The sequence below is a fragment of the Pseudoalteromonas sp. BSi20311 genome (assembly GCF_000239875.1).
In the GTDB taxonomy this organism is placed as follows: Bacteria; Pseudomonadota; Gammaproteobacteria; order Enterobacterales; family Alteromonadaceae; genus Pseudoalteromonas.
In genome coordinates, this window is record NZ_BADU01000037.1 from 1 (window position 1) to 46,645 (window position 46,645).

The following is a 46,645-nucleotide window of genomic DNA, read 5'->3' on the forward strand; positions in this document are numbered from 1 at the left end:
CCACTGATTAGTTTATTGGGTATATCATAAAAATCATAAAACGTAAGGAAAGTACTATGGGAAAAGCTTCAAATTTTGATAGTAAAATGTATGTGCTAGATACCAATGTATTACTTCACGAACCCCTCGCGTATTTGTCATTCCAAGAGCACCAAGTGGTTATCCCAATGACCGTATTGGAAGAACTTGATCATATAAAAGATAGAAAACACGATGTGAGCCGCGATGCGCGAGTGGCTATTCGTGGCCTTGATGGGGTGTTGAGTCAGGCAACTCCTGAACAAATGTTACAAGGTGTGGCGCTGCCAAGGAATAAACAAGGCGGATCGACAGGCAGCTTAATTATTGTAAACGACCATTTATTTGCCGATTCTATTTCTGGTTTGCCGGGCAATGAAAACGACCACCGTATTATTAATTGTGCGGTGCATTTACAAAACCAGCACAGCGATAAAAAAGTCATATTAGTAACTAAAGATATTAACATGCGCTTAAAAGCCAAAGGGGCGGGGCTTAAATATGTTGAAGACTATCGTACTGATCAGTTAATTGACGATATTGATTTACTCACCAGTGGTTATAAAAAAATTGAGGGCGATTTTTGGCAGCATGTTGGCGAGTGTAATACTGAGCAACACGGACGTGAAACAGTTCATCATATCCCTAAAGATTTAATTCCTGATGTGTTTTGTAATGAATATTTACTTGATGATGGCGATCAGTTTGCCGCTAGAGTTAAATCGTATGATGGTGAGCATATTACCATTAAAGATATTGGCGCAGAGCGATTGATGCATCAAAGTGCATGGGGAATAAAACCAAAAAATATTTACCAAGCAATGGCTATTGATGCCTTGCTCGACACGTCTATTGAATTAGTAATACTTACTGGTCCTGCTGGGTGTGGTAAAACAGGTATTACTGCAAGCTTTTTTTCAATATTTGTGCAGACCTATCTACAGACCTTATTCTTACTGAATAAATTGAGTATTTATAACAGGCTAAGATCTAATCTCTCTAACATGTCATTAAGTGTGACTTAAAGAATAGAACCATTCATCAATAAATATAAATAATGGATTTAACCTGCAAGAGGCACAAACAAAAATAATAAAGCTAAGGTAAATCTAAAATGCTAATTAATGAAAATCGTTCTCAAAGGAGAACTAAAATGAATAATCCAAGTGAAAACAAAAACCCAAGAGTATTGGATACATCGGCACTAGTTCATGATCCAAAGTCACTTCTTGCGTACAGTGAAGACGTATACATCTGTCTAACAGTTCTAGAAGAATTAGATAACTTAAAAGAAAGAACTAACAAATCGGTTAGTGCTGATGCTCGTGTATGTATTCGTATGCTTGAAGATATAATAAATGGGCACAGTGCAGAAGAGATGGAAGCTGGTATTCCACTACCTTCTACTGAAACAGCTAAACGAGGAAAACTGTTTATTGGAATTGATACCCAGCTCGATATGGCTAAAGAGTTAAAGCACGGTATTGGAAGTGACGCTGACAATAGAATAATTAACTATGCACTGTATCTTCAGAAGGACTTAGATAAAGACGTAGTAATTGTTAGCCGTGACATTAATATGCGCTTGAAAGCTCGAACCGTAGGGGTCATGGCAGAAGACGTTGCCGTAGATAATCAAATATCAGATATTGATCTTTTATACACAGGGGTACAAGCCTTTAAAGGAGATCTTTTTGATCGAATTAAATCAGACAAAGACTTCAAGGTTTCAGGAGAAGTTTATACTTTCCCAATAAGTCTATTTAATGATGAAGTTCAGCCAAACATGTATTGGTACGATGAAGCTGGACACATTGGGCGAATTTCAGAAGTAACAGATACTGAGGTATTCACAAAGTTATTGCCTCGTAAACAAGAAAAAGTATGGGGCATTTTGCCTAAAAATCAGCGTCAGGCAGTAGCTTTAAGCCAATTAACAGATCCATATTATGACTTAAATATCATCCTTGGCCCTGCTGGCTCCGGAAAAACTTTTTTAGCAGTTGCTTCGGCGCTGCATCAAGTATTGGAGTTAAAAAAGTACAAAAAAATCGTTGTGGTGCGCTCCAGAGACTTTATGGACGATGATCCGGGGTTTTTACCCGGTGACCTGACAGAGAAATCAATGCCGTTATTAGCAGGTATAACAGATGCGCTTATATCAATGCATTCAGGTGATAACAATGAAGGTAATATTAGTGCAACTGTTGAGCATGTGATCGAAAAAGCCAATATAGAATTTACTAGTATGGCTTACTTCCGAGGTCGTTCAATAGACGATGCTGTTTTAATCATTGATGAAGCTCAAAACATGACTAGAGCGCAAATTAAGGGCATGTTAAGCCGTGGTGGCAAAAATTGTCGCACAATCGTGTTGGGCAACTTAGCCCAGATTGATGATAAGTTTGTCACACCCGCATCTTCAGGTGCTAGCGCGGCTGTTAACGTGTATAGAAACTATGAAAAAGGCTCAGTATTGATATTTGATGAAGTAGAGCGTAGTAGCTTGGCTGAATTCACTGAAAAGAACATGTAGGCATCAAACTACAATTCACATTTCCTTATAATATTGCGACAATAGCCACTGCTTTTTGCAGTGGCTTTTCAGAGAAGCCCGTTCCCACGAAAACAGGACGAAATGGATTTACTCTGAACTAAAAGATTAAATATTCACAAAAACTGAGTGACATAGGTGCGTGGCCTAGCGTTGCCGTTTTTTGGTGTATTGATGTCTTTTAATAAAGAAGACCTGCTAGTAAATATAAAAAGGCAGGCAAAACGATTATCTAAATTATTAACTATTCCCCTTGGACAAGCCCAAGAAGCCCTAGCTATTTGTCTTTACGGCTGTGACAGTTACAGCGATTTACTAGTAAAAATAAAAGCTGAATCCTTTGACAACCCATTGATAGCACTGTCTGCACTCTCACCAAACTCGGAAATATTTTTAGTAAAAATATTAGCTAGCCACCTAGATAGCATTATTGGAAATTTTGAAAAAAAATTTCCCGGCTCCAATATAAATGAAGAGATGGTCGTATCCCTGTTTGGGCTTAGCTTTTCAGAGTTCAAACTCAAAATATCTACCTAAAGTTGTACAAATACGTAAGTTGTCATTTTGTTTTTTGGCGATATTATAATATGAAGGCTGAACGGACAGCCTACGCCTACACATGTTTTTCGCCTTGAAAAACGTGAACAGTGAAGCGGAGCATCCGTAAAAATTTGGTTATTTGAACAATAAATAAAGCAATGTGTTGGTAGGCCATTGTTTATTGGGAAGTTGTTTGGAGAACTAAATGATCTCACTTTATCAATTAAAGAATAAGCTCAATAAACAAGCAAAAGAGTTTGCTGAGTTATTAGAGTTTCCTGATCTTTACGCCCAAGGCCTGTGGGCTAGAGGTGTTTATAACTGCCCTTATTTTTCTGATACCCATAAATATCTCTCTGAAGTATTTGAAAAGAAAAAGCTGGACTCAATTCTAAAGCACGATTCCCTGAAATATTTAATGATCAACGAATACGATGATCAAGAAATTATTGAATCGCTTCATAAAGAAATTGAGTCAATGGCAAACCGTATTGAAAGCCTGATGCTGGTAGATATCGAAACATTAGAGTTAGTTTCAGTGATATACCAAGTTTTAGGGTTGCCTGAAAATGCCAAGTTTATTGTAAATACAGGTGCAGACTTCCGCTTAGAGTGGCGACCATACTTTGATGCCTTTGATGATCCGTTGATAGTTCAATATGCAGATTTAAAAGTTCATGGTTGTTATTTCAGGCTAATCGCTTGCAAGTTTCCGTTTGAAAAGCTTTCCTTGGATGACATTAGAAAATACATGTACATCAATCATGTAAACCATAATGGTGAGTTTGAAGGCTGTATTTCTGAAGGAAATACATTTTCTAAGCATGTGCACTGGCTGGTGTTGACACTTGAATTATTCAGTAGCGGCAAAGTAAATAAGGCTCAGTTCAATCCAACAACCTTCAAAATCGAAGGTATGCGCTATTTGGTATATGGCTTCCCATTGATTCCTTCCTTTGTATCTGATTGGCACAAACCTGATTTATGTCTACGAGTCAAAAATCTAGATGGCGATCAGAAGTTCATTGTTCGTATCGAACAGCAAGATCTTGTTTTTTATGCGAGGCGCGTTGATACCAACTTTTTTAACACAATCGATTATGAAAAATACATTTCGTTGTATCAATCTAGTGTTCTGTCACATTTTGATGCTGACAACAATTTGCTTAAAGTTGATGGGGTTAAATATCTAAGTTTTTTTCGTCCTTTTTCTGTAGAAGATATGAAAGGAGTTCAAGCATGAGACCTAGAGTAAAACTAACCAACGCAAAACTTATCTCAATTCAATCTGATACAGAGGAAAAAGTTGAACGGGTGCTTTACGGCACATTTGCTGACGAAAATGAAAATGGTAAAGAAGGAGATGCTTTATTCACGATAAAGGTTTTGGAAATCAATGGTCTAGAAAGTAAGTGCTTTGGTGTTGACTTTTATATCTTAGATGCTGAATCTAAAGAGTTTGATGTAAATGCATTTGAGTTTAATTTAATGCATGAGTGTATGTATTCTCCTAATGAGTTATTAGAGCTGCGAGATATGCTCCCGGCTAGTTATTAGTAAGGGAATACGTTGGATAGAATATATTTAAAGGATGCCTACATAGTATCTGTTTACGACTATAAAGAATTTGAAAAAATATTTCTTGGCGAGTTTTTATCAGGGGGGGTTATTGAAGATGAAACATTCAGGTTTCGGCCATTTCAGCAAATCGTGACTTCAAAGATTGTTAGCAAATCTGCTGATGAGGATAAGTTAGAAATATACACACATAGTGGGAGTTGTTATGTGATTGATACTGACCATAAGTTAATTGATATTTCGTTTGTTGAACTGGTTGTTATGAGAGCAGGAGCTTATTCGGCAGATCGAGTTTTAGAAATGAGAGAGCAACTTAAGTCTCAAAATAAAAGCCATTGAATAGCGAAGATAAGAAGTCTGATGAGATTATTATTTGTCACTTACCTCTTTGAAAAAATTGACGTTAGTCAAATATTCATAAATGTTTATACAGCATCAATTGACTTAGTCAAAAATTTGCATTAGTATTAGAGATGTATATTTGTAAGAGAATTTTATGTCTAAAGCATTTTCAAAAGTCTTAGTAATGACGCTTATGCTGGTTGCCTTTGTAGGGCAAGCATTTGCGTATTCTGCTATGCCTTGCGAAATGTCATCAGGTTCTCACGAATCACACATGAACATGAACATGAACATGGATCATGGTGATATGAATAAAAGCAGTAATGGTCAATCAGAAGATTGTTGTGACGTTGAATGTATTTGTCCTGCAAATGCTTGCTCATCTACGACAGTCCTAAATTCCAGTATTGATTCGACAGATATTCAAATATTCAGTGAATCTGTAGCTGCTCTGCAATCTAAACAACCTCATTCAATTTCCACTTCCCTTTATCGTCCACCAATTTTTGCCTAATACAGGATTAGTGCGTCCAAATTTCTCGCACATGTAATTAATTTTTCTGTTAGTCAATATAGCGTCGTAGCGCTATAGATATTTTCCAGCGATGTCTGGGGGCAAAAATGATCAATAAGTATTTAAAAATAGCAGTATTAATGCTGCTTTCACCTGCGTTTGCAAACGCCAACGAACATAACCATGCAGACAATCACGACGTAACACCTTTGGAGTTAATCGTTTATAAAACCCCTACTTGTGGGTGTTGTAAAAAATGGATAACTCATATTGAAGACAAAGGGATCGTTGCGCATTCCAAAGATTTCCGAAACATCGGCAACATCAAAACTAAGTATGGTATCAAACCTAATTACCGTTCATGCCACACGGCAGTGAGTAGAAATGGATTTGCCTTTGAAGGTCATATACCTGCTAAATTTATTCAGCAGTTCTTATCAGAAGAACATCCCAATGCGATTGGGCTTTCAGTTCCAGCAATGCCAGTTGGCTCTCCCGGTATGGAAGTCGATGACCGCTTTATGCCATACAACGTGTTAATTCTATTTAAAGATGGAACGAGCAAAGTCTATGCAAAAGTTAAGACATACGAGGAGCAATTCTAATGAAATTGAACTCTTCAAACCTTACTTCACTTTCAACTGCATTAATACTCGGCTTATCTGTATTCTCAGCTCAAGCTGAGAAAGTAGTGTCGCTTGAACAAGCTATCACCTTAGCTCAGCAAAATGATCCTTGGCTTCATGGTAGCCGATTGAAACAAAGTGCAGTTGAAAATAGAAGTATTGCTTCAGGTACTTTGCCTGATCCGAAAGTATCGCTAGGGATAATGAATTTACCAACAGATACTTGGGATTTAGATCAGGAAGGAATGACTCAGCTAAAGGTTGGCGTCTCTCAAATGTTTCCGAGAGGCGACAGTCTAGAGATCAAGAAAGACCAGTTACAAATTGAGTCCACGAAATTTCCACTGTTACGAGAGGATCGTAAAGCTAAGTTGAAAAGCCAAGTGTCACAACTTTGGTTAGATGCTTACTTAGCCCAACAAACTATTAAATTGATTGAAGATGATTGGTCTCTCTTTGAGCAGATGGCGGAAGTGGCTAAAGCTAGCTATTCAAACGTTGTTGGTAAAACTAGACAGCAAGATGTTATTCGTGCTCAGTTGGAAATCGTGCAGTTAGATGACAGATTAACTTCGCAAAAGCAGAAACTAGAAACGACAATCGCTCGTCTCAATGAGTGGCTTCATATTTACGATGCGGATCGTTTGAATGAATCATTCAACTTTGACGCGCAACCATTAGAGTTTAGCGTCTCAAAAGAATTGCCTTCGATTCAATTGAATAATCCAACAGTCCTAAAAGCATCTAATTACTCAAGAAATCTATTGGCTCAGGAGCTTTCGAATCACCCAGCCATACTTGCAATTGATATAAAACGCAAAGCTTCAGAAAAAGGAATTGAGTTAGCCAAACAGCAATATGAGCCGGAATGGGGTGTTAATGCTAGTTATGCCTATCGCGACAATATGCCCTCTGGTGATAGCCGAGCTGATTTATTTTCTGTTGGGGTAACGTTTGATTTACCCTTGTTTACCGAGAACAGACAAGATAAGCAAGTTGCAGCTTCTATTGCAGATTCAGAGACTATTAAAACCGAGAAACTATTACTGACAAAGCAAATGATCAGTGTTTTAGAAAAAGAACTAAGACAGCTTAAACGCTTATCAGATAGACAATCTATCTATCAAGAACAACTCCTTAAACAAACTCATGACCAAGCAGAAGCGTCATTGACAGCCTACACAAATGATGATGGCGATTTTGCCGAAGTTGTTCGAGCAAGAATCGCAGAATTAAATGCCAGAATATCAGCTTTAAGAATTGATGTTGACGCACTTAAAACAGTTGCTCGTATCAACTATTTATTTGCGCATTCTCAATCTAACTCAAATGCTGAACATAAGTCGATGCAAACTTCACACAAAACTAATCAGCACTTATCCAGTCAGCAATTTGGAGAAAAATAATGTCAACGAATACAAAAACAATTATTGCCATCATCATTGGGGCAGCACTTGGTGCTGGAGCATTGAGTTTATATCAAGGTACTGGCTCAAACAGTAATAGTAATGAAGCAACATCAGGAGAAAAAAAGCCTCAGTATTGGGTTGCACCGATGGATTCTAATTACCGCCGGGACAAGCCCGGTAAGTCGCCTATGGGGATGGATTTAATTCCAGTGTATGAGGAAGGATCATCTGGTGATGACTTTGGCCCCGGAGCAGTAAAAATTGCGCCTCATGTAGTGAATAACCTTGGGGTTCGCACTGCACCTGTTGAACTGAAAAATATGCATACTGAAATCTCAACGGTAGGTTATGTTCAATATGATGAAGATAAGCTAATTCATATCCACCCACGGGTTGATGGCTGGATTGATAAACTTTACATCAAAGCAGCAGGTAACCCTGTAGAGAAAGGGCAGCCTCTTTATACACTATATTCTCCTCAGTTAGTTAATGCTCAGGAAGAGCTGTTAATAGCGTTAAAGCGCAACAATAGTTCTTTAATTTCAGCAGCCAAAGATCGCCTAAAAGCGTTACAGCTTTCAGCAGACTTTGTTCAAAAGCTAGAAAAGACACGAAAGGTTCAGCAAACAATTACCTTTTATTCACCACAAGCAGGTGTTGTCGATGGTTTGAAGGTTAGAGAAGGTTTTTATGTAAAGCCGGGAAACACCTTATTAAGCATTGGCCAGCTAGATCAAGTTTGGGTTGAAGCAGAAGTGTTTGAACGTGACGCAGCCTTAATTAAAAAAGGACTTCCTGTATCAATGACACTGGATTATTTACCCGGTGAGGACTGGGCTGGTGTCGTTGATTATGTTTATCCAACATTGAACAGTAAAACACGCACACTCAGAGTGAGATTGAAATTTGATAACACAGACTATCAATTAAAACCAAATATGTTTGCACAAGTCTCTATTCACGCTAATCAAGCTGATAGCACCATCCTCGTGCCTAAAGAAGCCGTTATTAGAACAGGTAAACAGGACAGAGTAGTACTTGCGTTAGGTGATGGGCAATTTAAATCTATTGAAGTGACTATTGGCCGGGTTGATATCGACAGCATCGAAATATTAGACGGCTTAAATGAAGATGATGTTGTGGTGACATCTGCTCAATTCTTGATTGATTCTGAATCAAGTAAAAGCTCTGACTTTAAACGAATGACTCATGATGAAGTGCCTAACTCTGTTTGGATGCAAGGGGATGTTAATAGTGTTATGGCAGGGCACCGCATGGTTAATATTTCACATGGCCCTGCTGAAGCTTGGGATTGGCCTGAAATGGTTATGGATTTTACTGTGGCTGAAAAAGTCGATATTGACTCATTAAAGTCAGGTCAATCTTTGCACTTTGAAGTGAGCAAAACCGAAGAGGGTGGATATGAAGTTACTGGAATTCATATCATGAGTGAGCCTGCTGATATGAGTGAAGAAGTATCATCAGCAACAGTATCAGGTTTAATTAATGCGATTGATATTGATACACGGATTCTAAATATTAGCCGAGGCCCAATAGAGAAGTGGGATAGACCTGCTGCGACGATGGATTTTATCGTCGCGGACAATATAGAAATAGTTGATTTCAATGTTGGTGATAATGTCACTTTCACTTTTGAGGTTAGGGATGACTTAGTTATCACTGACATTTCTCTTGAATCAGATGAACAACACGGCAAGGAAAATAAGCCGGTCGTTGATCACTCGAATCATTAAGTTGGGAGAAAAATAATGATTGAATCAATTATTAGATGGTCAATTGGCAATCGCTTCTTTGTTATCTTAGCTACCTTAATTTTGATTGGTGGTGGGCTATTTTCAATAAAGAATACGCCTGTTGATGCACTACCAGATTTATCTGACGTTCAAGTAATAATTAAAACGAATTACCCCGGTCAGGCACCGCAAGTTGTTCAAGATCAGGTTACTTATCCACTGACAACTGCAATGTTGTCTGTTCCCGGCGCTGTTACTGTTCGTGGCTATTCATTTTTTGGTGACTCATTTGTTTACGTCATCTTTGACGAAGACACTGACTTATATTGGGCAAGGAGCAGAGTACTTGAATATTTAAGTCAAGTAGCCCCTTCACTACCCGCTAGTGCGCGTCCACAACTAGGGCCAGATGCGACAGGTGTTGGCTGGGTTTACCTATATTCTCTTGTAGATAAAACGGGCAACTTGGATATTAGCCAATTGCGTAGTATTCAAGATTGGTTCTTAAAATATGAATTGCAAACTGTCCCCGGAGTGTCAGAGGTTGCTGCCGTTGGTGGAATGGTTAAACAATATCAAATACAAGTCGATCCCGATAAGTTAAGAGCCTACGGTATACCACTTAGTCACATTCAAATGGCCCTTAAGCGTGGTAACCAAGAAACAGGTGCCTCTGTTGTTGAAATGGCTGAAGCAGAGTACATGGTTACCGCTACTGGCTATATCAAAAGTATTTCAGATATAGAGTTGATCCCTCTCGGTGTGAACGAACAAGGAACGCCGCTTACTATTGGCGATGTGGCAGAAGTTAACTTAGGTCCACAAATGAGACGGGGCATCGCGGAACTTAATGGTGAAGGAGAAGTTGTTGGTGGTGTGGTTGTTATGCGCTTTGGTGAAAACGCACAAAAAACCATTGATGGAGTAAAAGCCAAATTAGAAGAGTTAAAAAAAGGTTTACCCGAAGGAGTTGAAATAGTTACGGTTTATGATCGCTCTGGCTTAATAGGAGAGGCGGTAGAAAACCTATGGAGTAAATTGCTCGAAGAGCTTGCTGTCGTCGCGATTGTATGTGTTGCATTTCTGTTTCATTTGCGATCTTCGATTGTTGCAGTTGTCACTCTACCTATTGGCATCTTAGCTTCATTTATCATCATGCATATGCAAGGTATCAATGCGAATATTATGTCATTAGGTGGTATCGCTATTGCAATTGGTGCGATGACAGATGGCGCAATAGTGATGATTGAAAATATGCATAAACATATGGAAAAGACACCGCTAACAGATGAAAATCGTTGGCAAATTGTTGCTAAGGCTGCGAGTGAAGTAGGCCCTGCACTATTTTTTAGCTTACTGATCATTACAGTCTCATTCTTACCTGTATTTATCTTGGAAGCGCAAGAAGGAAGAATGTTCTCTCCGCTCGCCTATACAAAAACATATGCAATGGCGGCATCAGCAGGCTTAGCGATAACATTGGTGCCTGTATTAATGGGGTACTTTATTCGAGGCAAAATTGTTTCAGAAAAGAAAAATCCGTTAAACCGATTGCTAATTGCTATTTACATGCCTGTTTTAAAGCAAGTAATGAAGTTTCCAAAATCGACAATTGTAGCAGCAATATTAGTGACTATCGTCGGTTTTTGGCCTGTTGATAAGATTGGTAGCGAGTTTATTCCTCCTCTAGATGAAGGAGATTTAATGTACATGCCGACTACATATCCGGGGATCTCTATTGGTAAGGCAAGAGAAATTCTACAGCAGACAGACAAGCTAATTAAAACAGTGCCAGAAGTTGAAACAGTATTTGGTAAAGTAGGAAGAGCTGAAACTGCAACTGATCCCGCGCCTCTAACTATGATTGAGACCTTCATTCAGTTGAAGCCTCAAGAAGAGTGGCGTGAGGGAGTTACAACAGAATCTTTAAAAGCTGAGTTTGATAAGTTGGTTAAGTTTCCGGGCTTGACGAATGCTTGGGTTATGCCAATCAAAACTCGTATTGATATGTTGGCAACAGGTATTAAAACGCCTGTGGGTATTAAAGTCGCCGGACCAGAGCTTGATGTGATTCAGGAAATCGGCCAACAAATAGAGCAAATTTTACCCGAAGTTACAGGCACAGCATCAGTTTACTCAGAGCGAGTTGCAGGTGGACGATATATCAAGGTTGATATTTCACGCGATAAGGCAAGTCGCTTTGGGTTAAACATCGAAGATGTTCAACAAGTGGTTTCTACAGCTATTGGTGGTATGAACGTTACCCAAACGGTAGAAGGTCAAGAGCGTTACCCTGTTAACTTACGCTATCCGCAAGACTATCGAGACTCTCCTGAGCAGCTATCACGATTACCTGTTGTAACACCAAGTGGTCAACGCATTGCACTAGGTGATGTCGCAGATATTCGAGTTGAGAACGGTCCGCCGGGAATTAAGAGTGAAAATGCTCGTTTAAATGGCTGGACGTTTATCGATATAGACGGTGTTGACGTAGGTACTTATGTTGAAAGTGCAAAAATACACTTGGCTAATAATCTAAAACTACCAGCAGGTTATTCAATTACTTGGGCTGGGCAATACGAATATATGGAAAGAGCGAAAGAAAAGCTCACCTATGTATTGCCTTTAACACTCGCCATTATTGTTATTCTACTTTACTTAAACTTCAGAGCGTTTAGTGAGGTGGCTATCATTATCGTTACCTTGCCGATGGCGATGATTGGTGGCTTATGGTTGATGTATCTGGAAGGGTTTAACTTCTCTGTGGCTGTTGGCGTGGGCTTTATTGCTCTAGCTGGGGTAGCGGTTGAGATTGGTGTGATAATGTTGGTCTATCTCAATCAGGCACTTGCTGAGCTTAAGGAAAAAGCGAAAGAGCGAGCAGAACTCATCTCAGAAGATGAATATCAAGATGCCTTATTGCACGGTGCTGGATTACGTGTTCGTCCTGTAATGATGACAGTAGCGACAATCATTATCGGCCTAATGCCTATTTTATATGGTACAGGAACAGGCTCTGAGGTAATGAGTCGTATTGCTGCACCTATGGTAGGTGGGATGACAAGTGCAGTCCTGCTAACTCTAATTGTTTTACCCGCGATTTATTCAATCGTTAAAAAGCCCGAAGTAAACGCCTTTAACAAGGAACTTTCTAACTCGGAGCTAAAAAACAATGCTTAGAAAAGCTAGGAAGTACCATAAATGGCTAATGGCATTTGTAGGGATACAATTCCTTTTCTGGTCGATTACTGGTGTGTATATGGTGACTATGGATATTCACTATATACACGGCGAAACCTTGGCTAAGAGTGAGGAAGCCAAAATAGATTTAGCAAGTATGGATTACTCCATTGTAAAGCTAGCTGCGGATTATCCTAAAGCTAGCCAAGTTACACTTACTCAAAGTATGGGCCGTCCTTTGTATTCTTTTATTAATGGAGAAAATGGAAAAGTAGCAATAGATGCTAAAACTGGAGCTGTTCAGGCCCTTGTAGATGAAACCAAGGCTAAAGAAATCGCACAATACCATTATGTGCTGAATCATCAAATCGACAGCATAAGGTTGATTAAGTCAGCGACAAACTTGCCTGCTGAGTTGTCCCCAAGGCATTTACCTGTTTGGAGAGTGACGTTTGAGCAATTCTCCACACCGACATTTTATATAAGTCAACAAACAGGATCACTTGTTGCCAAGCGTCATGATTACTGGCGATTGTTTGATTGGATGTGGCGGTTCCACATTATGGATTACTATGATGGAGAAAACGTATCTAACTGGTTTTTGTTCTTGGTCGCAACTCTAGGTCTAATGGGAGCAATTACTGGCGCAGTATTGACTTATTACCGAGTGCTTTCCCCAAATAAAAAGAGAGTCATTTGATGCGACTATTTAAGTTAAATACAACGATACACAAGTGGCTTTCTTTATTTGTTGGTTTACAACTGCTTATTTGGTTGGGAACGGGCCTTTACTTCAATTTGATGGATCACAGTAAAGCCAGTGGTAATGAACTTAGAGTTCATTCTCATCATGAAGGTAGCATTACAGGCTTTGACCTATTCCCTATTAAAGACATTACTAGTAATGCTCCGCAGGAAGTAAACCTTATATGGGTTTTACATCAGCCTTACTATCATTTTGTGTTCGATAAGGGGCAGCATAGCTATCAAGAACGCCACTCAAAGCTATTTGATGCTGTAACAGGAAAGCCATTTAATTTGTCTGAAGAACAAGTACTAACTTTGGCAAAAAACTCCTACTCAGGACAGGGTAAGTTAACTACTCCAGTGTTATCTCAACCTCCGTTTTCTGATCACGTAAGGCAGCAAAATCCTATGTGGCAAGTTGCCGTTGAGGATGAGAACAATACAACTATTTATTTAGATAGTATTACAGGTCAAGTACTTCGCCATGCCAATGATGATTTCAGATTGAAAGATCTGATGATGAAGCTTCACTTTATGGACTATGGCAATTCTGGAGGATTTAACCATTGGTTGATCATTGCATTTGCTTTTGCAACGCTATTCCTTTCAATTACTGGTGTTACTTGGCTGATACAACAGTATCGAAGTGGTTTACTGAAGCTAGGTTGGGGCACTAACAGGCAAAAAGTGGCAGTGACGTTTTCCAATGAAAATACTATTACTGACATCTCAGCAGTTGGTCGCTCAACTGTACTAGAAGGGCTAGCTAGTTCACATGTATACCTTCCTTCAGGTTGCGGTGGTGGCGGTACTTGTGGCAAATGCGTGTTCTTAAGTTCAACTAAATTACCTATCACACTATCTGAACAGGAACATTTATCTCAGGAGCAACTTAAGGAAGGTTATCGGCTTGGATGTCAGCATAGGTTCTCTGAAATTAGTTCGATTGAAGTTAATACTGATCGCAATATTGAAAATCATGAGCTAGTTGTGGTTGCGACTAATTTCATTACTCCTTTTATCAAGGAAGTGAAATTTAAGCTGAAATCAGGCAAACAGTTGGCATTTAAAGCTGGTGCATATATGCAATTTGATGTGCCAGCAGGGATGAATAGCTTACGTCCAGATGATATGCCAGAGTGCTATGAAAAATACTGGGATAGCTACTATCATGGAAAATTTTCTCATAACGGTGTAACTCGCCACTACTCATTAGTTAACTTTGACGAGGAGTCTGATGAGTTAATGTTTAATATCCGTTGGCAGACCGCAAAGAATGGTTTTAAAGCAGGAATAGGTTCAAGTTATTTAGGTTCACTCCAAGTAGGTGAAACGATAACTGCAAAAGGCCCTTTTTCTGATTTTTATGCCACTTCAAATAAAAAAGTTAGTCGCGTGTTTATTGGTGCGGGTTCAGGACTTGCACCACTGAGGTCTATTATTTTTGAACAGTTGAAAAAGCATAAAGATAAAAGTGGTTTGACTCTTATCTATGGTGCGCGAACTGAAGATGACTTGCTATACCATAATGAATTGAAGTCACTGAGTGAGAAGCATAAAAACTTCTCTTATATTCCTACTCTTTCTAATCCTTCAGAAGAATGGCAAGGGCACTCAGGCTATGTTCAAAAAGTACTTCTGCCGTATATGAACCAAAAATCAGAACTGCTTTTGGCTGAGTTTTACTTGTGCGGTCCAGAAGCAATGATGAGTGAAGTGGAAAAAATAATTACAGATGCTGGGATTCCAAGTAATAAAATTTTCAAAGATAAATTTAGTCGTTAATCCATTAAATAAATAGAGGTATATATGAAAACATTAATTAAATTTTTAACCGTAATCAGTGTCGTTTTTAGTAGTGCGGTATTTGCGCATGTGCATCTTGAAAAAAGTGTGCCTGCTGATAATGCAATGCTAATGAATCCTCCAGAAGAGTTAACTTTGGTGTTCACCAAAGAGGTACGGGTTGTAAAAGTTTCATTGGCCAATAAACAAGGCGAAGAATTTAAATTTGGATTCGAGCCTTCTAAAGTCGCTACTAGCAAATTTACATGGAAACTACCTAAATTAGCTCCTGCAAACTATGCTGTGGATGTAACCTTCTTAGGTAACGATGGTCATAAAATGAAACATAGCTTCGGCTTTATGGTTCACTAAAATAGGCGGTGTGATTGATATGGAAATGTATATCTGGAATACAGTCATTGTACTGTCAAAAATTGTATTTTACGTCGGCTTTGCCTGTATTGCTGGTTATACATTTTTCAGGCAAATATTTGAGAATAATGAATCTCATACTAATGCTGTAATAGCGAATCTAACGTGGACAAGAACTTATATAGTTATGGCTTTGATCGCTAATATTACTTGGTTCTTTGCCAGTACTGGTGCAATGGCAGAAGAGGGAATTCAGGGGGCGATAGACGCTGATATATTGGCTATTATGTGGGACTCCTCTGTCGGCACTGGAGCTTTGCTTCGAGCGCTTGGGCTAGTTACCGCAATAATCGCTTTAGCTTTAAGGTTCAAACTCGCTGTGAACTCGTACTTAAAACAAAGCGCTTTAATGTTGAGTTTATTAATCCTTGCATACTCATTCACGTTACTGGGTCATATTTCTGAGTTAGGCACAATTGAAAAAGGCTTGCTTATTTTGCATGTGCTCGTTATGGTATGGTGGTTTGGGGCGTTATTGCCACTAAAACAGGCTTGCCATCAGCTAAGTTATGCAGAACTTCATTTGCTGATGGAAAGCTTTGGCAAACAAGCAAGTTTTACAGTGAGCCTATTGTTGGTAGCAGGCCTCTGGCTCGTGATTCAATTGGTCGGAAGTCTTGATGCACTAATAAGCTCAAGTTACGGACAAACACTGTTGTTTAAATTGGCCCTTGTAGTGTCTATTTTGGCACTTGCTGCTAAACATAAACTAATACTCGTTCCACAACTTAAAAATAGTCAAGGCAGAGAGGCTTTATCTAAATCTATCTCGATAGAAATGGTAGTAGCTTTTGCCATTTTATCTGTAACGGCTGGGCTTACTAGTGTTGTTGGCCCTGCAAATTAAAACCTAAAAGAGAGAATGAAAATGAAAACAATAAATATATTACTTGTTTTATTAATGACGTTTAGTTTCGCAGCAAACTCTCATGGTGATAAGAACAAAGACAAAGGTTTGTTTAAAGGTATAGATACCCCTGCCGCAAAAGTTGTTTTGGCATTTCATCAAGCACTTGAAACTGGCAATCAAAAACAGGCTAGAGCGCAGTTAGCGGATGATGTCACCATTTTCGAGGGAGGCCGCGTTGAAAGGAGCGCTGATGAATATGCTCATCATCATATGTTGTCGGATATGAAGTATTTAGCAGCGATGAAGAGCGACACACTTGAACATCAAGTGACGATACTTGGAAATACCGCTATCTCTGCGTCGCGTAGTCAAACTACAGGTACTCATAAAGGTGTTGAACGCGATTATCAAGGCATGGAAACGATGGTGCTGGAAAAACAAAATGGTGAATGGAAGATTAAGCACATTCATTGGTCACATTAATTTATTGGTCAAACAACGGAGAGTAAAATGAGAAACAACAATCCATTACATCAAGTTTCTACGCCACGTAGACGCTTTGTACAAGGATTAGCTGCTGGCGGTGTATTAGCTGCTTTTCCAAGTGTTCTTCATGCAGCTTCATCTTTGATTGCTGGAACTTCAACAGGTACTGCGCCCGAACTAAGTGGAGAAATAATAGATCTGGTGATAGATGAGTCACCAGTAAACTTCACAGGTGTTGTAAGAATGGCTACAACAATCAATGGCTCAATACCAGCTCCTACCTTGCGCCTCAGAGAAGGTGATGACGTTACTATCAGGGTAACGAATAAATTATCAGTGCCGAGTTCAATTCATTGGCATGGGATCATTCTTCCGTATCAAATGGATGGCGTACCGGGTATTAGCTTTAAAGGTATAATGCCGGGTGAAACCTTTGTTTATAAATTTAAGCTGCAACAAAGCGGCACATATTGGTATCACTCACACAGTGGTTTTCAAGAAATGACAGGTATGTACGGCGCATTAATTATTGAGCCAAGAGAAAAGGATATTATTAGTGCTGACAATGAGCATGTCATCCAATTGTCTGATTGGACTGATGATGACCCAATGGATTTGTTTCGCAAGTTAAAAGTACAGAGCGATGTATTTAACTTTAATCAACCTACTGTTCCAGAGTTTTTTGATGACATTTCAAATAGCAGCGTTTCAAATGCGCTACAACGCCGGGAAATGTGGAATAAAATGAGAATGAACCCTACAGATCTTGCAGACTTATCAGCATCTGCAATGACTTTTTTAATGAATGGTTGTGCGCCTTTGACAAACTGGCGTGGAATGTTTAAAGCTGGCGAAAAGGTTAGGCTTAGATTTATTAACGGTTCTAGCAATACGTTTTTTGATGTAAGAATACCTGAGCTGAAGTTAACAGTTGTACAAGCTGATGGACAAAATGTTGAACCTGTGACAGTAGATGAATTTAGATTTGGTCCCGGTGAAACTTATGATGTACTTGTCGAGCCAAAAAATGATGCATATACGATTTTTGCACAAAGCATGGATCGCTCAGGTTATGCTAAAGGTACTTTATCAATGGCACCTAATATTGATGCACCAGTACCTGCTCTAGATCCCGTTGAATGGTTAACGATGACAGATATGATGGGGAATATGGCCCAAGGTGGTGAGCATTCCGCGATGGCAGGTATGGCAGACATGTCGGGCATGAATTCTAATAAAATGGATCATAGTGCAATGGGTCATGGAGCGATGGCAATGGATCATAGTAAACATAATATGGGTAAAAACCCACTGGCTGTTCCAAGTCAGAAAGTTCGCCACGCTAAAACAGAATATGGCGCCTCAATTGATGCGCGCATTGATACGCCACGCACAAACTTAGACGATCCTGGTGTTGGGCTGCGCAATAACGGCCGTCGAGTTTTAACACTTGCAGATTTACGCTCTCTTGATGGCATAGTTGACCACCAAGCACCCGAAGCCGAAATTGAGCTGCATTTAACCGGCAACATGGAACGCTACAGCTGGTCTTTTGATGGCTTAGAGTTTGGTAAAAGTACCCCTGTGCATATGAAGCATAATCAGCGGGTACGAGTTATTTTACAAAACGATACCATGATGACACACCCTATGCATTTACATGGTATGTGGAGCGACTTGGAGAACGATCAAGGCGATGTGTTAGTTCGCCGCCATACCATAATGGTACAGCCCGCCCAAAGAATTAGCTTTTTAACTACGCCACATGATCTTGGTCGTTGGGCTTGGCATTGTCATTTACTGTTTCATATGGATGCAGGTATGTTTAGAGAGGTGGTTGTATCATGAGAAATTTAACCTTATCAACAGTACTTACTAGTGCACTATTAATTAGCGCACCGTTATTGAGCCTGAATGTGTTTGCTCAAACTGAAATGGGCGACATGTCTGGCGATATGGCGGGCGATAAAATGCAGCCGCAAGGCGGCGATGCCCCTAAAAATGCTCGCGATCCACACGCTTATGCTAATGGCACAACCTTAACGCAAGGGCCATATGCTTTAGCAGATGGCGAGCGCTTAACCCTTGCAGATGAGTATAAGTTTTACGCTATTTTAGGTGATCGCCTTGAGTATAACGAACAAGCCGATGCTGCTGTTTTCGATTTACAAGCTTGGTACGGCACCACCTTTAATCGATTAGTGATAAAAACCGAGGGCGATGTTAGTTATGGCAAGCTTGAAGAAAATCAAACTGATATTTTATGGGGTCATGCAATTTCGGCTTATTGGGATACGCAAGTCGGTATTCGCTACGATTATTATAAAGAAGGCAAAAACCGTCAATGGTTAGCGTTTGGTATTCAAGGCTTAGCACCTTATTGGTTTGAGCTTGATATGACAGCGTATGTAGGTGAGAGCGGCAATACAGCATTTACAGCACAAGCTGAATATGAGCTGCTTTTAACACAAAGGCTCATTATACAGCCTCGTGCTGAAATAACATTTTATGGTAAAGACGATGAACAAAATGAGCTAGGCAGTGGGCTATCTAGTACTGCTATTGGCGTTAGGGTTCGTTATGAATTTACTCGCCAATTTGCACCTTATGTAGGTGTAGAGTGGACTAATAAATTTGGTAGCACAGCAGATTACGCCAAGCTAAACGAGCAGAGCAGCAACGATACTGAGTTTGTTGCCGGTTTAAGATTTTGGTTTTAATACGAAGAAATAACTACATTGATTTAATGAGAGCTACCGCAATTATATTGATGGTAGCTTTTCATTTTGTCTGGGATTTAAACTATTTTGGTTATATTAGAACAGACATACCTAACGGCTTTTTCTGGAAAGAGCTAAGAGCAATAATTGTAAGTTTGTTCTTGTTTTCTGTTGGTGCCAGTCTGGTTTATTCCTATCAAGGTGGTATATCAGCGAAGAAATTAGCTTGGCGAACGGTTAAGATATCTAGTGCTGCGTTACTAGTGACTTTATCCTCACTATTTACCTTGCCAGAACATTGGATTTACTTTGGTATTTTACACTTCATAGCAGTTGCAACACTTCTATTAGTTTGGTTGGTGGGGAAACCTAAACTTGCTTTGCTGCTATCTTTATTTATTTTTAGCGCATACATAGCGATAGAAATACCGTGGAATTGGCCTTTTAGCTATATTGAACAATATATTTCAAAACATCCTAGTGACTTGGTTACTCTTTTTCCTTGGTTGGCTTTGCCCTTGCTCGGTATCTGGGCTGCAAATTTCCGAATCTTTCGTCTGGCTCCCGCCAATCAACATGCGATAAACCCTTATTTGACATTGCTTAGTCAACACTCTTTACTGATTTATTTACTTCACCAACCTTTGCTTTTTGCTGGCTTTAGCGCTATCGAATGGATCAATTGAATATGAAAGTCCTCTATTTCGGAAATAATCTCTTTTCAAACTGTTTAACATTTATGGTTAACCAAGGCTTTAGTGTTGAAGCTGTTTATATTAATGATGTAGAGGAAAACGCAAGTATCGTTAAACGAATTTGTGGCATACATAAGATAATGACACATTCTTTAAGACCGACTAAAGAAGAACTTGATGAATATATAAAATCTGGAGTAACTCTTTTTGTCGTTGCTGACTATGGATATAGACTGCCCATAACAGATATAAAATATGCCTTTAATATTCATCCCTCACTTTTACCTAAAGGTAGAGGCCCTACGCCATTAACTTACATTGTGGATCTACCAGAATTTGCAGGTGTAAGCATACACAAAATCACATATATGCTTGATGGCGGAGATATCTTACTCCAAGAACAATTTGAAGTAGGACAAAATGAATCCATTTCCTCCTTAATGGTGAAGTCAAGCTTACTTGCGGAATCTTTACTGCAAACCTTGTTAAATGATCTCGAAACTATCTATGAGAGTGCTACGCCACAACAAAAACGATTAGCTACTTATTGGAAGCAACCTAGTATAGAAAGGAGAATCATGTCGTGGCTCAATGATACTCAACAATTTAGGCAAGCAATACGTCAATATGGGCATTTTGGCATCTTAATAACAATTTATGAAGAGCTTTTTATTGTCAGCCAATTAGAGGTGGCCGATTTCAAACATGACTACAAGCTAGGCAGCATAATTTTTGAAGACCAAGCGCTGATTAGTGTGGCTATGAATGGTGGCTTTGCTGTTGTTTTTAAAAGTTCTATGGTGCTAGTAAACTCAGCAGTACTAGAGTAATTCGTATATTAAAAGTGTGTATAAAATGTTTTGAAGCAGACTTTAAGGGCTAGGTTAGAACGTAGGTTTTAGTTCAAAGGTTGATCAAGATCATAAAATTATTTTTATAAAGTGGCTAATATTGTAGGTGCTAAAGAAGGAATGATAATGTTTGGACTTTTCAGGTGGTTTAAAATAGTAATAATAACTGTGTTGCTTACGCAGCATGGCTTTGCGATTGCTAAACCAATGAATTGTGAAGAGCATCATAATGGCTCATCCGACACGCATATTATACAACCAAGCAAAAATATGCATCATCAATCAATGATTGACAATAGTCACTATCACACTGAAAATTCGCAAGATTCTAAAAACCGTCATGGTGATGAAGACTGTGAAAAATGTAAAGCTGGTGATTGTGTTTGTTGTGAAGGCGGTTTTTGTACAAGCTTTCATTTAAATGCCTATCTTGTGCAAGCGCAAGACGAAGGTATTTGCAATATTCATTCTGAGCTAATTCTACAGCGTACACCCCTACCAAAATCTGGTATCCATCTCTTACTTTATCGTCCACCAATTATTGGCTAATCACAGGATCAGTGCGTCTTTTTTTCGCCACTCCCATCAAAAATAGAATGACTTATTCATTGATTTAAATAATCAATTGTTTTGAACGATTAGTACGATATTTTGAAGGCACTATGAAAATGCTCAAGTTATTGCCATTTACAGTAATTAATACTGTCGATTTTGACCGAGATTTCTCTTTTACCAAAAAATTAGTTTTTAGCTTTTGCATTATTAATCACGAATAATCACTTGACCTGTGTCTTAGACACAGGTCTAAGCTGTAGGTGAGATTACAAACTTAGGTGAAGAACTAAGGAGTGAACATGAAAGTTGCAGAGCTGGCAAAAAGCCTTGGAACGACTGCTGATACGGTGCGCTATTACTCGCGATTGGGACTGTTAAAACCTGCCAAGTCAGTGAACGGCTACAAGTCATACTCGAATAAAGAAGTATCGAGACTTAAATTCATTTTAAGTGCCAGAAACCTTGGTTTTTCCGTTGTAGATATCAAGGAAATTATTAATGAATCTGAAGATGGTAAAAGTGCGTGCCCATTAGTCAGAAGCCTGATCAAAGAGCGGCTCGAAGAAACAGAAAAACAGTTTCAAGCAATGTTGGCACTTCGAGGAAAAATGTCTTCTGCGCTTTCTCGATGGGAAGAAATGGAAGACAAAGCACCGACTGCAAACATGGTTTGTCATCTCATCGAAAACTTTGAGCAAATTAAAAAAACATAGGAGGAAAAAGGGTGGCTACTAACACAAATATAAAAACTGAATCAGGCTGTTGCTGTCAGGCAAAAGCTCAATCCTCTTCGTGTAAAAGTAAGGAGAATACGTTGGAGAAAGTATCACATAACCAACAGCTTATCATTGAAGGCGCTGGGTGTGCTAGCTGTGTAGGCAAAATTGAAGGGGCATTAAATGCAACTCTTGGAGTCGTCAGTGCGGAAATGAATTTTGCTGATAGGACTGTAACAGTTTCTGGGACAGCTAAGACAGAAGAATTGGTCAAAGCTGTTGAGTCTGTGGGGTATAACGCGAAGCCAATTGATGATAGCTCAGCAACAGATGCGCTTGATGAGAAAGAGGCGGCGGATTTTGCATATTACAAAAAGCTAATGCGCGATACGTTTATTGCCCTTTCACTCGGCGTTCCTTTGATGATCTACAGCATTGTAGTTGGAGAAATGACGGTTGAAACAAACCTTGAACGAATTTCTTGGTTGGTTGTAGGCATTTTAACTTTTGGTGTTATGTATTTTTCAGGCAAGCATTTCTATGTAGGAGCATGGAAGAGCTTCAAAAATCATTCAGCCAATATGGACACCCTAATTGCTTTAGGAACAGGCACGGCTTGGTTGTATTCGATGGTTGTCGTGTTTGCACCTGACGCTGTTCCATTGATGGCACGGCATGTTTATTTTGAAGCTACCGCCATGATCATTGGCTTAATTGATTTAGGTTTAGCATTAGAAATCAAAGCCAGAGGTAAAACCTCTGAGGCCATTAAACGTCTTATCGGCTTGCAAGCCAAAACAGCAACCGTGGTTCGTGACAACAAAGAAGTTCAGATAGGTATTGAGCAGGTTTTATTTAACGATATTGTGAAGGTAAAACCGGGTGAAAAAATTCCCGTCGATGGCGTGGTATTGGAAGGACACACCTCTATTGATGAGTCCATGCTGACAGGCGAACCTATGCCTGCTGAAAAAGCTGAAGAAGATGAGGTTGTCGCAGGTACTTTGAACAAATCAGGCATGATTTTATTTAGAGCCACACGCGTTGGTAAAGACACGGCGCTTGCACAGATCATCAATATGGTGAAACGAGCACAAAATTCAAAACCGCCGATTGGCCGTTTGGCCGATGTTATTTCAGCTTTTTTCGTACCTGTCGTGATGATCACCTCTGTGTTAAGTGCGCTAGCATGGCTTAACTTTGGACCTGAGCCAGCCATTGCTTTTGCCATCGTTTCAGCAACTACTGTGCTTATTATTGCCTGCCCGTGTGCTTTAGGTTTGGCAACACCCATGTCTGTCATGGTGGGAGTAGGAAAAGCAGCAGAAGCCGGAGTGCTTATTCGCAACGGTGAGGCACTGCAAACCGCCTCTAAAATCACTGCCATGATTTTAGATAAAACGGGCACTATTACTGAAGGGGCACCTAAGGTAACCGATATTATTTTAGCAAAAGCTACTGACGAAAAAGACGTACTACAGCTTGCAGCAAGTTTAGAAAGCGGCTCAGAGCATCCTTTAGCGCAAGCGATTGTTGAAAGTGCGTTAGATCAGGATATTGAGTTACTAAAAATTGAAGCCTTTAACGCCATTACGGGTTTTGGTGTAGAAGCAAGCTGCAACAACAAAGCCCTGCTTTTCGGAAACGATAAACTAATGAAGTTAAAAGGCATAGACCTCACAGGCTTTGTTGAACAAGCACAGTCTTTAGCCAAAGAAGCCAAAACACCTATGTACTTTGCTGTAGATGGTGAACTTGCAGCAATCATTGCTGTTGCAGATCCTATCAAGTCAGACTCAATCTCTGCTATCAAACGGCTTCAGGCTAATGGTATACGCGTCATCATGTTAACGGGTGATAACAAGGAAACCGCTGCCGCCGTAGCTAAAAAAGTGGGTATTAGTGAGTTTCTTGCTGAAGTGCTGCCAGAAGATAAAGCCAACAAGGTGAAAGAGCTACAAGAAGGCGGCGAAATTGTTGGTATGACAGGAGATGGCATCAACGATGCTCCTGCGCTAGCGTTAGCCGATGTTGGCTTCGCCATAGGCACAGGGACTGATGTAGCTATCGAAAGTGCTGACATTACCCTAATGCGTGGTTCACTTCATGGCCTTGCTGATGCCATAGCGGTAAGCAAAGCTACTTTACGAAATATCAAACAAAACTTGTTTGGCGCGTTTGTCTATAACGTAGCCGGGATTCCTTTTGCTGCGGGGGTTCTATATCCCTTCTTTGGCATTCTGCTTAGCCCTGTAATTGCAGGTGCTGCAATGGCGTTTTCGTCATTGACTGTAGTGTCAAATGCAAATCGACTTCGCTTTTTTAAAGCAAAAGAGCATTAAGGAGAATCACAATGATGGTTATTAACTTATTAGGCTTAATGTTAATCGCGCTGATTGTTTGGTGGTTTTGGCTATATAAACCCAATAAAACAATCGTTCAAGGTAATGAAGTACTCATTGAAGTGAGGGATGGTGTGTATTCCCCATCCTCAATTCAGGTGTCTGCTAGCCAACCTGTCACTCTGAAGTTTATGCGCAAAGATCAATCCCCCTGCGCTGAAACAATGCTTATTCCTTCATTGGATATAAGCGAACAGCTTAAATTAAATGAAATTACTCAAATTACCCTATTGAACTTATCACCGGGAGAGCATGAGTTTCACTGTCAGATGCAAATGTATCGCGGTGTCTTAAAAGTCGTTTAGGAGGGCAATATGAAAAATCAACACCCTAATTTTTGGTCAACACCTACAGGCTGGGCTGCACTGGCACTTATTGCCGCAGTGACCTACTTCTTAGTGCTTGAGCATGGTCAACATATGCTGCAATTTCTTCCCTACTTGATTTTATTGCTATGCCCCTTGATGCACGTATTTATGCATGGCAGTCATGGTAAACATGGTCACGATCATTCACATGCGCCTGATGAAAAAAAGGAAGAGAGCTCTTAAGAACTCACGGATAAAAATGCAGCCTATCACGATGGCTACATACAAGGGTTAGAAAAGGCACGTAAGGAATCACATAAAAAGGAGAGCAGTGATGAATGAAACATATGATTATGGCTTATGGTCAATGGTGATACTGAACTCAGCAATTTTTATCTTTTTTGCCTTTAGTTTTGTCAAACCAAAAACATCAACTGATTGGAGAAGTCTAAGCGTGTTCTCTGCCTTTATTGTTGCCCTATTTACTGAAATGTATGGCTTTCCTTTAACTATCTATTTTCTGTCGGGGTGGCTGACGGAGACCTATCCAGAAGTAAATTTCTTTGCGCATGAGAATGGGCATTTATTACATACTTTCTTTGGATTTCAAGGTGATGCCCATTGGGACCCATTTCATATAGTGAGTATGGTGTTTATTGTTGCAGGTTTCTTTATGTTGTCTTCAGCATGGAATGTATTGCATCACGCGCAAAAACATCATCAATTGGCTACAACTGGATGGTATGCAAGGTGTCGCCACCCACAGTATGTAGCTTTCATTCTAATCATGTTCGGCTTTTTATTGCAGTGGCCGACAATCCCAACACTTGCGATGTTTCCGATCTTAGTCGTTGTTTACGTCAAGCTAGCGAAACGCGAAGAAGCACAAGCGATTGCTGAGTTTGGTTCGGAGTACCACAGGTATATGGAATCGACACCAAGTTGGATCCCAAATTTTAATAAAAGTGTAGAAGGTAAAAATCATGAAAACGTTAACTAAATCAATTTTATTTATTAGTTCACTACTGATAACCACTAGCTCATTTGCCCAAAACAATGAGCATAAACATGAAGGTGCGAACAAAGCTGATATGCATCAAGGCATGGCAATGTCGCATGAAAATATGGAAAAAATGCATAAAAAGATGATGGAAATGAAAAAAGAAGTTTTAGCAATTAAATCTGAACAAGATCCTGAAAAGCAAAAAAGAATGATGCATAAACATAGACGTTCAATGATGAAAATTATGCAGATCATGCATCGAGATATGGAAGACAAACCTATACATAAACAAATTGCAATGGCTGAACATCATCTGGAAATGATGGAAAACATGATGCCGCAGATGAACCGGAAAATGGAAGAAATTAAAGATAGCAATCAACAGCATTCACACAAACATTAGGAGAAAAATTATGAGCGATTTAAATCATAGAGTTGGCGTTAGAGAGCAGAATTTAGTTGTTCGAAATCTAAAGCTTAGCAATGTCACAGAAGAAAGCTGTGACGAGTTAGTAAAAGAAATAGATCAGCTTTTTGGTATAGATGAAGTTAGTTACAACATCAAAGAAGGTGAAATACACCTTGCCTATGATGCCGCAAACGTAAGCCTTGATGGGATTGAGGAGGTAATCCGTAAGTATGGCGCAGATGTTCATAATGATTGGTGGACACATACTAAAGAAAGTTACTATAAATTTGTTGATCAGAACATCAAAGATAACTCTGTTCATAAGCCTTGGAGTTGTCATCAAGCACCTTCGGGGGCTGGCCGGAAAAACAAATGAATTCATAAAAAAGTGTATAGATAATTAGTTAGTCAAATGAGGTAACAGTGATGAAAACACCCTATATAAAAGCTCTTTTATTGCTTACATTCGGTTTATATTTAGTGGGTTGTTCCAATACCACTTTTTATCATAAATACATGGTGAGAGGTCAGGTAGTAGAAAGTTCTGATAATCGAACTCTAATCTGTATTGGTGCTAAGCATGGCGCAGAGGTTGGGCAAAAATACAGTGTTATTAGATTCCATGAAAGAATAGTATTGAGTGAAGGTGAAGATCCCTACACTATCGAAAAGGTAGGAACGGTACAAATTACTAAAATTGTGAATGATCATTTCGCAACTGTAAAGCTAGTGTCTGGTGACATTGCAGCGAAAGATATGGTGGAACTTGAAAACTAATAAAGTGGTGGCGAAAGCCACCACAAGAGCACAACAATAAAACTTAATGAAAAAACTTTAGTGTTATTTTGTACAACCTTTGAGATTGCTTGCTCAGTTCTGGTTATCTTGATGCCAGTACGACAGAAAAAATGTTACATATGAATTAGAAAGGTATGGGCTGGCATCCTAGGTCTAATCTTAACAGTTAAGGGGCCGCCGAATAGAGCTATACCTTTACATCAGCAGCATAATCAATGCTCCCGCGATCATAAATAAGTTTTCAGATAGCGATACAAATCCAAGTGGCACACTGCTATCGCCGCCTACACAGGCACACTTTAACTGGCGTTTGTCGATGTAAACGGCTTTGAAAACTGAAATTGCTCCAACTGTGCCGATAAACAATGAAAATGGTGCCACTGCGAGAGGCTGTAGTTGGGCAACCATACCAATACCTGCATATGCTTCAATGAAGGGATAAATATAACCATATCTTATCCATCTCATCGCTAGTAAATCATAAGTAATAAACGAATTTGTGAAACTGTATAGGTCTTTCAGTTTTTGCACCGCTAAGAGCGTCATTGAAAAAGCTATAAATAGCATCAGTGTTCTGATGGAGATAAATGAGCCGGAAGCAAAATGTTGAGATGCGACAGCAAGAAGTGCAGCTATCGAGAAAATGGCTACAACGGGCGTGTAGGTTGTGCCAGTTTGACCTGCTTCATCTTTACCAAAATACTCTCTTAAGTCATCGTATCCTCCGACACGCTTTCCTTCAATAAAGGTTTGTGGCGTAGTTTTGACATCATGCTTAGCTTTGAAGTCATCAGCTTGTTGTCTTGACGTGAGCTTATGATCTTCTACATCATACCCTTGCCTCTCCAGCAAATCTTTCGACCTTAAACCATAGGGGCAGATATGTTCGTCAGTGACCATTCTGTACAGGGTAGCTGTCTTAGTCATCTTAGTCTCCTTTGTTCAGTGTGCCTTCAAACTTTGGGAGCGGTCGTTGCTCAGCCTGAGCTTGTGAGCTGACCTTTCCATTTTCAGAAATATCTTTAATCAGCCATTCCATTTCTTTTATTTCTTTTCGTTGGGCTTTAATAATACCATTTGCCAATTCACGCACGCGTACATCCTCCAAAGTTGAATGCTCACTAGTAAGAATAGCAATGGAGTGATGAGGAATCATCGCTTTCATGTAAGCAGTGTCAGAAATTGTGCTTTGAGAGCGAACAAGATAAAGACATATGGCAAACAGTATTGTCGCCAATAGAAAAATAGCCATGTTGAGCTTCTTGTTACTGTACATGCCAAGCATAAAGGCCAGCATGATCATTGCCATACCTGCTCCCATATACAACGCCATATAGATACGCGTTTCACTAAACCATATATGTGATACTGCGTAAGTGTTGAGATACATCATGACAAACATAGCAATGGTTGAGGTGATGATCATTGCAGCAAATCTTGAGTATTTCATAAGTAATCCTTACATTGATAGTGTAAATATTTCCCACTGTTAGCCTATTATTCTCTACATGTGGTCATGTTCTCGAAAAAGTGCAAGTAATGAGCCAGTATCAATAAGAGTATTTGTAATACGATTGACTCAATTTCAGCTTATATCTAAAGTTTAAGTTTTGAACTTATGATAGACACAGGCTAAATTGGCTTTAGTTAACAATCTAATGGGAGAACTCAAAGCACTACAAGCTGAGCTTCAACAAATGGCAAGCTCGTGTACAAGTGAAGCGTGTGAAATAATTAAGTCACTTTATAGTTAGAATTGTCATTCATTTTCTATCCGTAGTGTACGAATTTCTATTTTTTATTACGTTCATGTACGAAATTTATTTAATATACTTTCGTTCATTTAATTGTTAAGGTGTGCGAAAGTTACAGGTTTCGTATATATGAAAGTTGGTTTTGCAAGAGTTTCAACTAAAGAACAAGATTTAAATGTTCAACTGTCCAAGTTGGACGCTCAGGGCTGTGAAAAAATATTCCAAGGCAAACAGTCTGGTGCTTCGATTCGAAATGAAGAAAAGCTTTAGGAACTCATCGACTTTATCAGGGAAGGTGATGAAGTTATTGTTACTCGCCTCGACCGTTTGGGACGGTCGTTAAAATCTATTCTTGAGGCAATTGAAAGCATCCATAAGAAAGGTGCTTGTTTGAATATTATCGACGGCTCTCTCAATACCAAAAATGATAATCCGTTTGCCACTGCCATGATCAACCTATGTGGAGTATTTGTGACTGTGCATAATGATTGAGATTGATCTCATTTTAGACTGAAAGGTTTTAAAGGGATGCCGCCAATCTCTCTTTTTATGAAAGTATGATTTTTTAATCATAATATCTGAGACTCAATCAGTTATATTACGATAATTTGATGCTATTTGCTAACGGCAGCTCCTCCGACATTGCGGACATTAGCATCAATGAATACCTTATGACTTCACTTAGCCAAAAGCGGAAGTTAGCTTTTGAGTTATTAACGAAAATTCAGAGTGTAAAGCAGACGTTGAAGAGTCAATAATAAACTTCAATTTAAACACTCTAGTGCATTAACGGCTGCAACTAATTTTGTCGTTCTAGAATTGGCGGAATTTTGCTGTTCCATATGAGAAGTAAACACACCAGTCACCATTCAATAGTTTGGCAAAACCTTGTGTGACTCATACTTGTGATACCGCTGACATGAATTTGTCAGCATTTCTTCCGTTTTTATCTGTCCACATTTAGGACATGCAATAGTCGATTAATGTTCTATATTCTGCCCGTATGCCTCTAACAGAGTTAACTATCTAGTGACTTAATGATCCCGCATGCTTCAATAGTATTGTTCGAACCACAAGCACTAGCCATCTGTTGTAATTCAGCTTTAAGCGCCCTTAATTCTTTCATGCGTTTATTCACTAGTGCAAGTTGCTGATCAATTAATGCATTAACGCTAGAGCAGCTTTCTTCTGGCTTATTTTTTAATTCGATAAGACGTTTAATATCATTGAGTGATATATCTAGGCTGCGACAATGTTTTACGAACTCCAATTGTTTAAGTGCTTTACTATCATACAGCCTGAAATTACCTTCTGAACGGTTTGGATTTAACAGTAATCCTTCTCTTTCATAATATCTAATCGTTTGTATTGAACAGCCCGATTTTTTAGACAATTCGCCTATTTTCATCAATTTCCCCCAGACATTTGACTCTATAGTTACTATAGAGTCTATAGTATAAGTATGCAACGAAAAGGATATATAAAAAATGACTGAGAAATATTTAAACAATACGAATATCGTTAATTTTGAACACAAAGATATCCAATCCTTGATCGATCAACGTAGGTGGAAAAACTTGGATAACTTCAACAAAATTGGTGCCGCTTATCAGTTTGTAAAAGATGAGATTTTCTTTGGTTATAATGAAAGCGATGATATTGCAGCAAGCGATGTGCTAGCAGATGGTTATGGACAATGTAATACTAAGGGTAATCTGTTAATGGCACTATTGCGTGGACTAGGCATTCAATGCCGATTTCATGGGTTTACCATAGACCAGCAACTACAAAAAGGTGCTATCCCAAGCTATGTATTTTGGTTAGCACCTAAATACATCATTCATAGTTGGGTAGAAGTTTACTTTGAAGGGCGTTGGATAAACTTAGAGGGCTTTATATTGGATGAGCAATACTTAAGCTCTCTACAGGAGAAATTTGACCAAGTAAAAGATGATTTTTGTGGTTATGGTGTTGCAACAAAGTGCTTTTCATCACCAGATACAGATTGGCGTGGAGAAAATACCTATATTCAAAAAGAAGGTATTCATGATGACTTTGGGCTTTATGATTCCCCTGATGAGTTCTATCTCGAAAAAGGGACTAACTTGTCGGGGTTCAAACGCTGGATATATCAACGCTTGATACGTCACTTGATTAATATGAATGTATCAAAACTAAGAAATAGAAAAGTACTAGAGGTACAAAATGCACAACCATAATCATAGTCATCAACATGGTAAAGATGACCGTATTGGTTGGGCATTTTTCCTTAATGTGACATTCACTATTATCGAATTTATAGGTGGTTGGCTCACTAACAGTACGGCGATAATGGCAGATGCAGTTCATGATTTGGGTGATAGCCTGTCTATAGGGTTTGCTTGGTTATTGAGTCGTTTTTCAAATAAAGAAGCATCAGATAGGTTTAGTTATGGTTATCGTAGACTTACTCTCTTTGGCGCATTGATAAACAGTATTGTTTTAATCATTGGCTCAATTTGGATTTTATTTGAAGCAATTCCAAGGCTGTCCAATCCTGAAATGCCTGTAGTCGAGGGGATGTTAGGGCTAGCGATACTCGGCGTTGCCGTTAACGGATATGCTGTATTAAAATTAAAAGCGGGTGAAACATTAAATGAGAAAGTGCTGACATGGCACCTTCTTGAAGATGTACTTGGATGGGTTGCCGTTCTTATAGTCTCTATCGTACTGTTGTTCGCTGAACTGCCGATATTAGATCCCCTTTTATCAATAGGGTTCACGCTGTTCATCTTGTTTAATGTTTTCAAAAACCTGAAATCAACACTCGTTTTATTTCTTCAAGCTGCACCCGATAAAGAGACTCAAAAGCGTATTAAACTATCACTAATGGAATTTCCTGAAGTTAATGGTATCCACCACATGCACTTTTGGTCACTAGATGGTGAAAGTCACGTTTTAACAGCGCACCTTGAGCTGAGTGACAACTTTGACGTTAAAGAATTAATTAGGCTTAAACAAGAAGTTGCAGCTAAATTATCTTCCTATCATTTATCGCATACAACGATAGAGTTTGAGTTTTTAAATGAAAATTGTCGGGATGAAGCGCAGTAAGCTTTATCAATAAAATGTTGGGCATACAATATAAAAAGCAGCTTAATTAGGCATAACCTAGTAATTAAGCTGCTTTTTTGTTTTTAAATTTCGTCAGATTGCTGTTTACTACTCTCAGCGCCATGCGCCCATTGATATAAAATAGGCAATACAAACAAAGTTAAAATTGTAGAAGATACAATACCGCCGATAACAACTGTTGCTAGTGGTCGTTGCACTTCTGCACCAATTCCAGTGTTTAACGCCATTGGAATAAAACCTAAACTTGCGACCAGTGCCGTCATTAAAATAGGTCTTAAACGAATGATGGCACCTTCAATGATCGCTACGTAAAGGTCGCCTTTTTCATGCCAAAGATCTCGAATAAAAGCCAACATAACCAAGCCATTTAATACGGCAACACCTGACAATGCTATGAAGCCGACACCTGCCGAAATAGATAAAGGCATGTCTCTTAAATAAAGAGAAATTACGCCCCCAGTTAATGCTAACGGTACACCACTGAAAATGATCAATGCATCTTTTAATGAACCAAATGCAATAACCAAAATACCTAAGATAACAATTAGTGTGATCGGCACAACTAAGCTTAATCTTTTACTCGCTGACTCTAGCTGTTCAAAGGTTCCGCCATAATCAAGCCAGTATCCTGCTGGAATTTCTCCTTCCTGATTAATTTTAGCTTTCACTTCTTTGACAAAACCGCCTAAATCTCTACCACGAACATTGACGGTAACCACAACTCTTCTTTTACCTCTCTCACGGCTAATTTGAGCAGGTAAAGACTCAGATTTAAGCTCTGCAACTTCTTCAAGTGGCACATAGTTACCATTCTCAAGTGGAAGCGGCAGATGCTTCAAGCTATCGATATCCGTTCTTATTTGCTCCGGTAGACGAACAACTAACTCAAATCGTCTGTCTCCTTCATAAATGATCCCCGCAGATTCACCGCCAATTGCAGTAGCAACCCAGTCTTGCAGTTCGGTAACGCTCAAACCATACCTACCAAGCGCTTCTCGTTTAGGAATTACTGATAAAGATGGAACACCTGTGACCTGTTCCATTCGGGCATCAGCAGCACCGTCCACGGTTTTCACTATATTTAGAATATCTTTTGCGGTGAGTAATAACCGATCCAAATCATCACCAAATATTTTGATGCCGACATCAGCTCTAACGCCAGAAATCAATTCATTGAAACGCATTTGAATAGGCTGAGTGAATTCATAGTTGTTGCCCGGAATGTTTTTCAGTACCTCTTCCATTTCTTCAACTAATTCACTCTTTGGCTTTGAAGGTTCGGCCCAATCTTTACGTGGTTTTAAAATAACAAAGATATCAGCAATACTCGGTGGCATTGGGTCAGTTGCTACTTCTGGTGTGCCGATGCGCGAGAATACTTTATCAACTTCAGGAAACGCTTTAATACGTTGCTCAAGTACTTCTTGCATTTCTACTGATTGCTCTAGGCCAGTCGATGGAATTCTTAATGCCTGTAGTGCAATATCACCTTCATTTAATTGAGGAACAAATTCTGTCCCAAGCGTAGTTGCTAACCAAAGGCTATACCCCATTAACAGCGTTGAGAATGAAACAATAATCCAACGAAATTTCATCGCCATTTTTAACAATGGTTCATAAATAGACTTGGTTGAACGAATAACTACACTTTCTTTTTCGCTGATTTTACCTTTCATAAACACAGCTACAGCAGCAGGAACTATTGTAACTGAAAGGATCATTGCGGAAATTAACGCCATAACGACAGTTGCCGCCATAGGGTGGAACATTTTCCCTTCAACGCCAGTTAGCGTGAAAATGGGGATGTAAACAACAGTGATAATTGCCACACCAAACAAGCTTGGACGTATCACTTCTGAAGTGGCTTCAAAAACGGTATTTAGGCGTTCTCTTAAGTCTTGCCTATGACCGTTGTGTTGGGCCTGTGCTAACCTACGGACAGAGTTTTCAACGATGATTACAGCCCCGTCCACTATCAAGCCAAAGTCCAATGCGCCGAGACTCATTAAATTGGCAGATACTCCTGCTTGCACCATACCTGTGATTGTCATTAACATGGAAATAGGGATAACAGCAGCGGTAATGAGAGCTGCACGTAAATTTCCAAGTAGAATAAATAACACAACAATAACTAAAAGCGCACCTTCAACGAGGTTTTTGGTAACGGTTGCAATCGCTTTATCTACTAACGTTGTTCTGTCGTAAACAGGCTCTGCGGTAATGCCCTTTGGCAGAGATTTTTGTATTTCGCTGAGCTTATGTTCCACTTCTAAAGCAACGGTGCGAGAATTCTCACCAATCAGCATCATGGTTGTACCAAGCACCGTCTCAATGCCATTACGAGTAGCAGCCCCTGTTCTAAGTTCTTTGCCTATAGCAACATTGGCAACATCACTTATTTTTACAGGAATACCATCGTTCTTTTTGATGATGACATTGAGGATCTCATCTATTGTCGCTAGTTGCCCAATGGAGCGTACTAAAACTTGCTGTCCGTTTTGTTCGATATAACCTGCGCCACGGTTGTCATTGTTTTTACGTAATGCATCAGATATTTCTTCAAAGGTTACCTGATGAAAAAGTAATTTTTCGGGTTTAGGCGTTATGTGATATTGCTTGTTGTAGCCGCCGATACTGTTGACCTCAATGACGCCTTTAACTTGAGCCAATTGCGGTTTAATGATCCAGTCTTGTATTTCTCTTAAGGCAATAGCGGTATAAGGCTCTCCATTAGGCATTTTAGCGTCAGGAGAAGCTTGTACGGTATACATAAATATTTCGCCAAGCCCTGTCGAAATAGGACCCATTTCTGGCTCTAAGCCAGAGGGAATAACGCCTTTTATCGCAGCTAATCTTGCATTGATTAAGTTGCGAGCAAAATAAATATCGGTTCCCTCTTCAAAGATAACGGTTACTTGAGATAATCCATATCTTGACAGGGAGCGGGTGTGAGACAGCTTTGGCAATCCGGCTAAGGCGGTTTCTACAGGAAAGGTCACCCTTTGTTCCGCTTCCAAAGGTGAATAACCGGGGGCAGAAGTGTTTATTTGTACCTGCACGTTTGTTATATCTGGAACAGCATCAATGGGAAGTTTTTGATAACTCCACATGCCAACGCCGATGATTACCATCAGCAGACTTAATACTAAATAGCGTCTATTTATTGCAAGACGCAAAATTGATTCAATCATATTGCGTCTCCTAATCGTCGTCTTCTACTTCAGATTTCAAAATATCCGCTTTTATCAGATAACTGTTTTTGTTTACATATTCAGCGTCTTTACTGAGGCCATCAATGACCTCGATATAGTTTTTGTCTGAACGTCCGAGCACAAGTGGCGCAAACTCGTACTCTTCATCTTCTTTTACAAAGACACCAAATTGTCCTCCCAGTTCTTGTATCGCAACTTTCTCGACGGCTAAATCCACCTCAAATCGGTTTATCTTTACGCTGCCCATTAATAATTGGCCTGAGGTTAGGTTTAGCTCAGTGTTATTTAAACGTACACGTGCTAAAACATAAGACTGATCTTTAGCTGGAATTATATTGGTGATGGTTGAGTTGAATGCCTGTTCACCATGCTCAATATCAACAGGTTGACCGACTTTGATTTGATTATATTGGCTGGTAAACACCTTAAATTCAGCCCACAAGGTGTCAAAATTGACGATTTCAAACAAGCTAGTGTTTTGCGTGATACCGCCAATATTTCCATTTCGCTGTAAAACAGTCCCAGAAACAGGGGATGTTATTTTATAGGTATTTAAGCTTTCATTAGATTCAATAACGGCTAATAGATCTCCTTTTTTTACCTTATCACCAACAGTGGAGTTAATTGTCTTTATAACGCCGTTATATCTAGCGCCAACTTGAAATAATTGTTCAGCGCCTATCGTCGTAGCGCCGTATACAGGGATAGTTTGGTTCAACGTTTTTGAAGCTAAATAGGCTGTTTCAACACCAAGCCTTTTTGCCATGTTATTGTTTATTTTGCTAATGCCTTCTTCGCCTTCATGTTCATCTTCACTAGCGATAACACTTTGAATGGGTGATAGATACCCAATAAAAATCAATAGTGCGAGTAAATAGTTTTTCATTTTGAATTCCTAAACGATTCAGTTAATAACTGAATCAATAAATTGTTATTAAACTTAAAGTGATGTTTATTTAGAGTGACAGCGCTTCGTTTGTTAGTTTTTCTATCTCTGCGCCATAAATTAGGGCAGCAGATGCCGCATCAATGAGGGTTCGCCGAGCATTTAACAGCTCTTGTCTAGCCGATACATAATCAAGATATCCATATCGACCTTTTTGATAGGCGTCTTGAGTATCTTCCAGTGCATCTTCAAGCATTGGGATAACCGACTGCTTTAATGAATTAGCTGTTAATATGGCTTGTTTTCTATTGGAGTATGCTCGTAGTAAGTGATTTCTAAACCTCAACTTAGTCGCCTCTTTCTCTATGGCAACTTGGTCACGCTCTGCTAGCGCACTAGCGATTGCACCAGAATTTCGCTTTTCAGCAAACAAAGGTAAGCTAAAGCCAGCGACCAGTGCCGTATCATTGGCTTCTTGAGAGCGCCTAACACCAACAGACCATTTGATATTGGCCGTTGACTCTGTTTTAGCCAACTGTAATTCGGCCTCTTTTAGTCGCTGCTCACTTGCATAAACTTGAATAGCAGGGTTTTTCTCTAATTTCGCAAAGAGACTACTAAAATCACTATCATTGCCAAACTGAAACAGATCTCCAGTTACTCTAGAGAATGACACTGATGTTTCTCCCCAGTAAGCTGATAAAGAAAGCTTTAGATATTCCAAGCGCTTTTGTTCAGATTGAAGGGTGAGGTTAGCCTGAGCAATAACTGCTTTTGAACGTTTCACTTCAGCCTCAGGAGTAGCACCTGCGCGGTTACGCTGAGATACAATCTCTAACGTTTCTTGTGCTAAGCTCAATGCATTATCTGCCAATATCACTCTTTGTTGGGCTGCAAGTACTTCCACGTACTTCTCAGTGACTTGAGCCATTAAATTAAGCGCAGAGACTTCTTTCTCAGCATTGAGTAGTGCTCTTGATTTTGAAACAAGTCCAATCCGCGCTGAGCGTTTATCTCCCATTTCGATAACCGAAGATAGAGCGACTGTTAATTCAGCACTGTCGAATGCATTAAATTCACCTGAGCCTGCAAAGTTCTCAGCTTCAACTTCTAGTTCATAAGCGGGATTTAAACTTGCTGTTTGTTCTTGTCCTGTTAATGCGGTTTGTTTGAAATCAAATATTTTGAGTTCAGGATTTTGTTTAAGCGTCCACTGAATTGCCTCTTGAAGATTTAACTGCTTTTCAAAGGCATAAACATTAAATGTAAAAAGTGACAACGCGAGAAACGCGATATATTTAAGCTGAGGTGTTACACACCTCAAAATTGCTATCTTGCGATGCTCACAGGTATTAAGTGCCATGTATACTTTCCTATAAATTTATATGTGATATTTAGGTCATTAACATTTGACCTTTCTTAATTTTCTATAAAATTTAGGCGTATTTAGGTGGGCGGAATGGCACCGACATATAGCCTTTTAGCTCAGGAGAAACTAAGGCGTAGGTAAGGAAATATTCTATTTTTTGTAAAATATTACAAGAATAATCTGCATTTAAAAATAAGTGACAACAGCAACAAAAATTACAATTATCAATTAAAGTTTGGCTATTACTCACCTCAAATAAATTGGAGGTTTCTGGAGATTCTAGCGGGGTAATAGACTCAGTTAGTGATGTATTAAAAGAACTTTCAATTAAGTTTACTTCAAGCTCTTCTAGCGAAAAAAACACAGATTGCACCGCGATTAAAATCATTATCACGTATGATATATATGGTTTAAAATATGACGGACGCATTAGGTTCATTGTTATCTAGTTCGCTTCAATCAGTCTGATAGTTCCCAAAGTCGTTGGGACTATGTTTAAATCTGAAACATGAGTAAACCCTGATTCAACCTCTAAAGAAGGAAGGACTCCATCTACATTATCTTTTGTAGTTTCAAAACCATCTAATAACTGAACGACAAAGAACAATATCCGTTGAAATATTGAAGTCGGCTTTCCCCAGTCAGCAATTAATAAAATGCCACCCGGTTTAAGTACCCGACGAATTTCAGTTAATGTCGCACGCTTAGTTGAACGGCTTAAGTGATGAAAAAACAAACTTGAAACTACGATATCAAAGGAATTATCACTAAAAGGCATTTCTTGTCCAAAGCCCTGTCTAAAAGAAATATTAAGATCCTTGCCTATAACTTTTTTCTGTGAAATATCTAAAGCGGTTTGGTCTGCATCTAAGCCTATTACGGTATATTTAGGTGATTTTTCAGCTATTAATTTTGTTAGCGTTCCGGTTCCACATCCAACATCAAGTAGGTTGTTTCCTTTGACGTTGGCAACTTTATCTACAATCAGTTTTTTAAAAAATGCTTCTCTCGTGGTGATAGCAACGAGGCTGTCATAAAAATTAGTTAACCAATGAAATCGTAATGGCGGAATGTAGGCATTGTTTTTCATAACTTCATTTCCCTTTAGCCGTTTGAAGCAGACTTAAACTAGCTATAAAGATGCTATTAATGGTTTTAAAATTTAAATAAATAGCCATGATGAATTTGTTTAATACTTTAGCTGTAAGATACGGCGAGCACCGTTTAAAACTACAACAGCAATAATCAAACCAATCACTAAATCTGGATAACGGCTGCTTGTTACTGTAACTAAAAAGCCAGCTAAGATTACCCCAACATTTGCAATAACGTCATTTGCGGAAAAAATCCAGCTTGCTTTCATATGAGCGCCGTCTTCTTTATTACCAAATATTAAAAATAGACAAGCAATGTTAGCGATTAGTGCTATTCCACCAAATATCATCATTAAAGAAGAGATCGGTTCACTACCGTAAACAAAGCGTCTTACGACTTCGCTCAAAGCACTTAGCGCTAGAATAACTTGAAGCACACCAGATATATGTGCCGCTCTAAGTTTCATGCTGATACTTTTACCTACCGAATAAATAGCCAAACCATACACAGCAGCATCAGCAAACATATCTAATGAGTCTGCAATTAGGCCAGCAGACTGTGCAATCAACCCAGCAATTACTTCTATAAAAAACATGACTCCATTAATGGCTAACAACCATTTTAGGGTTGATGCTTCTTTCATCTCATTTTTTTGGGCTAGATCTTTTGCTTTTGCAGCTTCGGTGCTGCAACTTTCTTTAGTTGATGCCAACTCTGCACCGAGATTGAGTTGTTGTAATTTTTTTGTTATCTCATCTAAATTTTCATCATGAAAAACCTTGACTAAACGGCTAGGAATATCAAATTGCAACCCAACTGAAGGCTCAATTGAGTCAAGTGCTAACCTAATCAATCTCTCTTCTGAAGGACAGTCCATTTGAGGTACTTTAAATGTACTGACAAACGCGCCACTATAGTTATCTAATTGTGTATCAATTTTTACATCTTCATTGGTAGAAGATGATTGACACTGACCACTACATTTTTCTGACATATTTAACATTCCGTAATAATATTAAAATAAGTATAAAATCTATAGTGGCTATAGAGTCAAATAAAAATTATTCAATATGAAAAGTTTGGGAAGTAACTCAAATAGCTATTCCAAGAAAATAATTGTTGGGGGGTAGTGACAGCAAACACTGCTAACATTATTTGGACTGCCCGTTTTATACCGATGTTTATCAAAGATAAAAAATAGAAGAGCTATCTAGATAGAATAAATTAACCGATGATCCTAATTCCACATTAAAGTCGCGTTGGTGTGTTACTAATTGTACAGAGGATCTAAAACAAGATTTAAATTTAAAAGTAAGAGCAACGACTATATTGTTGGAACACTTGTCATGAGATACGCTAAGCCTAATGTCCGGTTTCGTATCAAAGTGAATTTTAGCTGAAGTAATTTTGTACCATCGTTTACGACTGCTTCAGGCTCAAATCTGACGAAGATTTCCTAGTACTCACCCAATCTGGCTTGATGAGAAATAATCTCAAACATTATGCGTAGCCACATATTCGCTCAACTTGAGCGGGATCTTATAAAAGCCAGAACCACAGAAGGTCGTGAAGAGGCTAAAGCTAAAGGCAAACACATGGGCAGATTGCCTGCTTTATCAGACAAACAAGCGAAAGAATTATATAAAGATAAATTAAATGGTGAATCGATCTCTGCATTAGCGAAGAAATATTCTGTTAGCCGCCCCACGGTTCACCGAACTATTGAAAGAATGGAACAAAAGAAATAATAAATAAAAGGAGACGTTATGTGGTCTGATAAAGAATCAAAAATTGATTTCTTAAATTTTAATGAAACGGCTGAGTCAATAAAAGATCTTATAACAGAAAAGGAGTTAATGCCTATTAGTATAGGCGTTTTTGGTGATTGGGGCGCTGGAAAATCGACGATTCTTGAACTTACTAAGGCTTCTCTGGAAAGTGATGAACAAGAATATATCCAAGTACATTTCGATGCATGGACTTTCCAAGGGTATGATGACGCTAAAGCGGCGTTACTAGAAACAATTGCATCTACTTTAGTTAAAAAAGCAGCAGACGATAAAAATCTCAGTGCAAAAGCAAAAGAGTTTGCTGGACGAATAGATAAGATCAGACTGATGGGATTGCTAATGGATGGTGGTGCAGCATTAGCTGGTATACCAACTATGGGTGGTATACAGAAGATCATGGGACTATTCAGTGGTGGTGACGATGGTGAACTGGATGTTGATGATGTAAAAGGTGCTGTCGATGGCGCTAAGGATGTCGCGAAGAAAAACAAAGGTTTGATCAAAGATAATAAATCATTTTCACCTCCTAAAGAAATTAAAGAATTCCGAAAAGCATATTCTGATCTGTTAAAGGAGTTTGATAAGCCACTTATTGTCTATGTCGATAATTTAGATCGCTGCTCTCCATTTAATGCTATTTCGACCCTTGAGGCGATCAGGTTATTTCTATTTTTACCCAATACTGCATTTGTTATTGCCGCCGATGAGGACATGATCCGCTTGGCAGTGCCTGAGTATCACAAAGGTGCATCTCAACGACATCAAACTGATTATTTAGACAAGCTTATTCAAATTCCTGTGCATGTACCAAGACCCGGCGTTCTGGAGATAAGGGCATATTTAATGATGCTTACTGCTCAAGATCACGGCGTTACCGATGCGCAATTAGAAACGATAAGATGTGCCCTTGAAGAGTCATTAAGGCTGTCGTGGAAACAACCACAAATTACCGTTGACGAGCTACTTCAAGATCACGAGATTGAAAAGCATTCCGAACTCAGAAGTAAATTTGTGGTTGCTGAACAGTTAGCTCCACTATTAGCTGAATCCACAAACATTAACGGCAACCCTCGCATAGTTAAGCGATTACTCAATCAGGTTAAGATGAGAAAGAAAACCGCTCATCGCAGAGGAATGCAGCTTGATGAAAAAACTATCACTAAGCTGGTAATTTTTGAGAGGTGCTTAGGCACTCAGGCTACCAACAAGCTTTATGAATTAATTGATAAGGAAAACGGATATCCAAAAGTATTAGCGGATCTTGAAAATTCAGAAGTCGAATTTGACGAAATTAATTTACCTGAAGAGTGGAAACTCGACCTAGCTTTTATTGATAAATGGTCGAAATTACCTCCCATGTTCACTGAAATGGATTTGACACCAGCGGCATATCTGAGCAGAGAAAGCATTCCAATGGGGGCTGTTAATTCGGTAATGTCTGGAGCCGCTCAAAAACTCGTAGAAGAATTAATGAAGCAAAAGGTAAGGGTCAGTGGCGTTAACTCTACTGCGATTACCACAACTCCGAAGGAAGAATACATGTCAGTCATGGATGGTTTGATTGAAAACTTTAAGTTGATTGGTGATTGGACCGAAAGACCAACAGGCATTTATGGGGCTGTGTTACTTGCCAAGCAGGATGATAAATGTAGCTTAAGTCTTCTTACATTTTTAAAAAGCTTGCCCCGCCAAAGATGGCTTAATCCAATTTTAAAAGAACTAGAGGGAACTAAGTAATATGGGTACGTCCGCATCGTCAACAGGACCAAATAATAAGAGTCCACTTATTCCATCTTGGGCAGAGCAAGGAGATCCTGTCACAATAGAACCTGCATCAGGTACTGATGGGGATGAGCAAGCTGGCTCTGATAATAATCAAGCTGATGATCAGAATGACAATAGCAATGATATTGACAATGACAAGGTTCAACAAGAAATCGGTGGTTCACCTACAGCAACACCGCCTCCAAATAGGTTTGCCAGTGCCAGAAGAGCATTTGGTAAATATGCGCAAACAGGTGGCTCAACCTCAGATCTAAGGCGTTCATTAAAAAGTTACTCTAGAAAAGGCTCTGGCGGAGGTAAAAGCACAAGCAGGAGACTATCAAGCGGCATAACTGCTGGTTCTGGATTGCTTGGTGTCATGCGTGGCGACACCGTAACGGTTAATAATCAAAGCTTATCATTAGGTGATCTAACTGGGCTATCGACTGATCAAGCAATCGACAAAATTGCTAGCCATTTAGCGCCTGATAATGCCGATTCGGATGCTGTAAGAGTTGCGTTGGATTACGCACTAGAAGAAGCACTCCCCGATACAGAAGAATTTGACCCAAACAGTTTTACTGACGAAGTTATCCAAGAAGCCATAGGCTGTTATTTAACAGACCTTATTTTTCAGGATGTGGTTGAAGGCATGGGCAGAGCTTGGTTTCATGTTGAGCCAGCAAGCAAGCATCATCAAATGGAAGTTGAATTAAGGGAACTAATAAAAGTGATTACACAAGAGCAGTTAGACAAAGTAACTAATGGCAACCCCAGTACTATTAGCAAAGAAAATATTACTAAAATTCAAGCCGATGCTATTGCTATGACGGTTGATGAATGGGAGAGCTTTAATGACTAATTTTTACTTTAACCATGACCCTGCTAACTTGCCTGACTTTTCTGATGATTGTCATCCTGTCCAAATGTTTCATACGCATCAAAATGACATCACTAAGCACAGCTTGGTGTCAAAACAACTACTACAAACAGTTCGTGATTTAGGATTGAATGTAGATGCTGATTCAATAGATCTGATAACAATTGCTACCGCCGTTACCGCTGCTGATACATTTGAATTAAGGGATAATGCAGAAAATGCATGGGCTAGAAAAATGCATTTGCATGTTCCTGTAACTGATGAGGATATGTGGAATTTTGTAGAACCTGAACTGAGTTCTTTGCTCAACTTTCTTACAGGCGATCAATGGCTGTTTACTTTTGAAAAAACAACTATGCCGATGCCGACTCCTAAAACAAGTGAGCAAGCGAAAGCAAAAGCAAAATCATTAATTGGACTCAACTCTGTTTGCCTTTTTTCTGGTGGTCTTGATAGCGCAGTTGGTGCAATTGATATTTTGAACGGAGAATCAGATTTAAAGCCTCTCTTGGTTAGTCACGCTTATCGTGGTGATGGCGCTAAGCAAGAAGACATTAAGCAATTATTATCCCCGCCATTCGGCGAATTGTCCTATTCAATGTCTCCCCATATTATTAAGCACTTAGAAGGTAAAACTGACATTAGTATGAGGGGAAGAAGCTTTAACTTCCTAGCTATGGCGGTACTTGGTATATCAGCCTTAAGAAATGCTAATTGCGATAGCAGTATTGAAACTATTGTCGTCCCAGAGAATGGCTATATTTCTATAAATCCGCCGCTTACCAGAAGACGGATTGGTAGCCATAGCACTAGAACTACTCATCCTAATTTTCTAAGCAGGCTTGAATCTTTGCTTAGAGACACTGGGTTTCATGTCAAATTTGTAAACCCCTATCAATTCAAAACTAAAGGTGAAATGTTAGCGGAATGTGTTGATCAAGACGCAATTAGAAAAGCAGTTCCCCTAAGTGTTTCATGCAGTCATTGGCACAGAGAACATAAACAGTGTGGGCATTGTGTACCTTGCCTTATTCGAAGAGCGTCAGTTTTTCATGCTGGTTTTACACAAGATGCGCCATACAAGACAAAGCGGTTGAGAGATCTTATCAAAGAAAAAGATACTCGCGATGATCTCCAAGCGGTTCAAACTGCCATTATTAGATTGAAACAATCCGATAACTATCGTTCTTGGCTTCGAAGTTCAGGGCCAATACCACAAGAAAAAGATATACGAGAAAAATTAGAATCAACTATTAAGCGAGGATTGGCAGAGGTTGAATTATTTCTCCAAGCGGATAAATCGTCATGATGGATCTTCATTGCCACGTTGATTTATATCCAGATCATCAAGAGGTATTGAACGACATAAAAAGCAGTAATTATTACGTGCTATCAGTAACTACGGTGCCTTCAGCTTTTGAAGGTACTGTCCAGTTAACAAGTGGCATAAAACACTGTAAGACGGCCTTGGGGCTTCACCCTCAACTTGCTCATCTAAGAAAAAATGAATTAGCACTATTCGATAAGCTAGTTGATAGAACTAGATATATTGGAGAAATTGGACTGGATGGCTCAAAAGGTTACGCTGATTACTTTGATGATCAATTAGAGGTTTTCACGCATATTCTAAAAAAATGTGAAGGCTTTGATGACAAAATACTAACTATCCATAGTCTTAACGCGACTGGTGAAGTTCTTGAACAACTTAAGTTACATCCCAATGCTGGTACTTCTATTCTTCATTGGTTTTTAGGTACTAAGAAGCAAGTTCTAGAAGCCGTCGAGCTAGGCTGTTTCTTCTCTATTGGGCCAGCCATGCTAACTTCAGCCAGAGCTAAAAAAGTAATATCGTGGATACCTCAAGATAGAGTTCTACTCGAAACTGATGGACCTTTCGCCAAAGTGGCGGGGAATATTCTGTTTCCTTCAAGTGTTGGCACTGTTACTGAATATCTGGCTGAAATTTGGTGTAAAAATAAGGCTTTGATAATAGAAAAATTGTCAGTAAATCTTAGGTGTTTAACATCAGTCAAGTAACTAATTATACGTCACGTAATCTTATAACAATTTTATTCAGGTTTAATCGGTTTGTTTGAAGTATTTGTATTAGCTATAGCACTCAGTATGGACGCGTTTGCAGTATCCATAGGCTTAGGTTCTAAAAAAGTAGTAAATGCTGAAAAGCTCTTTATTAAAGCCGCTGCTTATTTTGGTTTTTTCCAAGGCTTTATGCCTCTTTTAGGCTATTACAGCGGTAAAGGTTTATCATCTTGGATTGAAGATTATGCACCTTGGATAGCTTTTATTTTGCTAGTATTTATCGGTGGCAAAATGATTTATGAGTCCCAATCTGAAGGAATTGAAGAAGATATTGCTAATGTTACTCATCGTGTGCTATTTGTTCTTGCTATTGCCACCAGTATTGATGCAATGGCGGCAGGTTATGCAATCACATTGCTTGAGGTAGATATAGCCGTAGCTTGCTTGATAATAGGCGTCACGACGTTTGCCTTTAGCTGGATTGGTGTGAATATCGGCGAAAGAAGTGGCGTATGGCTGGAATCTAAAGCTGAACTATTTGGTGGTTTAGTGTTAATCGCAATCGCATTTAAGATATTACTTGGTTGACACAGAACCACCGAATACTAGGCTACTTACCTGAGCAACATGCATTGCCTTCTTGAATAGGAGGACACTTAACTGTTCCATAAGAGCAATAAACGCAACAATCACCTTTTAACGGTTTAAGTAGTGCTTTACAGCTTTCGCATTCGTAATACCATTGGCAAGCGTTTGTAGGCATGGTTTCAACTTTGCTAAATCCACATTCAGGGCAAGTGATTTTAGATTCTAGTTCTATACCTTGCATACTGGTTCCTTAATGGGCTTAACAATATCTAAAATAGACATTACGACCATCCAAATGATCCCAAAGTAAAATAAGTAAGTGCTCCAGTCGTATTGCCATAAAGGATAAAGGGTCAGCAATACTGCAATTGGGCCAATGACACTTAAAACGCCTCTCAATGAATCTCGATGTTGATACCAATTATAGAAATTAACTAACAACGCTAGTGAAGCAAATAATGGCAATAAGGTGTTCACCGCTATCCCTTCAAAATGTGAAAGAAAACCTAACCCAAGAGCAGATGCCAATGAGCCGAGTGCAGGAAAACATGCTGTGCAGCTAAGGGCGGCTAGCCAAACGCCACCAGAACCTACTTTATCTAGAATTTTATTGATCATAACTATCTACCTCAATTTTTAAGGTAGTATAAACTCCGTACATAAGTACGGGGTCAATAGCTATTTAAGTGAATTTATTACCGGGCAGGATTGAGGGTCTTGATTGGCCTTGCAAGAATCTGTCATATCTTGAATTACTTTCTCTAATCGCTGTAAATCAGCAATTTTATTACGAATGAGATTAAGTTTTTGCAACCCCATCGACTCAATATCAGCGCAACTGTCACTTAGTGACATAAGCGATTCAATTTCTTTCAGCGTAT

General features: G+C 39.2%; 47 protein-coding genes and 3 pseudogenes. 38 read left to right on the forward strand and 12 right to left on the reverse strand.

Going from position 1 to position 46,645, the window contains the following annotated elements; translation table 11 throughout:
• Positions 1 to 56: 56 nt before the first annotated feature.
• From P20311_RS03250 to P20311_RS03390, 29 genes and pseudogenes are all read left to right on the forward strand, one after another.
• Positions 57 to 914 (forward strand): annotated as a pseudogene (locus tag P20311_RS03250) (PIN domain-containing protein); the annotation flags it as partial.
• A gap of 257 nt (positions 915 to 1,171) precedes the next feature.
• Entirely contained in the window at positions 1,172 to 2,554 is a 1,383-nt protein-coding gene (locus P20311_RS03255) for a PhoH family protein (protein WP_008109623.1), read from the forward strand.
• A gap of 192 nt (positions 2,555 to 2,746) precedes the next feature.
• The gene (locus tag P20311_RS03260) at positions 2,747 to 3,109 is read left to right on the forward strand and encodes a hypothetical protein (RefSeq protein ID WP_008109624.1); all 363 of its coding nucleotides are present in this window, start codon (positions 2,747 to 2,749) and stop codon (positions 3,107 to 3,109) included.
• Between the two features lie 208 nt (positions 3,110 to 3,317).
• Positions 3,318 to 4,355 (forward strand): hypothetical protein, encoded by a 1,038-nt coding sequence (locus tag P20311_RS03265; protein WP_008109625.1) that lies wholly within the window; start codon positions 3,318 to 3,320, stop codon positions 4,353 to 4,355.
• Positions 4,352 to 4,669, forward strand: coding sequence for a hypothetical protein (locus P20311_RS03270; protein WP_008109627.1), 318 nt, complete (start codon positions 4,352 to 4,354; stop codon positions 4,667 to 4,669). Before P20311_RS03265 ends, P20311_RS03270 begins: the two co-directional genes overlap by 4 nt.
• Positions 4,670 to 4,681: 12 nt before the next feature.
• Positions 4,682 to 5,029 carry a hypothetical protein gene (locus P20311_RS03275; protein ID WP_036984763.1) on the forward strand — a complete coding sequence of 116 codons (348 nt, stop codon included), beginning with the start codon at positions 4,682 to 4,684 and terminating at the stop codon, positions 5,027 to 5,029.
• Between the two features lie 157 nt (positions 5,030 to 5,186).
• On the forward strand, positions 5,187 to 5,546 hold the full coding sequence (locus tag P20311_RS03280; RefSeq protein WP_004589251.1) for a hypothetical protein: 360 nt from the start codon (positions 5,187 to 5,189) through the stop codon (positions 5,544 to 5,546).
• Positions 5,547 to 5,653: 107 nt separating this feature from the next.
• Complete coding sequence (locus tag P20311_RS03285) at positions 5,654 to 6,151, forward strand: DUF411 domain-containing protein (RefSeq protein ID WP_008109632.1); 498 nt, start codon at positions 5,654 to 5,656, stop codon at positions 6,149 to 6,151.
• On the forward strand, positions 6,151 to 7,578 hold the full coding sequence (locus tag P20311_RS03290; RefSeq protein ID WP_008109634.1) for a TolC family protein: 1,428 nt from the start codon (positions 6,151 to 6,153) through the stop codon (positions 7,576 to 7,578). Before P20311_RS03285 ends, P20311_RS03290 begins: the two co-directional genes overlap by 1 nt.
• A complete protein-coding gene (locus tag P20311_RS03295) occupies positions 7,578 to 9,335 on the forward strand; it encodes an efflux RND transporter periplasmic adaptor subunit (protein WP_008109636.1) in 1,758 nt (585 codons plus the stop codon). Before P20311_RS03290 ends, P20311_RS03295 begins: the two co-directional genes overlap by 1 nt.
• Before the next feature lie 15 nt (positions 9,336 to 9,350).
• Positions 9,351 to 12,515 carry an efflux RND transporter permease subunit gene (locus P20311_RS03300; protein ID WP_008109637.1) on the forward strand — a complete coding sequence of 1,055 codons (3,165 nt, stop codon included), beginning with the start codon at positions 9,351 to 9,353 and terminating at the stop codon, positions 12,513 to 12,515.
• Positions 12,508 to 13,215, forward strand: a complete 708-nt coding sequence (locus tag P20311_RS03305; RefSeq protein WP_008109638.1) for a hypothetical protein — start codon at positions 12,508 to 12,510, stop codon at positions 13,213 to 13,215. The genes P20311_RS03300 and P20311_RS03305 overlap by 8 nt, the downstream gene beginning before the upstream one ends.
• A complete protein-coding gene (locus tag P20311_RS03310) occupies positions 13,215 to 15,047 on the forward strand; it encodes a 2Fe-2S iron-sulfur cluster-binding protein (protein ID WP_004589257.1) in 1,833 nt (610 codons plus the stop codon). The genes P20311_RS03305 and P20311_RS03310 overlap by 1 nt, the downstream gene beginning before the upstream one ends.
• A gap of 24 nt (positions 15,048 to 15,071) precedes the next feature.
• Positions 15,072 to 15,419: a copper resistance CopC family protein gene (locus P20311_RS03315; protein WP_004589258.1), complete on the forward strand. Its 348-nt coding sequence runs from the start codon at positions 15,072 to 15,074 to the stop codon at positions 15,417 to 15,419.
• Positions 15,420 to 15,438: 19 nt separating this feature from the next.
• On the forward strand, positions 15,439 to 16,326 hold the full coding sequence (locus tag P20311_RS03320) for a copper resistance D family protein (RefSeq protein WP_036984766.1): 888 nt from the start codon (positions 15,439 to 15,441) through the stop codon (positions 16,324 to 16,326).
• A 15-nt stretch (positions 16,327 to 16,341) separates the two neighbouring features.
• Positions 16,342 to 16,812: a nuclear transport factor 2 family protein gene (locus P20311_RS03325; protein ID WP_008109640.1), complete on the forward strand. Its 471-nt coding sequence runs from the start codon at positions 16,342 to 16,344 to the stop codon at positions 16,810 to 16,812.
• A gap of 27 nt (positions 16,813 to 16,839) precedes the next feature.
• Positions 16,840 to 18,663, forward strand: coding sequence for a copper resistance system multicopper oxidase (locus P20311_RS03330; protein WP_008109641.1), 1,824 nt, complete (start codon positions 16,840 to 16,842; stop codon positions 18,661 to 18,663).
• Positions 18,660 to 19,535 (forward strand): copper resistance protein B, encoded by an 876-nt coding sequence (locus P20311_RS03335; protein ID WP_008109642.1) that lies wholly within the window; start codon positions 18,660 to 18,662, stop codon positions 19,533 to 19,535. The genes P20311_RS03330 and P20311_RS03335 overlap by 4 nt, the downstream gene beginning before the upstream one ends.
• Entirely contained in the window at positions 19,526 to 20,221 is a 696-nt protein-coding gene (locus tag P20311_RS03340) for a heparan-alpha-glucosaminide N-acetyltransferase (protein ID WP_259413530.1), read from the forward strand. Before P20311_RS03335 ends, P20311_RS03340 begins: the two co-directional genes overlap by 10 nt.
• Positions 20,209 to 21,060 carry a formyltransferase family protein gene (locus P20311_RS03345; RefSeq protein ID WP_238529425.1) on the forward strand — a complete coding sequence of 284 codons (852 nt, stop codon included), beginning with the start codon at positions 20,209 to 20,211 and terminating at the stop codon, positions 21,058 to 21,060. Before P20311_RS03340 ends, P20311_RS03345 begins: the two co-directional genes overlap by 13 nt.
• A gap of 147 nt (positions 21,061 to 21,207) precedes the next feature.
• Positions 21,208 to 21,630, forward strand: a complete 423-nt coding sequence (locus P20311_RS03350; RefSeq protein ID WP_036984768.1) for a hypothetical protein — start codon at positions 21,208 to 21,210, stop codon at positions 21,628 to 21,630.
• A gap of 305 nt (positions 21,631 to 21,935) precedes the next feature.
• Complete coding sequence (locus P20311_RS03355; RefSeq protein WP_008109656.1) at positions 21,936 to 22,349, forward strand: MerR family transcriptional regulator; 414 nt, start codon at positions 21,936 to 21,938, stop codon at positions 22,347 to 22,349.
• Positions 22,350 to 22,450: 101 nt separating this feature from the next.
• Positions 22,451 to 24,694, forward strand: coding sequence for a heavy metal translocating P-type ATPase (locus P20311_RS03360; RefSeq protein ID WP_008109658.1), 2,244 nt, complete (start codon positions 22,451 to 22,453; stop codon positions 24,692 to 24,694).
• A gap of 11 nt (positions 24,695 to 24,705) precedes the next feature.
• Positions 24,706 to 25,059 carry a cupredoxin domain-containing protein gene (locus tag P20311_RS03365; RefSeq protein WP_004589267.1) on the forward strand — a complete coding sequence of 118 codons (354 nt, stop codon included), beginning with the start codon at positions 24,706 to 24,708 and terminating at the stop codon, positions 25,057 to 25,059.
• Between the two features lie 9 nt (positions 25,060 to 25,068).
• Positions 25,069 to 25,404, forward strand: a pseudogene (locus P20311_RS03370) (DUF2933 domain-containing protein).
• The gene (locus tag P20311_RS03375) at positions 25,397 to 26,062 is read left to right on the forward strand and encodes an isoprenylcysteine carboxylmethyltransferase family protein (protein ID WP_008109662.1); all 666 of its coding nucleotides are present in this window, start codon (positions 25,397 to 25,399) and stop codon (positions 26,060 to 26,062) included. The pseudogene P20311_RS03370 and the gene P20311_RS03375 overlap by 8 nt, the downstream one beginning before the upstream one ends.
• Positions 26,046 to 26,468: a hypothetical protein gene (locus P20311_RS03380; protein ID WP_008109664.1), complete on the forward strand. Its 423-nt coding sequence runs from the start codon at positions 26,046 to 26,048 to the stop codon at positions 26,466 to 26,468. Before P20311_RS03375 ends, P20311_RS03380 begins: the two co-directional genes overlap by 17 nt.
• A gap of 10 nt (positions 26,469 to 26,478) precedes the next feature.
• Positions 26,479 to 26,850 (forward strand): hypothetical protein, encoded by a 372-nt coding sequence (locus P20311_RS03385; protein ID WP_008109666.1) that lies wholly within the window; start codon positions 26,479 to 26,481, stop codon positions 26,848 to 26,850.
• A 50-nt stretch (positions 26,851 to 26,900) separates the two neighbouring features.
• A complete protein-coding gene (locus tag P20311_RS03390; RefSeq protein ID WP_024602002.1) occupies positions 26,901 to 27,251 on the forward strand; it encodes a hypothetical protein in 351 nt (116 codons plus the stop codon).
• A 216-nt stretch (positions 27,252 to 27,467) separates the two neighbouring features.
• Here P20311_RS03390 and P20311_RS03395 read toward each other — a convergent pair whose 3' ends face one another.
• Positions 27,468 to 28,199: a MauE/DoxX family redox-associated membrane protein gene (locus P20311_RS03395; protein ID WP_008109669.1), complete on the reverse strand. Its 732-nt coding sequence runs from the start codon at positions 28,197 to 28,199 to the stop codon at positions 27,468 to 27,470.
• 1 nt (position 28,200) lies between these two features.
• Entirely contained in the window at positions 28,201 to 28,722 is a 522-nt protein-coding gene (locus tag P20311_RS03400; protein WP_008109672.1) for a DUF305 domain-containing protein, read from the reverse strand.
• Positions 28,723 to 29,155: 433 nt separating this feature from the next.
• On the opposite strand from P20311_RS03400, the pseudogene P20311_RS19240 reads away from it, so the two are divergent.
• Positions 29,156 to 29,518 (forward strand): annotated as a pseudogene (locus P20311_RS19240) (recombinase family protein).
• Between the two features lie 526 nt (positions 29,519 to 30,044).
• Here the strand turns inward: P20311_RS19240 and cadR are convergent.
• Complete coding sequence (gene cadR, locus P20311_RS03410) at positions 30,045 to 30,434, reverse strand: Cd(II)/Pb(II)-responsive transcriptional regulator (RefSeq protein ID WP_008109677.1); 390 nt, start codon at positions 30,432 to 30,434, stop codon at positions 30,045 to 30,047.
• Between the two features lie 79 nt (positions 30,435 to 30,513).
• On the opposite strand from cadR, the gene P20311_RS03415 reads away from it, so the two are divergent.
• Positions 30,514 to 31,245 (forward strand): transglutaminase family protein, encoded by a 732-nt coding sequence (locus P20311_RS03415; RefSeq protein ID WP_005245162.1) that lies wholly within the window; start codon positions 30,514 to 30,516, stop codon positions 31,243 to 31,245.
• Positions 31,232 to 32,119: a cation diffusion facilitator family transporter gene (locus P20311_RS03420; protein ID WP_008109680.1), complete on the forward strand. Its 888-nt coding sequence runs from the start codon at positions 31,232 to 31,234 to the stop codon at positions 32,117 to 32,119. Before P20311_RS03415 ends, P20311_RS03420 begins: the two co-directional genes overlap by 14 nt.
• Before the next feature lie 83 nt (positions 32,120 to 32,202).
• Here the strand turns inward: P20311_RS03420 and P20311_RS03425 are convergent, their stop codons facing one another.
• The 6 genes from P20311_RS03425 to P20311_RS03450 form a co-directional block, all read right to left on the reverse strand.
• A complete protein-coding gene (locus tag P20311_RS03425; protein ID WP_008109682.1) occupies positions 32,203 to 35,331 on the reverse strand; it encodes an efflux RND transporter permease subunit in 3,129 nt (1,042 codons plus the stop codon).
• Positions 35,332 to 35,341: 10 nt separating this feature from the next.
• Positions 35,342 to 36,238, reverse strand: coding sequence for an efflux RND transporter periplasmic adaptor subunit (locus tag P20311_RS03430; RefSeq protein ID WP_008109684.1), 897 nt, complete (start codon positions 36,236 to 36,238; stop codon positions 35,342 to 35,344).
• 70 nt (positions 36,239 to 36,308) lie between these two features.
• The gene (locus tag P20311_RS03435) at positions 36,309 to 37,601 is read right to left on the reverse strand and encodes a TolC family protein (RefSeq protein ID WP_008109686.1); all 1,293 of its coding nucleotides are present in this window, start codon (positions 37,599 to 37,601) and stop codon (positions 36,309 to 36,311) included.
• A gap of 73 nt (positions 37,602 to 37,674) precedes the next feature.
• Positions 37,675 to 37,971 (reverse strand): hypothetical protein, encoded by a 297-nt coding sequence (locus P20311_RS03440; RefSeq protein WP_223230508.1) that lies wholly within the window; start codon positions 37,969 to 37,971, stop codon positions 37,675 to 37,677.
• Positions 37,972 to 38,052: 81 nt separating this feature from the next.
• Entirely contained in the window at positions 38,053 to 38,697 is a 645-nt protein-coding gene (locus tag P20311_RS03445; RefSeq protein WP_008109690.1) for a class I SAM-dependent methyltransferase, read from the reverse strand.
• 99 nt (positions 38,698 to 38,796) lie between these two features.
• Complete coding sequence (locus tag P20311_RS03450) at positions 38,797 to 39,696, reverse strand: cation transporter (RefSeq protein WP_008109692.1); 900 nt, start codon at positions 39,694 to 39,696, stop codon at positions 38,797 to 38,799.
• A gap of 508 nt (positions 39,697 to 40,204) precedes the next feature.
• Between P20311_RS03450 and P20311_RS19245 the strand changes: the two genes are divergently transcribed.
• From P20311_RS19245 to P20311_RS03480, 6 genes are read left to right on the forward strand one after another with little or no spacing between them, the layout of a single operon-like run.
• Complete coding sequence (locus P20311_RS19245) at positions 40,205 to 40,450, forward strand: helix-turn-helix domain-containing protein (protein ID WP_033103103.1); 246 nt, start codon at positions 40,205 to 40,207, stop codon at positions 40,448 to 40,450.
• An 18-nt stretch (positions 40,451 to 40,468) separates the two neighbouring features.
• Complete coding sequence (locus P20311_RS03460) at positions 40,469 to 42,229, forward strand: P-loop NTPase fold protein (protein WP_024596196.1); 1,761 nt, start codon at positions 40,469 to 40,471, stop codon at positions 42,227 to 42,229.
• Position 42,230: 1 nt separating this feature from the next.
• Positions 42,231 to 43,118: a hypothetical protein gene (locus P20311_RS03465; RefSeq protein ID WP_008109702.1), complete on the forward strand. Its 888-nt coding sequence runs from the start codon at positions 42,231 to 42,233 to the stop codon at positions 43,116 to 43,118.
• Complete coding sequence (gene qatC, locus P20311_RS03470; protein ID WP_008109704.1) at positions 43,111 to 44,445, forward strand: Qat anti-phage system QueC-like protein QatC; 1,335 nt, start codon at positions 43,111 to 43,113, stop codon at positions 44,443 to 44,445. The genes P20311_RS03465 and qatC overlap by 8 nt, the downstream gene beginning before the upstream one ends.
• Positions 44,442 to 45,173, forward strand: coding sequence for a Qat anti-phage system TatD family nuclease QatD (qatD, locus tag P20311_RS03475; protein WP_008109706.1), 732 nt, complete (start codon positions 44,442 to 44,444; stop codon positions 45,171 to 45,173). The genes qatC and qatD overlap by 4 nt, the downstream gene beginning before the upstream one ends.
• Before the next feature lie 51 nt (positions 45,174 to 45,224).
• The gene (locus P20311_RS03480; protein WP_008109708.1) at positions 45,225 to 45,764 is read left to right on the forward strand and encodes a manganese efflux pump MntP family protein; all 540 of its coding nucleotides are present in this window, start codon (positions 45,225 to 45,227) and stop codon (positions 45,762 to 45,764) included.
• A 22-nt stretch (positions 45,765 to 45,786) separates the two neighbouring features.
• Here P20311_RS03480 and P20311_RS03485 read toward each other — a convergent pair whose 3' ends face one another.
• From P20311_RS03485 to P20311_RS03495, 3 genes are all read right to left on the reverse strand, one after another.
• Positions 45,787 to 46,005: a GDCCVxC domain-containing (seleno)protein gene (locus P20311_RS03485; RefSeq protein WP_008109710.1), complete on the reverse strand. Its 219-nt coding sequence runs from the start codon at positions 46,003 to 46,005 to the stop codon at positions 45,787 to 45,789.
• Complete coding sequence (gene merC, locus P20311_RS03490) at positions 45,993 to 46,382, reverse strand: organomercurial transporter MerC (protein WP_008109712.1); 390 nt, start codon at positions 46,380 to 46,382, stop codon at positions 45,993 to 45,995. The genes P20311_RS03485 and merC overlap by 13 nt, the downstream gene beginning before the upstream one ends.
• Before the next feature lie 60 nt (positions 46,383 to 46,442).
• Positions 46,443 to 46,645: MerR family DNA-binding protein (locus P20311_RS03495; RefSeq protein ID WP_036984771.1), on the reverse strand; the 203-nt coding region annotated here is incomplete at its 5' end.

Bases quoted from the DNA above. Each gene is read 5' to 3' on its own strand.
- P20311_RS03300 (WP_008109637.1), top strand. From the start codon at position 9,351: ATGATTGAATCAATTATTAGATGGTCAATTGGCAATCGCTTCTTTGTT.
- P20311_RS03400 (WP_008109672.1), bottom strand. From the start codon at position 28,722: ATGAAATACTCAAGATTTGCTGCAATGATCATCACCTCAACCATTGCT.
- merC (WP_008109712.1), bottom strand. From the start codon at position 46,382: ATGATCAATAAAATTCTAGATAAAGTAGGTTCTGGTGGCGTTTGGCTA.
- P20311_RS03350 (WP_036984768.1), top strand. From the start codon at position 21,208: ATGTTTGGACTTTTCAGGTGGTTTAAAATAGTAATAATAACTGTGTTG.
- P20311_RS03365 (WP_004589267.1), top strand. From the start codon at position 24,706: ATGATGGTTATTAACTTATTAGGCTTAATGTTAATCGCGCTGATTGTT.
- P20311_RS03310 (WP_004589257.1), top strand. From the start codon at position 13,215: ATGCGACTATTTAAGTTAAATACAACGATACACAAGTGGCTTTCTTTA.
- P20311_RS03485 (WP_008109710.1), bottom strand. From the start codon at position 46,005: ATGCAAGGTATAGAACTAGAATCTAAAATCACTTGCCCTGAATGTGGA.
- P20311_RS03265 (WP_008109625.1), top strand. From the start codon at position 3,318: ATGATCTCACTTTATCAATTAAAGAATAAGCTCAATAAACAAGCAAAA.
- P20311_RS03450 (WP_008109692.1), bottom strand. From the start codon at position 39,696: ATGTCAGAAAAATGTAGTGGTCAGTGTCAATCATCTTCTACCAATGAA.
- P20311_RS03430 (WP_008109684.1), bottom strand. From the start codon at position 36,238: ATGAAAAACTATTTACTCGCACTATTGATTTTTATTGGGTATCTATCA.
- P20311_RS03290 (WP_008109634.1), top strand. From the start codon at position 6,151: ATGAAATTGAACTCTTCAAACCTTACTTCACTTTCAACTGCATTAATA.
- P20311_RS03280 (WP_004589251.1), top strand. From the start codon at position 5,187: ATGTCTAAAGCATTTTCAAAAGTCTTAGTAATGACGCTTATGCTGGTT.
- P20311_RS03385 (WP_008109666.1), top strand. From the start codon at position 26,479: ATGAGCGATTTAAATCATAGAGTTGGCGTTAGAGAGCAGAATTTAGTT.
- P20311_RS03270 (WP_008109627.1), top strand. From the start codon at position 4,352: ATGAGACCTAGAGTAAAACTAACCAACGCAAAACTTATCTCAATTCAA.
- P20311_RS03375 (WP_008109662.1), top strand. From the start codon at position 25,397: ATGAATGAAACATATGATTATGGCTTATGGTCAATGGTGATACTGAAC.
- P20311_RS03335 (WP_008109642.1), top strand. From the start codon at position 18,660: ATGAGAAATTTAACCTTATCAACAGTACTTACTAGTGCACTATTAATT.
- P20311_RS03295 (WP_008109636.1), top strand. From the start codon at position 7,578: ATGTCAACGAATACAAAAACAATTATTGCCATCATCATTGGGGCAGCA.
- P20311_RS03315 (WP_004589258.1), top strand. From the start codon at position 15,072: ATGAAAACATTAATTAAATTTTTAACCGTAATCAGTGTCGTTTTTAGT.
- P20311_RS03380 (WP_008109664.1), top strand. From the start codon at position 26,046: ATGAAAACGTTAACTAAATCAATTTTATTTATTAGTTCACTACTGATA.
- P20311_RS03345 (WP_238529425.1), top strand. From the start codon at position 20,209: ATGGATCAATTGAATATGAAAGTCCTCTATTTCGGAAATAATCTCTTT.
- P20311_RS03445 (WP_008109690.1), bottom strand. From the start codon at position 38,697: ATGAAAAACAATGCCTACATTCCGCCATTACGATTTCATTGGTTAACT.
- P20311_RS03320 (WP_036984766.1), top strand. From the start codon at position 15,439: ATGGAAATGTATATCTGGAATACAGTCATTGTACTGTCAAAAATTGTA.
- P20311_RS19245 (WP_033103103.1), top strand. From the start codon at position 40,205: ATGCGTAGCCACATATTCGCTCAACTTGAGCGGGATCTTATAAAAGCC.
- P20311_RS03415 (WP_005245162.1), top strand. From the start codon at position 30,514: ATGACTGAGAAATATTTAAACAATACGAATATCGTTAATTTTGAACAC.
- qatD (WP_008109706.1), top strand. From the start codon at position 44,442: ATGATGGATCTTCATTGCCACGTTGATTTATATCCAGATCATCAAGAG.
- P20311_RS03255 (WP_008109623.1), top strand. From the start codon at position 1,172: ATGAATAATCCAAGTGAAAACAAAAACCCAAGAGTATTGGATACATCG.
- P20311_RS03435 (WP_008109686.1), bottom strand. From the start codon at position 37,601: ATGGCACTTAATACCTGTGAGCATCGCAAGATAGCAATTTTGAGGTGT.
- P20311_RS03395 (WP_008109669.1), bottom strand. From the start codon at position 28,199: ATGACTAAGACAGCTACCCTGTACAGAATGGTCACTGACGAACATATC.
- P20311_RS03330 (WP_008109641.1), top strand. From the start codon at position 16,840: ATGAGAAACAACAATCCATTACATCAAGTTTCTACGCCACGTAGACGC.
- P20311_RS03425 (WP_008109682.1), bottom strand. From the start codon at position 35,331: ATGATTGAATCAATTTTGCGTCTTGCAATAAATAGACGCTATTTAGTA.
- P20311_RS03325 (WP_008109640.1), top strand. From the start codon at position 16,342: ATGAAAATGAAAACAATAAATATATTACTTGTTTTATTAATGACGTTT.
- P20311_RS03465 (WP_008109702.1), top strand. From the start codon at position 42,231: ATGGGTACGTCCGCATCGTCAACAGGACCAAATAATAAGAGTCCACTT.
- P20311_RS03260 (WP_008109624.1), top strand. From the start codon at position 2,747: ATGTCTTTTAATAAAGAAGACCTGCTAGTAAATATAAAAAGGCAGGCA.
- P20311_RS03420 (WP_008109680.1), top strand. From the start codon at position 31,232: ATGCACAACCATAATCATAGTCATCAACATGGTAAAGATGACCGTATT.
- P20311_RS03460 (WP_024596196.1), top strand. From the start codon at position 40,469: ATGTGGTCTGATAAAGAATCAAAAATTGATTTCTTAAATTTTAATGAA.
- P20311_RS03355 (WP_008109656.1), top strand. From the start codon at position 21,936: ATGAAAGTTGCAGAGCTGGCAAAAAGCCTTGGAACGACTGCTGATACG.
- P20311_RS03390 (WP_024602002.1), top strand. From the start codon at position 26,901: ATGAAAACACCCTATATAAAAGCTCTTTTATTGCTTACATTCGGTTTA.
- P20311_RS03305 (WP_008109638.1), top strand. From the start codon at position 12,508: ATGCTTAGAAAAGCTAGGAAGTACCATAAATGGCTAATGGCATTTGTA.
- qatC (WP_008109704.1), top strand. From the start codon at position 43,111: ATGACTAATTTTTACTTTAACCATGACCCTGCTAACTTGCCTGACTTT.
- cadR (WP_008109677.1), bottom strand. From the start codon at position 30,434: ATGAAAATAGGCGAATTGTCTAAAAAATCGGGCTGTTCAATACAAACG.
- P20311_RS03285 (WP_008109632.1), top strand. From the start codon at position 5,654: ATGATCAATAAGTATTTAAAAATAGCAGTATTAATGCTGCTTTCACCT.